The organism is Aeromonas sp. DNRA1 (assembly GCF_963888745.1).
GTDB classification, from domain to species: Bacteria; Pseudomonadota; Gammaproteobacteria; order Enterobacterales; family Aeromonadaceae; genus Aeromonas; species Aeromonas hydrophila.
Window position 1 is genome coordinate 627415 of the sequence record NZ_CAWPKQ010000001.1, and the last position, 55936, is coordinate 683350.

A 55936-nucleotide genomic window follows, 5' to 3' on the forward strand; every position below is an offset into this window, starting at 1 on the left:
GTGGCAGGGCCGGCCGCCACACGGGTAGCCGAGTACGGACCGGGCCTGTTCCCGTTTTCTGGGAGAGATCCGGCTGTGGGGTCATATCCAGTTGTTTGCTCATACATTGCTTTCTTCTTTTTGTGTGACAGGCCCCATCCGATGGCGCTTGATACCGTTTTGCCTGGGCAGACGGTGGCCGGAGGGGGAAGAAGCGAAAGCGTTAGAAACTGGAAGCTGACTCGATAATGGACTGATTTGTGTACCGAATGACGGATCAGGATCAAAAAATGTTGCACTTTATGAGGTATGGAGTGCACAACGTGACCCGTGTAACATCTTGCCCGTCTGCAGGAGTCACCGCTCGGGCTCGCGCCCCGCAAGCAACACCACGCCGTTCTCCGGCCCCGTGAGCCGGGCGCATCAGGCCGCCCTCCTGCAACGATTGCTGCACGGAACAGCTCCCGTTATCTTGTCTCCTGCACTGGAACCACCACAGCACAAGGACCCGGCCATGCCCAAGCTCGCCAGCATTCATCTCTACCCCATCAAGTCGACGGCAGGCATGCCACTGACCCGCGCCCAGGTCACCGAAGAGGGGCTGCAGGGGGATCGCCGCTACATGGTGGTCAAGCCGGACGGCAGCTTCATCACCGCCCGCACCCATCCCCAGTTGCAGCAGGTAGTGGCCACCCCCATCGAGGGCGGTCTGCAGTTGCGCTATCCGGGCCTTGACCCTCTCATCCTGCAAGAGCGGGAGTTTTCCCGCACTCCTCGGGCCACCGGGGTCTGGAGCGACAGCTTCAGCGCCCTGCAGACCCAGCCCCAGGCCGATCAGTGGCTGAGCCAGGTGGCGGGGGAGCCGGTTCAACTGCTCTGGCTCGGCGAAGAGTCCGCCCGCTTTCGGGAGAAGACCGGCACCCGGGTCAGCTTTGCCGATGGCTATCCGCTGCTGCTCATCAGCCAGGCCTCGCTTGAGGATCTCAACCTGAGATCCGACGCGCTGCACCAGATGAGCCAGTTTCGCACCAACCTGGTGGCGAGCGGCACCCTCCCCTTCGAGGAGGACGGCTGGAAACGGATCCGCATCGGCGAGGTGGAGTTTCGGGTCGCCAAGCCCTGCAGCCGCTGCATCATGACCACGGTGGAGCCGGGTACGGATCGCTTCAATGCCCTCAAGGAGCCGCTGGCTACCCTCACCCGCTACCGGCGCGGCGAGGATGGCGAGGTCTACTTCGGCCAGAACCTGGTGGCCCTCAACGAGGGCTGGATTGAGGCGGGCAGCGAGATAGAGGTGCTGGAGCGCGCCCGCCCCCCCGTCTACCCCAACGCGGCCCCGAAAAAACGGGAGCTGGTGTGCGTGGCCCGCGAGCCACTGGCGCGGGATCTGGAGACCTTCTGGTTCGAAGCGGCCGATGGCGAGCCCCTGCCTGACTATCTGCCGGGCCAGCATCTGCCCATCAGCCTGGACATTGGCCTCGGCCTGCGGCGCGAGCGCCTGCAGCGCCGCTATACCCTGAGCTCCACGCCAGAGCGGCCCGAGCGTTACAGCATCAGCGTCAAGAAGGTGGGGGGCGGTCGCATCTCCCACTGGCTGCACCAGCAGTTGCAACCCGGTGACCGGTTGCTGGCCGCAGCGCCGGCCGGCGAGTTTCACCTTGGTGCCGGGCGCTCCCTGCTGCTGCTCTCAGCAGGCTCGGGGGTCACTCCCATGCTCTCCATTGCCCGCACTCTGGCCTTGCGCGGGGAGCTCGGTGACGTGCACTTCATGCACCTGTGCCGCAGCGAGGCGGACATACCCGCCGCCAGCGAACTGCACGCCCTGACCCAGCAGGGGATGGCCCTCACCCTGATCCTCAGCCAGCCCGATTCGCACTGGCAGGGGCTCAAGGGACGACTCGGCGATGAGCACCTCAAGCAGGTCAAGCAGCTCACCGAACGGGAGGTGTTTATCTGCGGCCCCCACGGCTTTATGGCCGATGCGGCCGCCAGACTGGCCGCCCTTGGCGTGCCTGCCGAGCGCATCCGCCAGGAGAGCTTTGGCGGCGCCATCCTCTCTGTGGCTCGCCCCCACCAGGCGGTGCAACTGCGCATCGGCAAGCAGAGTTTTGCCGGCAACAATCAGGGCACCGTGCTGGATCAGGCCCACAAGCAGGGGGTGGATCTGCCCTGGAGCTGCCGCGCCGGCATCTGCGGCAGCTGCAAGCAGACCCTGCTCGAGGGGGAGGTGGATCACCCCGATGCCCCGGCCATCACCGCCGCCGAACGTGCCGAGGGCAAGATCCTCACCTGCTGCGCCGTGCCACTCACCGACCTTGTCATCAAATAAGATGATCGAGTCTTGAAAAGGCCGGCCGGGCTACTTGCCCGACCGGTCTTCACGTCCCGTCAGCGGCCCGTTTTTTCTTTCTCGCCCCTTTTCGTCCCCCCGGCGCAACCTTGCCGGGCCCCGCTCCTATACTCACAGCAACAACAACAAAACCCCTCCGACGTAGCGGCCTTTGCCGTCTGACCAAGGGGGTTATCTGGTGAGAATAAGGACGCTCAAACCATGGAACAGAACAGACCCGCCTTTCAGCTCAACCTGCTGCTCTCCGTCATTACCCTGATCCTGCTGTCGCTGGTATTTTTTGCCTACAGCTGGTCAGAAAAGAAGGTGGAGCAGAGCTATCAACAGCGCTATCAATCCTATCTGCTGGCCGATGAACTGCGACAATCCTCTGACGATCTGACCCGCCTCGGCCGCACCTACGTAATCACCAAGGATCCGGCCTACGAAAAGCAGTACATGCGGATCCTGGCCATTCGCAACGGGGAGCAGAACCGGCCGCAGGGCTACAACCGCATCTACTGGGACTTCGTCGCCGCCAATGGGCAAAATCCGCGACCCGACAGCAACATTCGCCGCGGCCTGATCGACCTGATGAAGGACACCGGTTTTACCGAGGACGAGTTGGCCAAGCTCAACGAGGCCAAGAACAACTCGGATGCCCTGGTCAACACCGAGGTGGCCGCCTTCAAGCTGGTACAACAGACGGACGGCGATCTGGCCGCCAACCAGCAAAAGGCCATCGCCATGATGCATGACAAGGCCTATCACCAGAACAAGGGACGCATCATGTCCCCCATCGACGACTTCTACGCCATGATGGAACACCGCACCCAGCAGGCGGTGGACGATGCCACCAGCCAGTCCGCCATGCTGCGCTACCTGTTCATTGCGCTGGGCCTGGTGTTGATGTTCTTCCTCTGGCGCACCTACAAGGCACTGCTCGATCTGGTCGGTACCTCGGTCAGCCAGCTCAGAAGCGATCTCAACCGCCTGGCCGAGGGGGACTTCTCCCAACCGATCAAGGTGCCGGCTGGTGCCAAGGAGAGCCTGATCGGCCTGCTCGCCACCATGCAGGGCACCCTCAAGGGGATCATCGCCCAGGTCTCCCACTCCAGCGAGGAGCTCTCCGGCTCGGCCGACAGCATCGCCCAGATAGCGGAGCAGACCGCCCAGTTCGCCACCTCCCAGCAGACCAGCACCCAGACCATGGCGGCCGCCATCGAGGAGTTGGTGGTGAGCATCAGCCACCTCTCTGACAACGCCACCCACGCCGACGAGCTGAGCAAGGTCTCCGCCAACACCCTGGAAGAGGGCTCAGGGGTCATCAAGCAGACCCTCGACAGCATCCAGAGCATCTCGGATACCGTCTCCAACGCCGCCAGCAGCATCGCGGATCTCAACAGCCACACCCAGCAGATCTCGGAGATCATCGAGGTGATCCGCGGCATCGCCGATCAGACCAACCTGCTGGCGCTCAACGCCGCCATCGAGGCGGCCCGGGCCGGCGAGCAGGGGCGCGGCTTTGCGGTGGTGGCCGACGAGGTGCGCAACCTCGCCAGCCGCTCGGCCGCCTCCACCCAGCAGATCACCGGCATGATCGGCAAGATCCAGAGCGGGGCGGATGCCTCCATCCGCAGCATGGAGAACACGGTCAACAACGTCTCCCGCGGGGTAAGTCTGGCCAGCCAGACCGGCGAGGCCATCGCCAGCATCCAGAACCACGCCTCCAACCTGACCGGCCTGATGGGGGAGATCAGCCACACCCTGCGCGAGCAGTCCACCGCCGCCAACGAGGTGGTCTCCACCGTCGGCAACATCACCTCCCTCTCCGAGCAGTCGGGGGACGCTGCCCGCCACGTCTCGCAGGAGGCGGCCAAGCTCAAGCAGTTGTCACGGCTGCTGCGCCAGGAGATGGCCCACTTCAAGCTGTAGCCTGCGCGCACAAAACAAAACGGCTGCCCGAAGGCAGCCGTTTTCATTGGCACGGTACACTTAACCGCGCAGGGCGGCGATGCGCTGCTCGATGGGCGGGTGGCTCATGAACAGCTCGCTCATGGAGCGCTTGCCGTTGATGCCAAACGCCATCATGGAGCCTTCCAGCTGTGGCTCGGCACCGCGGGAGAGGCGCTGAAGGGCTGCGATCATCTTGTCGCGGCCGGCCAGCTTGGCGGCACCGGCGTCGGCGCGGAATTCACGCTGACGGCTGAACCACATGACGATGATGGAGGCCAGCACGCCGAACAGCATCTCCAGCACGAACACGGTGATCATGTAGGCAAAACCACCGGTGCTGCTGCTCTCCTCGTCGTTGTTGGAGCTGAAGAAGTTGCTGATGACGCCGGCCACGATGCGGGCGAAGAACATCACGAAGGTGTTCACCACCCCCTGGATCAGGGTCAGGGTCACCATGTCACCGTTGGCCACGTGGCTCACCTCGTGGGCCAGCACGGCTTCCGCCTCGTCACGGCTCATGCTGTAGAGCAGACCGGACGACACGGCGACCAGCGAGTCGTCACGGCGGGCGCCGGTGGCGAAGGCGTTCATCTCGGGGGAGTCGTAGATCCCCACTTCCGGCATCTTGATGCCCGCTTCACGGGCCTGACGGGCCACGGTACTGACCAGCCAGTGCTCGGTCTCGTTACGGGGTTGCTCGATGACCTGGACGCCATAGCTGCGCTTGGCCATCCACTTGGACATCAGCAAGGAGATAAAGGAACCCCCAAAACCGAACACGGCGCAGAACACCAACAGACCGGAAATGCTGGACTTGTTGATCCCCAGAACCGAGAACAGGATATTGAGTACCACCCCCAGCACCAGCATGACGGCCAGGTTGGTCACCAGGAATAGCATAATTCGCTTCATATTGACTCCTTGTGAGATATGGACGCGTAGCCCGTCACCAGTTCGCTGCCGGTCGGGCCACACCTGTCACGCATAATAGACAGTTTCTATGAATGTTCGCTGAATGTCGGATTCAGAGCAGGGGCGAAATGTCGAGTCGCCCGCGCAGATCAGCCTCGAGCGGATTGTTTACAAAGGGTATTTCACCCAAAAACGGAGCCGGCAGCAAGCCCCGCAGGGTGTCCAGGTTTTCCTGATAGTGGCTCATGGAGCCGTGCAGGCGGTTGATGACCCAGCCCGCTACCGGCAGGTTGTTGTTACGAATGGCGGCGAAGGTGAGCAGGGCATGGTTGAGACAGCCCAGTTTGGCCCCCACCACCATGATGACCGGCATGTTCTCCTGCTTGACCCAGTCCGACAGCAGATGTTTGCGATCCAGCGGCAGGAACCAGCCCCCCGCACCCTCCACCACCACCAGCTCGGCCCCCGCCTGTTCAATCTGGCGCAGCCCGTCAGACAACCCCTTCAGGGTAATGGCATCGCGCGCTTCGCTGGCGGCGATATGGGGCGCGATGGGCGGCTCGTAGGCGTAGGGATTGACCAGATCGTAGGGCAGCGGCAGGCTCGCCGCCTCCTGCAGCAACACGGCGTCAAGATTGCGCAGCCCATCCGGGGTGCGGGCACAGCCGGCGGAGATGGGTTTGTAACCAGCGCAGCGCAGACCGTGCGCGGCGAACTCCAGCAACAGGGTGCGGGCGACCAGCGTCTTGCCCACATCGGTATCGGTGCCGGTGACGAAGAAGGATTTAACCATGATGACTCCTCAATACGGGGCCGCTGCCCGGGCTCGCAATGGCGGGCAGCGGCTTCTCAATTCTCTCGGCCCATGAGACCGGTTAGCGGCGGATCAGCTGGCCGAGGCAGACCTGATAACTGGCGGCCAGCAGGCCGTCCGGTTGGCGATGGGCTTCATAGGCCTGGCTCAGGCGCTGCAGACGCTGGCGACTGCTCAGTCCGGTATGACGCTCGTCATTGACCTGGCTGGCACCGATCCCCTTGAGATCGCGCAGCAAGCCGTTGAGCTCGGGGTAGCCGAGCGACCAGGTCAGACTCTCCAACGTCGGGGCGGCAAAACCGCCGGCGGCGATGGCATGCTGCAATTGTGGCAGGCTGAGGAAGCGATTGACATGATCACACTCGTCAACCGTGCGCCAGGCCTCACGCAATTGCCAAAGTGACTCGGCCAGCAGGGTCGAGAACAGCAGCCGGCCGCCGGGTTTGAGCACCCGGTGCAGCTCGGCGAAGGCCTGGGCCGGTCGCTCGCACCACTGCAGTGCCAGGCTGGAGAAGACCCAGTCAAACGTCTCATCGGCAAAGGGGAGCTGCTCGGCATCGCCGCACAGCAGACGGGCGCCGCTGCCGCGAAGGGCCGCCTGCGCCAGCATGCCGGGGGCCAGATCCAGCCCGGTCAGCTCGCTGCAGCGCCCGGCCAGAGCCGGCAGGAAGAAGCCGGTGCCGCAGCCCAGATCCAGCCCGCTCAATGTCAGATCTGTGCCAACCAGCCTGTCCGGCATCCGCTCAAGCAGCGCCTGCCCCACCTCCTGCTGGAAGCGGGCGTGGGCGTCGTAGTGACGGGCGGCGGCGCCAAAACGGCGGGCAAGCTGGGCCTTGTCGACCGCCTGAAAACGCTCATGGAGCATGGGTGCCCCCTCTCTCGTTGTCCGCCGGGCAAGGACCGAGGGCATCGAGCAGGCGATCCACGTCCTGTTCGCGGTGAGCCGCGCTCAGAGTAATACGCAGCCGCGCCGTGCCGACCGGCACCGTGGGCGGGCGAATGGCACCGGCCCAGACACCGCGTTCGCGCAACCGCTCGGCCAGTTGCAGGGCAGCACCGCTCTCCCCCACCAGCAGCGGCTGGATGGGGGTAGCGCTGGCCCCGAGTTGCCAACCCAGCGCCTGTGCCCCTTGCCGAAAACGGGTAATCAGCTGGCCAAGATGGGCGCGGGCCTCGTCGGCGGCGCGCACCAGTTCGATGCTCTGGCTCACCGCGCAGGCCTGGGCCGCCGGCATATGGGTGCTGTAGACATAGTGGCGGGCGAAGTTGACCAGATAATCAACCAGCTCGCGGCTGCCGCCGACAAAAGCGCCAGCGACGCCAAGCGCCTTGCCAAAGGTGCCCATCTGGATGTGCACGCTGGCAGGAGCAACCCCCTGCGCCGCCAGAGTGCCGCGCCCTTGGGGCCCCAGCACGCCGAGGCCGTGGGCATCGTCGATCATCAGCCAGTTGCCGCTTTGGGCAGCCAGGGCGGCGAGCTCGCGCCAGTGGCCCTGATCCCCATCCATGCTGAACACCCCCTCCGAGACGATCAAGCCGCGGCTTGGCTCAAGCTGCCGCTCAAGAGTCGTCATGTCGTTGTGGCCGAAGCGCTTCATCTTGCAGGGCAACTGGCTGCCCATCTCCTGCAGGGAGGCGTGGTTGAGTTTGTCCTGCCACAGCAGGTGATCCTTGCCAAGCAGCGCCTTGAGCACCGCCTGATTGGCGGAAAAGCCGCAGTTGAACAGCAGCACGGCCTCCACCCCGAGCCACTCGGCCAGGGTCTCCTCAAGCTGCTGGTGGGCACGACTGTAACCGGTCACCAGCGGCGAGGCGCCGGCACCGGCGCCATAGCGCTCAATCCCCTCCTGAAAAGCAGTCTTGATGGCGGAGTGACCGGCAAGCCCCAGATAGTCGTTGGCGGAAAAGTTGAGGTAATTGCACCCGGCCACCCTGAGCCGTCCGCCACTCGCCCCGTCGGTCGCGACACGGCTGCGCAGCAGGCCTGCCTGCTCGCGTTCGGAGAGCGCCGCGCTCAAGCCAAAGGGGCCCGTTACTGCAGGGCCGTTCATGACCGCGCGGCCCCTGCGCGGGGGCGGGTTGCGTCATAAAACATCTCGGTGGGCTCGCTCTGGCGGCTCACCTCGGCCAGCAGCTCCTCCTCTTGAACCTGATCCGGCTTCTGGGCGCGCTGGGCGGAGCGAATGCCGAGCCGCTTGAACAGCTGCATGTCGCTGTTCTCGTCCGGATTAGGGGTGGTCAGCAGCTTGCAACCATAAAAAATCGAATTTGCCCCCGCCATAAAGCACATGGCCTGCATCTGCTCGTTCATCTTCTCCCGCCCGGCGGAGAGGCGTACGTGGGAAGCCGGCATCATGATGCGGGCCACGGCAATGGTGCGGATAAATTCGAACGGGTCGAGATTCTCCTGGTTCTCCAGCGGCGTGCCCTTCACCTTGACCAGCATGTTGATGGGCACGCTCTCCGGGTGGCGCGGCAGGTTGGCCAGCGCCATCAAGAGGCCAGCCCGATCTTTTGCCTGCTCACCCATGCCGACGATGCCGCCGGAGCAGACCTTCATGCCGGCGCCGCGCACATGCTCCAGGGTATCGAGCCGGTCCTGATAGGTGCGGGTGGTGATGATGTCGCCGTAAAACTCCGGCGAGGTATCGAGGTTGTGGTTGTAGTAGTCAAGGCCGGCGGCGCCGAGGCGCGCCGCCTGATCGGCGGTGAGCATCCCGAGCGTCATGCATGTCTCCATGCCGAGCCCGCGCACCTCCTCGATCATCCGCAGGATATAGGGCATGTCCTTCTCTTTGGGGTTGCGCCAGGCGGCCCCCATGCAGAAGCGGGACGAGCCGTTGGCCTTGGCTTCGCGAGCCCGCTCCAGCACTTTCTCCACCTCCATCAGCCGCTCGGCCTCAAGGCCGGTGTGGTAGCGGGCGCTCTGGGGGCAGTACTTGCAATCCTCCGGGCAGGCACCGGTCTTGATGGAGAGCAGGGTGCTCACCTGTACTTCGTTCGGATCGAAATGGGCGCGGTGGACGTTCTGGGCCTGGAACAGCAGATCGTTGAATGGCAGGGCAAACAGGGCCTGAACCTCGGCGAGGGTCCAGTCGTGACGAAGGGCGTGAGCGCCCGCAGTGAGAGCATTCATACATGGCTTCCAATTGTTATAAGTGGGATCCTGCGCCGCCAGCTTGCATGGGCAAACACAGAAGCCGCCACCCGGCCTGCACCCGAGTCGAGCTGCACGCAGCCAAGTGGCTGAAATTGTTGGCTAGTGTAGAGAGCATGCGTAGACTGTCAACACCGACCAGATCAAATTAATTGACAACGGAACATAAAGTGACCAATCAAGAATTCGACCTGCACCACGTCTGGCACCCCTATACCTCCCTCACCCATCCCCTGCCCTGCTATGAAGTGGCCAGTGCCAAGGGAGTGACCCTCACCCTCAGCGACGGCCGCGAACTGGTGGATGGCATGAGCTCCTGGTGGGCTTGTGTGCACGGCTATCAAGTGTCGGAGCTCGATGCGGCCGCCACTGCCCAGCTCGGCAAGATGTCCCACGTGATGTTTGGCGGCCTCACCCACGCCCCCGCTGTCGATCTGTGCCGCAAGCTGGTGGAGATCACCCCGGCTGGGCTGGATCGGGTGTTTCTGGCGGACTCCGGTTCGGTGGCGGTAGAGGTGGCGCTCAAGATGGCGCAGCAGTACTGGCACGCCAAGGGGACGCCCAGGGCAAAATTTGTCGCCCTGCGCGGCGGCTATCACGGTGACACCTTCGGCGCCATGAGCGTCTGCGATCCGGATGGCGGCATGCACGAGCTTTACCAGGGCTTCCTGCCCGAGCACCATTTTGTCGAAGCGCCCAGCTGCCGCTTCCACGCCGAGTGGGACGAGCAGTGCGTGGTGGAGCTCGCCACTCTGGTGGCAGACCATCACGAGGAAATCGCCGCCATCGTGCTCGAACCCATAGTGCAGGGCGCCGGCGGCATGCGCTTCTACCATCCACGCTACCTGCAGTGGGTGCGCGCCCTGTGCGACGAGTTCGGCCTGCTGCTGATTGCCGACGAGATCGCCACCGGCTTTGGCCGCACCGGCCAGCTGTTTGCCTGCGACTGGGCCGGCATCAGCCCCGACATCATGTGTCTGGGCAAGGCGCTCACCGGCGGCTACCTGACGCTGTCGGCCACGCTCACTACCGAGCATGTGGCCCGCACCGTGTGTGACGGGAAGGCGGGCGTCTTTATGCATGGGCCGACCTTCATGGGCAACCCCTTGGCCTGCGCGGTGGCCAACGCCTCCATCGATCTGCTGCTGGCCTCGCCTTGGCAGGAGCGGGTCCGCGCCATCGAGCATCAGCTGCGAACAGAACTGGTGGAGCTGACCCTGCACCCGGCGGTGGCGGATGTGCGGGTGCTTGGCGCCATCGGGGTGGTGGAGATGAAGGAGCGGGTGGACGTGGCGCGCATCCAGCGCAAGTTCGTCGAACTGGGTGCCTGGATCCGCCCGTTTGGCAAACTGGTCTATCTGATGCCCCCCTTCGTCATCAGCCCGGCACAATTAACCGTGCTGACCAATGCCATCACCGCCGCCATCCACAGCGGCGAGTTCTGAGTCAGACGTGGCAGGCCCTGCCCGACCAGGCAGGGTCTTTTGACTCTTTTTCATCAGAATGTGAGCGAGACACCAGACCCGGGCGGCCAAGACGCGTAGACTGCGCGGGTTTTACCCAACAGATGTACCGTTCCCATGCGCCTCTCCATTGCTGCCAAAATCAACTTCTTCCTGCTGTTCATCTTCTCCATGGTGCTGGTGTTCTCCGCCGCCTATCAGGCGGTGCGTGAACGCGACCTGATCCTGACCCTCATCAAGGAGCAGAGCCGCGAGCAGACCGAGGCCTACTTCGATGGCCTCAACATGCTGATGCTGACCGGCAAGATGGATGCCCGCGACACCCTGCGCGGCAAGTTTCTCGAACACGCCCACGTGGAGGATGCCCGCATCGTGCGCAGCGAGGCGGTGAGCAAGCAGTACGGGGGCGGCCACCAGAGCGAGCAGCCCAAGGACAGGTTTGATGAGCTGGCACTGGCCGGCAAGGGCAGCCTGGAGGTGGTGCACGACGGCATGCACAGCAAGCTGGTGGTGACCCGCCCGCTGCTGGCCAAGAAGGATTTTCGCGGCACCGACTGCACCAGCTGCCACCTGGTGCCGGAGAATACCGTGCTGGGGGCGGTGCGCTTTGACTACTCCCTCGACACCCTGTTTACCCGGGTCGAGCAGAACATCCTCACCTCGGCGCTGAGCCTCACCGTCATCTTCGGCCTGGGTCTGTTGCTGACCCTCTGGGTCATCCGCACCTGGATCGTCCGCCCCCTCAACCAGCTGACCCGCTCCATGGAGGAGGCCACCGACCTGCACGACTTCGGCCACCGGCTGGAAGGGGATGAAGGGGACGAAATAGGCCGGGTGGCGCTCGCCTACAACCAGATGCTCGACAGCGTGGAGCGTCAGCTGGGCAAACGGTCCGCCGCGCCGATGGAGGGGAGCGAGCTGAAGGCGACAGAGAGAAGAAAAGAGGGCTAGCCCAGGTAGTAGAACAGCAGACTGGCGATCAGGATCAGCAGCAAGATGGTCAGGTGCACCCGCCCCGTGTCCTCCTGCCGCCGGCAGCGTCGGCGCTCCGCCAGCAGCACCGTCAGGGTCAGCAGGCAGCAACCCCAGAGCCCGTGCAGCAGCCAGGGGGTGAGCAAGGGATCCCAGCTCTGGCGTACCCTGACCCCGCCATAGACCAGAAAACCGTAGGCCGTCTGTGGTCTGGCGAAATGATAGAGGGAGAGCAGGACGATGAAGCCGCCCCAGCAGAGCATCACCAGCCCCTGCAACACCCGTGTCAGCCGGTCCGGCCCCCGTCGCCGCTCTTTCACGTCCATCCCCCGTCCAACTGGCCTGCCAATCCGCCGATAGGCGCCGAAATCCCCCCCAGAGTCCGACATTTTTGCTTGTTTATCAAACCTGCGCGGGTAAGATTGACGGCTTAGTCTGCCATGATGGGCCAAGATTGCCCGGGCCAGACCCCAAGTGTTGCAAATAGCGCTGCAAGAACAAGCTGGAGACAATATTTCGATGACGCACGCATCCGTAGTAGATGTGCTGACCGGTAAGTATGCGGTCGGCACCACCCAGACAGTGAAAGGGTGGATCCGGACCCGCCGCGATTCCAAGGCGGGGATCTCATTTTTGGCCATCTCCGATGGCTCCTGTTTCCATCCGGTACAGGCAGTCGTCCCCAATACCCTGGCCAATTACGAGAATGAAGTGCTGCGTCTGACCACGGCTTGCTCGGTGGAAGTGACCGGTCTGGTAGTCGAGTCTCAGGGTAGCGGCCAGGCGTTCGAACTGCAGGCCACCGACGTCAAGGTGGTGGGCTGGGTCGAAGATCCGGACACCTACCCCATGTCCGCCAAGCGTCACAGCATCGAATACCTGCGCGAGCAGGGCCACCTGCGCGCCCGTACCAACATCGTCGGCGCCGTGACCCGGGTACGCAACTGCCTCTCCCAGGCCATCCACCGCTTCTTCCACGAGCAGGGCTATCTGTGGATCGCCGCGCCACTCATCACCGCCTCCGACACCGAAGGCGCAGGCGAGATGTTCCGCGTCTCCACCCTGGACATGGAAAACCTGCCGCGCACCCCGCAAGGCAAGGTGGACTATGACAAGGACTTCTTCGGCAAAGAGACCTTCCTGACCGTATCCGGCCAGCTCAACGTCGAAACCTACGCCTGTGCGCTGTCCAAGGTCTACACCTTCGGGCCCACCTTCCGCGCCGAAAACTCCAACACCAGCCGCCACCTGGCCGAATTCTGGATGGTTGAGCCGGAAGTGGCCTTCGCCGATCTGGAAGACAACGCCGCCCTGGCCGAAGCCATGCTGAAGTATGTCTTCAACGCGGTGCTGAGTGAGCGCCGCGACGATCTGGAGTTCTTCGCCCAGCACGTGGACAAGGACGCCATCGGTCGTCTGGAGCGCTTCGTCGCCTCCGACTTCGCCCAGATTGACTACACCGACGCCATCGAAGTGCTGAAAAACTGCGGCAAGAAGTTCGAGTTCCCGGTCTCCTGGGGTATCGACCTCTCCTCCGAGCACGAACGCTACCTGGCCGAAGAGCACTTCAAGTCCCCGGTGGTGGTGAAGAACTACCCGAAAGACATCAAGGCCTTCTACATGCGCCTCAACGACGACGGCAAGACCGTCGCCGCCATGGACGTACTGGCCCCGGGCATCGGCGAGATCATCGGCGGCTCCCAGCGTGAAGAGCGTTTGGACGTGCTGGATGCCCGTCTGGCCGAGATGGGTCTGAACAAGGAAGACTACTGGTGGTATCGCGACCTGCGCCGCTACGGTACCGTCCCGCACTCCGGTTTCGGTCTGGGCTTCGAGCGCCTGGTGGTTTACGTGACCGGCATGGGCAACGTCCGCGACGTGATCCCCTTCCCGCGCACCCCGCGCACCGCCGAGTTCTGATTACAGGACGTTGCCTTAAAAGCCGACCTCAGGGTCGGCTTTTTGTTGCCCGTCCGGCGGCCGGACGGCCTTGCCAGCACCACAATTAATCACTCTTGCCCCCCCTCCGTCACGCCACCTTGCTGACACACCCGCCCCGCGCCAGCCGTTGAGCCCCATACGCTGCCACTTATTGCCCTCGAAATAACAAAAAAGTTAATACGTGGTTTTTATGACGTTAAATCAAAAATCGATGAGTTATTGAAGTACCTCAAATTTTTGCCCTTTTTTGGCAGGCACAATAACCACTAACCCTTTAGGGCTAAATAAAAAACAGACAATCCCGGTCCATGAGCCCAACACAGCACAGACATGGATTAAATAACGCGAGGTAATGGAATGATCTTGATGGAGTTTTTGGTGGTACTCGGCTGCTTGCTGCTGGGTACCCGGTTTGGGGGCATGGGGCTGGGTCTCATCAGCGGTATCGGTCTGTTCCTGTTGACCTTCGTGTTCGGTCTCACCCCGGGCGAACCGCCGGTGCAGGTGATGCTGACCATACTGGCGGTGATCGGCTGTGCTGCCACCCTGCAGACCGCCGGCGGTCTCAACCTGATGATGCAGGTGGCCGAGCGTCTGCTGCGCCGCCACCCGCAATACATCACTATCCTGGCACCGCTCACCACCTGGACCCTCACCTTCCTGTGCGGTACCGGCCACGTGGTCTACACCATGTTCCCCATCATCGCCGACATCGCGCTGCAGAAGAACATCCGCCCGGAACGGCCGATGGCGGTGGCCTCCGTCGCCTCCCAGATGGCGATCTGCGCCTCGCCGGTCTCCGTTGCCGTGGTCTCCATGGTCTCCATCCTGGCGGCCGGTCACGGCATCGGTCAGGCCTACAGCCTGCTCGACATCCTGATGGTAGCCATCCCCTCCTCGCTCACCGGGGTCATAGTCGCGGCCCTCTGGAGCCTGCGTCGCGGCAAGGATCTGGACAAAGACGAAGAGTTCCAGGCCAAGATCAAGGATCCGGAGCAACGTGCCTTCGTCTACGGCGGTGGTGAGACCCTGCTCAACACCAAGTTCCCGAAAGAGGCCTACTGGTCGACCTGGATCTTCTTCGCCGCCATCGCCGCCGTGGTGGTGCTGGGGGCCGACACCTCCCTGCGCCCGGTGTTCGAGATGGGCGGCAAGACAGGCCCGCTCTCCATGAACCTGGTGATCCAGATGATGATGCTGATTGCCGGTGCCATCATCCTGATGCGCTGCAAGGTCAAGCCGGGTGACATCTCCAACGGCGCCGTGTTCAAGGCCGGCATGGTGGCGATCTTCTCGGTATTCGGGGTCGCCTGGATGAGCGAAACCTTCTTCCAGGCCCACATGCCGCTGCTGAAAGAAACCCTGGCCCACGTGGTGCAGGCCCAGCCCTGGACCTATGCCCTGGTGCTGTTCCTCATCTCCAAGCTGGTGAACAGCCAGGCCGCCGCCCTGACCGCCATCGCTCCCATGGGGCTGGCGCTGGGGGTGGAGCCGAAACTGCTGATCGCCTTCCTGCCGGCGAGCTACGGCTACTTCGTGCTGCCGACCTACCCGAGCGATCTGGCCTGTATCGGTTTCGACCGCTCCGGCACCACCCGCATCGGCAAGTTCATCATCAACCACAGCTTCATCATTCCGGGTCTGATCGGGGTCGCCACCTCCTGTACCCTGGGTTATCTGCTGACCAGCATACTGCTCTAAGCAACAGGCACCGCTTAGCCAGCTCAGCAGGCCCCCCCGGGGCCTGCTGTTTTCCCCCTGCCCCATCCCGCTTTGCCAACCGCCCGCACTCTGGGTAGCATGACCCCTCTTTTCTTTGCGGAATCTCCCCCATGTCTCGCGTCATCGTGCTCTGGAGCGGCGGCAAGGATGCCATGCAGGCCCTCTGCCATGCCCGCGCAGCGGGTCATCAGGTAGTGGCACTGGCCACCTTTGCCCCGCCCGAACCCCGCTTTCTGGCCCATCCCCTGTCGCAGGTGCGTCGGCAGGCGGCGGCTCTCGGTTTGCCCCATCTGCTGCTCACCATCGAAGCGCCGTTCGATCTCGGTTATGAAACGGCGCTGGCGGCATTGAAAGAGGAGTGGCGCCTGGATGGAGTGGTCACCGGCGATATCGACAGCGTGGGGGGCGCGCCGAACTGGATCCGCGAGCGCTGCCGCCCGCTTGGTCTCACCGTGCATACGCCGCTCTGGCAACTCTCCCGCGAGGCGCTATTGGCGGATCTGCTGACCCGCCGCATCGTCGCCCATCTCTCCTGCGTCGATACCCGGGTGCTGGCCCCCGAGTGGGTGGGGCGCACGTTCGATGCGGCCACTCTGGCAGAGTTGCAGCAGCTGGCGGCAAGCCGGGGCTTCGATGCCTGCGGCGAGCAGGGGGAGTACCACACCATGGTGACCGACGGCCCGGGCTTTGCGGCGCCGCTGGTGCTCGGCCACTGGCAGGTTGCCCGTCAGGATCAGCTCGCCTATCTGCTGGAGGATGAGGGGTAGCAGGACAGCTCGTCTGAACCGGCATGCCAGATAAAAAACGGGAGGCGATGGCCTCCCGTTTTGCTTGTCTTTGACGACGACCTAGTTGGCCAGCTTGTCCAGCACCCGCTGCAACAGGCGGATGCGCGGCTCGATGCCATCGAGCAGCAGGAATTCCGCCTCCGAGTGGAAACCGCCGCCCATGGGGCCGAAGCCATCCAGCGACGGCACACCCGCAGCGGCGGTGAAATTGGCATCGGAGCCGCCACCGGCCTCCAGCCAGTTGAAGGAGATCCCCTCCTCTTTCGCTGCCGCCTCCACCAGCGCCATCACGGCCTCGGTGTCACCACTCGGGCGCATCGCAGGCTTGAAGCTCTGGCGATCCACCTCGACCCGACAGCCCGTGAGGAAGGGGTTGTTGGCCATAAAGGTGAGCCGCTCGTGCACCGCTGCCGCCTCTGCATTGCTCCAGAAGCGCAGATCGACGATCGCCTCGGCAAAGTCGGGCACCACGTTGACGCCGGTACCGCCCTGTACCACGCCGACGTTCATGGTGGTGCCGGTGTCGAGGTTGACCTGTTCGTTGATGGCGAGCACCCAATGAGCAAGCTCTGTGATGGCTGAGACCCCTTCGGTCAGCGCCGAACCGGCGTGGGAGGCCTTGCCGTGGAAGGTAATGCGGTACTTTGCATTGCCCTTGCGGGCGCTGATGAGATCCCCATTGGGGCGCGCCGCCTCGGCCACCAGCACGCAGCCGCTCTGTTTGGCCTTCTCCACCAGCCACTCTTTGGACCAGGGGGAGCCAATCTCCTCGTCGCAGTTGCAGCAGACCAGCACCTTGAGCTTGGCCAGCACGGCCGGGTCCATCTCTTTGAGGGCATACCAGGTGGAGAGCAGACCGCTCTTCATGTCCGACACACCGGGGCCAAAGGCCTGATTGCCTTCGATTTTCAATGGGCGCTTGGCGGCTGTTCCCTCCGGGAAGACGGTGTCCATGTGGCCCACCAGCATCACGTCGTAGTGGCTGGCGCCGGGGACATTGGTTGCCTCGAGGCAGGGGCCGCACTCGGCGGCAAACTGGTGGCGGGTCACCTGCCAGCCGATAGCCTCATATTTCTCGGTCATGATGTCGGCCACTTTCGCCACCCCAGCCGGGGTGCGGGTGCCGCAATCGAGATTGATGAGCGGGGCCAGATCCGCCAGGTAGGCGTCCAGAGAAAAAGCGTTGCGAGATTCTGTCATTGTCATCTCCTGGGACGGAAGGACACACCTCCCGCCCGACGGCCGAATGAAAGGGGCAGACAGCTCATGCCGTCCGCCGCCCGGTTACATAAACAGCAGATAGTTGAGAGTGAGCGCGGTCACCAGGGCACCGGCCATGGGCACGCAGGTGCGCTTGACCACCACGAAGGGGGAGACCTTGGCGATGCCCGCACAGGCGATCAGCACCGCCGCGATGGGGGAGACGGTGCGGCCGATGCTGGAGGCGAGCTGCATCGGCAGCAGCATGGTCACCGCCGGTACGCCGAACTTGGCCGCCACGGCAGGCGCCAGGGTGGAGAAGCTCAAGAATGCCGCATTGCCCGAGCCCATGATGACCGCCGCCACCATGATGAGCCCTACCATCACCAGCGTCATCAGGCCGCTGCCGATACCGGCGTTGCTGGCCGAATGCAGCAGGGTATCGATGGCGCCGATGGCCTTGAGAGATTCCGCGAACAGCTCGGCACAGACGATGAGCGCCACCACGGGGCCGAACACCTTGCCCATGCCGTCGAGGAAGCTGGAGAGCCCCGCGAAGGCGATGCGCACCGAGCGGGTTCGCAGCAGCTCGCACAGCATGCCGATAAAGACCGACAGCAGCATGGCCACCTCAACGCTGACGCTGATGGTGGTCACCAGCAGCTTGGAGAAGGTCATCATCAGCACGAAGGGGATGATGGGCAGCAGGGCATACCAGGTGGGCGCCGCTACCGCGTCGGTGCCCTTCTCGTCCAGCTCGGCGTGTTCGCCGCGATGCAGGGCCGGATCCCAGCCATCCTGGCGGTCACAGTGCCGCTGCCAGAAGAAGTGCAGCACCATGGTCACCAGCAGCATGGGGACCACCAGCCAGATCTGGTAGTCGACGAAATAGCTGGTGGGATCCATGCCGGACTGGCCGGCGGAGAAGATGGCGTTGGTCTGAGTCGGGCCAATCTCGAACGCCTGGGAAGTGGCGATGACGCCACAGGCGGAGGCTGGACTGATGCCGAGGTTGCGCATCACGGGATACATGGTGACCATCAACAGCAGGCCAAGGCCGGTGGCGGAGGTAACGAACAGGGAGACGAAGACCGCCACCAGGTAGCAGATGGCCAGCATCAGGTAGCTGGACTGGATGCCCGCCACCGGTTTGACCGCCACCCGCACCAGCGCCTGGGAGGCACCGATATGGGACATGTAGGTGGCAAAGCCGGCCACCGCCATGATGGTGAGGCCGAGCCCCGCCGCCCGGTAGGAGAAGATCCCCTTGAACACCTCGAACAGGTCGAACAGGGCGAAGCCGGTGCTCTTGTCGGCGGGCAGAATGGGGTGCAGTCCCAGCAAGTAGGCGACGGTGAAGATGGCCATGCCGGCCAGTGCCAGCACCGCCTGCGGGTTGTAATCCTTGACGATGCCGTACACCACGGCCAGCAGTACGAGCAAGACGAAGACGAGTTCCAAATATTCACTCCTGACAAAGTTATCGAGGAGCGGAATCTAGTGGTCTGACCGCGCTTTCCCATTGATCCCCGTCAAGAAAGATGGCTTGAACGCCTTTCAATGAAACAAAATGCTACACAATTAACAAAAAACAGCAATTTAAACTAAAGGCAAACCTTTAGAATCCCTTTGCCACGCGTTCTGGCGAATAACCTCAGGCTTTTTTGCTTTGGATCAACGTCAGGGGCCAGTGAACTGGCCAAGATGCGCATCGACACACAGCGACCGTTTCGCGCCGGAGAGAGTTATGACAGACCGAGCCAACGCAGGCAAGACGACCTGCGACTACAAGCTATGGGACATCCTCGTCGAGTCTGCAAAGGAACGCACCACCATTCGTTACTCCAAGCTGGCCAGGCAGGCCGGGCTGGAGAATTGCCAGGATGAGCTGCGCACGCTGCTGCAACGCATCCGCATGTACTGCACCGAGCACCAGTTGCCGATCCTCTCCGCCATAGTGGTGGACGATGTGGGCAAATATACCGGCCTCTCCTCCAGTCTGCCGGAGGCCCCCTGGGAGCGTGCCAAGGTGTTTGACTACCAGTGGCCGGTTGCGCCCTGAGTCATCCACCCCTCACAATAACGCGCCCGCCGGCGCGTTTTGTACTTCTTTGGGCCCCCTTTTCCTGAACCGCAGGCAAAAAAAACCCGCCGAGACGGCGGGTACTAAGCAAGCAACGCTCTGGATGACCAGAGTAAAGAGTTCAGGCTGTCGAATCTTGCCACCTCCGGCACCACGCGAAAGAGGTAACAGGACAACATGGGTTTGCATAAATCGCTGATTTATCCAAGCTTCATGCTGACCATCGACGGGAAACGAGACTAAAGTGAAGGCCCTGCTTAAGGAAATGATTTATTAGTATTCCATTATGCACAGAATGAATTTACGAGGCGTCGACCTCAACCTGCTGGTGGTGCTCAAGGCACTGCTGGAGGAGCGCAACACCACCAAGGCCGCAGAACGGCTCGCCATGAGCCAGCCAGCCGTCAGCCGGGCACTGGCCCGCTTGCGTCTGCTCTATGACGATCCCCTGCTGATCCGCACTCCCCAGGGCATGGAACCCACCGCCCGGGCGGAGGCCTTGCTGTTGCCGCTGCGGGAGATCCTGCACGACATCGAGCAGACCTTCAGCCCCCCCGAGCAGCTCGACCCCGCCCAGTTCGAGGGGGTGCTGCGCATCGGGGCCCACACCTATGTGGAGTACGTGATGATGCCGAGCCTGCTGGCCCGGCTGCAGCAACAGGCCCCCAACCTGCGCATCCACATGGTGCCGCTCAATGCGGACTACGAGAGCCAGCTCGACGAAGGGGTCATCAGCATGGTGATCAGCAAGCAGGACGAGGTGCCCGGTCGTTTTCGCCGCATCCCGCTGTTCGAAGACAAGCTGATCTGCGCCGCCCACCGCAGCCACCCGCTACAGGGCCAGGTGCTATGCATCGAATCCTTCGCCCAGGCCCAGCATCTGCTGGTCGCTCCCCGCGGCAGCGAAGGGGGCATCGTCGATGATCTGCTGGCAGCCCACGGCATGACCCGGCACACCCCCTTGATAGTGCAAAGCTTTCTGGCGGCCCCCTTCATCCTGCCGTGCGCGCCTCTGCTGCTCACCTCCCCCGCCCGGGTGCTGCGCCCGCTGATGCCGCTGCTGGATCTGGTGGAGTACGAGACCCGCTTCGCCCTGCCCACCTTCGAAGTGAGCCTCATTCGCCATCGTCGCGACGACAACAACGCCATGCTCAACTGGTTCGAATCCGAACTGCACCTCTGGTGTCGCACCCAGAGCGAACTCTGATGCCCGCCGGCGCGTCCCGCGCCGGGCACTTTTCCCCCCCCCAGGCCCGACCAGCGCCTCGCCCCACCTCCCCCATGCGCATCGGCGTTGCCTTGAGATCGCCACAATGCCAGAATCGGGCCTCTTCTTGATTTCCCGTTTCAGGACTCAAGTTTCAGCTTTCCGGGCCCATGCCCGCAGACAAGGACTCCCCATGGCCACCACCCTCTATGGCATCAAGAACTGCGACACCATCAAGAAAGCCCGCAAGTGGCTGGAGCAGGCCGGCATCGACTACCGCTTTCACGACCATCGTGCCGACGGCCTGAACCCGGCCGACCTCGACCGCTGGCTGAGCCAGCTCGGCTGGGAAGCGCTGCTCAACAGCCGCGGTACCACCTTTCGCGCCCTGCCGGACGAGGCCAAGCAGGGGCTCGACACCGCCAAGGCGCGTGCCCTGTTGCTGGAGCACCCGGCCATGATCAAGCGCCCGCTGCTGGACCGGGACGGCGAGCTGACCCTGGGCTTCAAGGCCGATCACTACCAATCCCTCTTCTCTCGTTAAACTTTTTTGCTAAGGAACGCTGATGTCGGATGTCATCGCACTGGCCAAGGATCTGATCCGCCGCCCCTCCGTTACCCCGCTGGATGAAGGGTGCCAGACCCTGATGGCGGAGCGCCTCGCCAAGCTGGGCTTCGTCATCGAGCCCATGGTGTTCGAAGACACCACCAACCTCTGGGCCCGCCGCGGCAGCGAGGGGCCATTGTTCTGCTTCGCCGGCCACACCGACGTGGTGCCCGCCGGCCCGCTGGACAAATGGCACACCCCGCCGTTCGAGCCGACCATCCAGGATGGCGTGCTCTACGGCCGCGGTGCCGCCGACATGAAGGGCTCGCTGGCCGCCATGGTGGTGGCGGTCGAGCGCTTCGTGGCCGAGCATCCGGATCACACAGGGTCCATCGCCTTCCTTATCACCTCCGATGAAGAGGGGCCCTTCATCAACGGCACCACCCGGGTGATCGACACCCTGGAAGCGCGCCACGAGAAGATCACCTGGTGCATCGTCGGCGAACCCTCCTCCACCGCCGTGGTGGGGGACGTGGTGAAGAACGGCCGGCGCGGCTCCATCACCGGCGATCTGCTGGTGCGCGGGGTGCAGGGCCATGTCGCCTACCCCCATCTGGCGGACAACCCCATTCACAAAGCCGCGCCGGCACTGGCGGAGCTCGCCGCCACCGTGTGGGATGAGGGCAACGCCTACTTCCCGCCCACCAGCTTCCAGATCGCCAACATCTCGGCGGGCACCGGCGCCTCCAACGTCATTCCGGGCGAATTGCATGTCCAGTTCAACTTTCGCTTCAGCACCGAGCTCACCGATGCCATGATCCGCGAGCGGGTCGAGGCCCTGCTGGACAGACACGGTCTGGATTACCAGCTCGACTGGACCCTCTCCGGCCAGCCCTTCCTCACCGACACCGGCAAGCTGCTGGCGGCAGCGGTCTCTGCCATCGAGGCGGTGAACGGCCAGCAGCCGGCCCTGCTCACCACCGGGGGCACCTCGGACGGGCGCTTTATCGCCCCCACCGGCGCCGAAGTGATCGAGCTGGGCCCGGTCAACGCCACCATCCACAAGGTGAACGAGTGCGTGAAGGCGGACGATCTGGATCTGCTGGCAGACATGTACCAAGGGGTGCTCGCGAGGTTGCTGGCATGACCCAGGAGCAACTGCTGGGGTTGGATGAAGGTCACCTCATCCTGGTGGGGCAAGGCCCGCACCGGCTGACGGCCGCCACCGCGGCGGCCTTCAACGACATGCAGGTGGCCGCCGCCCACGCCGGTTTCAACCTTCAGCCCGCCTCCAGCTGGCGCGGCTTTGATCGCCAGCTCGCCATCTGGAACGGCAAGTGGCGCGGCGAGCGGCCGCTGCTCGATGCCCACAGCCAGCCCATCGATGCCCTGCAACTGAGCGACGAGGAGCGCCTCCACGCCATCCTGCGCTGGAGTGCCCTGCCCGGCACCAGCCGCCACCACTGGGGCACCGATCTCGACATCTACGACCCGGACTGCCTGCCCGCCGGCACCAAGCTGGCGCTGGAGCCCTGGGAGTATGAAGCCGGGGGCTGGTTCGCCGACCTGAGCGAGTGGCTTGAGGATCGCATGAACGACTTCGGCTTCTTCCTGCCCTATGCCAAACCGGTCGGTGCCGGCAGCGGGGTTGCCTACGAGCCCTGGCACATCAGCTTTGCGCCTGAGTCCCGCGAGCAGCGGCTCGACCCGGCCGCGCTGGCACTTTGCCTGCAACAGGCGGATATTGAAGGCAAGGGGACCATACTGGCCAACCTCGACGAGATCCTGGCCCGCTATGTCACCCTGGCCACCGACGAAAGGAGTAGCACATGAACCTCTGGCTCTGGATAGGCTTGCCACTGCTCTTCCTGCTCGGCCTGTTTCTCAACGCCATCAAGGACATGAAACGACTGGAGAAAGAGCTGCCCCGCTACAAGGACAAGATCCGGGAAGTGAAGGACGACGAGGACGACTGACTCGAGTCCGCCGACAGGGGCACCCACGGGTGCCCCTGTCGCTATCTGTCCACTTTGTGAACACGGTCACGCTGCTCATCGCGCTGGCGACGCCGGCGACCCCCTTTTGATGGCCAGAACCCTTCGCAGCCATGACACTAAAAATGTAAAAAACTGCAAATAAATGCACAATTAAGCCACACCGAGCCCAACAAACTGCATATAATGTGCCTGATTTGCATTTTGACAGAAGGAGTTCGCCATTGGATGCCGTCACCATCAACAGTTTTTTCCTCGTCGCGGCCTTGTTGGTGGGCGCCAGTGTTCTGTTGAGCGCGCTCTCCTCCCGTCTCGGTATCCCCATTCTGGTGATCTTCCTCGCCGTCGGCATGCTGGCCGGTGAAGATGGCCCCGGCGGTATCCACTTCGCCGACTACTCCATCGCCTATCTGGTGGGCAACCTGGCGCTTGCCATCATCCTGCTCGACGGCGGCATGCGCACCCGGGTCTCCTCGTTTCGAGTGGCGCTCTGGCCCGCGCTGTCGCTGGCCACGGTCGGGGTGGCCATCACCACCGGCCTGACGGGCCTGGCCGCCGCCTGGCTGTTTGATCTCAACCTGATGCAGGGGATGCTGATCGGCGCCATTGTCGGCTCCACCGATGCGGCCGCGGTGTTCTCCCTGCTTGGCGGGCGCAGCCTCAACGAGCGGGTGAGCGCCACCCTGGAGATAGAGTCGGGCAGCAACGATCCCATGGCGGTGTTTCTCACCGTCACCCTGATCGAGGTGCTGGCCAGCGCCCAGCAAGACCTCAACGCCGGCTTTCTGCTGCTGCAGCTGCTCAAGCAGTTCGGGCTGGGCGCCGGCATCGGCCTTGGCGGCGGCTGGCTGCTGTGGAAGCTCATCAACAGCGCCAAGCTGGCCCCCGGCCTCTACCCGCTGCTCACCGTCAGCGGCGGCCTGCTCATCTTCGCCCTCACCACGGCGGTGGGCGGCAGCGGCATCCTCGCCATCTATCTCACCGGTCTCTTGCTCGGCAACCTCTCCCTGCGCAGCCGCAGCACCACCTTGTCGGTGCTGGACGGCCTGACCTGGCTCAGCCAGATCGGCATGTTCCTGGTGCTGGGGCTGCTCGCCTCCCCCCACAAGCTGCTGCCCATCGCCCTGCCGGCGTTGGCGCTGGCCATGTGGATGATCCTGTTCGCCCGCCCCATCTCGGTCTGGATCGGGCTGCTGCCGTTCAAGAACTTCGCTCCCCGTGAGCGCTGGTTCATCTCCTGGGTCGGCCTGCGCGGCGCGGTGCCGATCATTCTGGCGGTGTTCCCCATGATGGCGGGGCTACCCAACGCCCAGCTCTACTTCAATGTCGCCTTCTTCGTGGTGCTGGTTTCGCTCATCTTGCAGGGCAGTTCACTGCCGCTGGCCTCCAGGCTGGCGCGGGTGGAAGTGCCGGCGCCCCCCTCGCCCATCAACCGCTCCGGGCTCGAGATCGATCTCGACAGCCAGTGGGAGACCTTCGTCTATCGCCTGAGCGACGAGAAGTGGTGCATCGGCTCGCCACTGCGAGATCTGCGCATGCCCAAGGGCACCCGCATCTGCGCCCTGTTCCGGGATCAGGAGCTGCTGCACCCCTCGGGCAGTACCTGTCTGCAATCCGATGACATCCTCTGTGTCATCGGCCACGAGCGCGACCTGCCCGCCCTCGGCCAGCTGTTCAGTCAGGCGCCGGAGCAGGATCTGGGCCCGCGCTTCTTCGGTGACTTCCTGCTGGAGGCGGCCGCCAACCTGGTGGATCTCGCCCCGCTGTACGGGCTGGATGTGAGCGAGGTGGCGGATCAGACCCTTGGCCATTTCATTGCCCACCAGTTGGGCGATAATCTGGTGGTCGGCGACCACGTCGAATGGCAGGGACTGATCTGGACCGTGGCCGAAATGGACGAGGGTGAGCCCCGCAAGATCGGGGTGCGCTTTCTGGAAGAAGATCCGGTCTGATCGTCGTTGTCTGCCTCGTCCTCTGCGAGAAGGGAGTTACCTATGCCTTACCAAACCCTGTTGTCCGGCTTGCAACCCCCTTCGCCCCAGCTGGGGGTGATCGAGGGCTTCTTTGGCAAGGGCTGGAGCTGGGAAGCCCGCGCCCGCTACGCCCAGTGGCTGCCCCGCCACGGTTACGGCTTCTATCTCTATGCCCCCAAGGAAGATGGCTACCTGCGCAAGCACTGGGCCAAGCCTTGGCCTGCCGCCCAGCTCGAGGCCCTGCGCCAGCTCGCCCGCCAGTGCCGCGACAACGGCCTCGCCTTCGGGGTGGGCCTGAGCCCCATGGGCGCGCACCACGACTATGCCCGCCAGCGGCCAGCCCTGCTGGAAAAGGTGCGGCTCATCGAGGAGGAGCTCAAACCCGACATCCTGGCCGTGCTGTTTGACGACATGAAAGGGGATACCCCGGATCTCGCCCACTGGCAGCTCACCATCGCCCACGACATTGCGGCCCACACCCGTGCTGGCCGACTGCTGTTCTGCCCCAGCTACTACAGCACGGATCCCGTGCTGGAGAAGGTGTTCGGCGCCATGCCACCCCACTATCTGCAGGATCTGGGTCAGGGGCTGGACAAGCGCTTCGAGATCTTCTGGACCGGCCCCAAAGTCTGCTCCAGCGACTATCCGGCGGCCCACCTCAAGCAGGTGGCCGAGTGGCTGCATCGCAAGCCGTTCCTGTGGGACAACTACCCGGTCAACGACGGCAGCAAGGCCAGCAGCTTCCTGCACCTGCGCGCCTTCGAGAACCGCCCGGCAGAACTCGCCGAGCTGACCTCGGGTCATGCGGTCAACCCCATGAAGCAGGCGGCGCTGTCGGTGCTGCCGCTGGCCACCCTGCCGATGAGCTACAAGCTCGGCAAGCAGTACGATCCGGACAAGGCGCTGCACGCCTCCCTCAATGCCACCTGCGGCCCACAGATCTCCGCCATGATCCAGGCCGATCTGCCGCTGTTTCAGGACATAGGGCTGGCCCAGCTGACCCCTGAGCAGGTGGCCCATCTCAAGGCACGCTACCTGCCGTTTCGCGACCAATCCTGCGTCGGCGAGATCCTCCGCTGGCTGGATGGCGAATACGTGTTCGACCCGGACTGCCTGACCGACTGACCCCACCACAGAGACCCTGCCACAGGAGGCTGTATGGATGCGTCCCTGATTTACCAGAACCTGGCGGTGATCGCCGCCTTTCTGCTGGTCTACAGCCTGATCGCCGGGCGCTTTGAATCGCGCCTCGTCAACGGTCCCCTGCTGTTTCTGCTGATGGGCTGGTTGCTGGGGCCGGGCGGCATCGAGCTGCTCTCCCTCTCCATCGACAGCGACAGCATCAAGCTGTTGGCGGAGCTGACCCTGGTCATCGTGCTGTTCAGCGACGCCGCCAACACCAACTGGCAGGTGCTGCAAGCCAACCGCGCCCTGCCCATCCGGCTGCTGCTGATCGGTCTACCGCTCACCCTGGCGGCCGGCGCTCTGTTCGGTCACTGGCTCTTCCCCGACTTGCCGCTGCTGGAGATGGCGATCCTCTCCACCATACTCGCCCCCACCGATGCGGCGCTCGGCAAAGCCGTGGTGAGCAACCCGGCGGTGCCCGCCCCAATCAGGGAGGGGCTCAATCAGGAGAGCGGCCTCAACGATGGCATCTGCGTACCTGTGCTGCTCCTGCTGCTCGCCCTCATCGCCCCCACCGAGGAGCACACTGGCACCGCGACGCTGGCTCTCACCTTGCTGCTGGAGGAGATTGGCATCGGCCTGCTGGTGGCCTGGGGGCTGACCAGCCTCACCCTGCGCCTGCTCAAGACCTCCTACCTCAACGGCTGGCAGCTGCCGCTCTGGCGCCAGCTCACCATGCCGGGACTGGCCCTGCTCTGCTTCGCGCTGGCCCAGACCCTGGGCGGCAGCGGCTTCATCGCCGCCTTCGTCGGCGGCCTGCTGATGGGTCGCAAACTGGGGGAGCACAAGCACGCCTATCTGGACAGCTGCGAGGGGTATGGCGATCTGCTCTCGGTGGTGATCTGGATGGTGTTCGGCGCCACCCTGATGCCCATGCTGACGGAGCTGCTGCACTGGCAATACTGGCTCTATGCCGCCGCCAGCCTCACCCTGCTGCGCATGCTGCCAGTCTGGCTGAGTCTGCTCGGCACCGGCCTCAAGCCAGAGCTCAAGCTCTTTATCGGCTGGTTCGGCCCACGGGGACTGGCCAGTATCGTCTTTGCGGTAATGGTGCTGCAGCACGAGCCAGCCCTCCTCGGCCAGCGCCCCATCATCGCCACCGTGCTCTGCACCATCATCCTGAGCGTCATCCTGCACGGCCTGACCGCCAACCCCTGGGTCGCCCGCTTCAAGCCCCATTGATCCATTGAGGGGATGCGCCGCCAACGAAAAAGCCCCGGGATCACCCCGGGGCTTTTCTTTTATGCGGCACCAGGCGCACCCGTGCCGGCCACAGTCAAGCCGGCCCTAGGAGCTCGACCCGTCGGCCTGGGCCCGGTAGACCAGGATCCCCGGCTTGTTCTGCACGTACTCCAGGAAGGGGGAGTCCACCACCTGCATCTTGCTCGAGAGGGAGGAGGCATTGCGCAGCACGGGGCCGTTCTCGCCACGGATGAAGATGCCGGTGTGGGTCACATCGAGCCCGGCGAGATCGGTATAGATGCCGATGTAGTCGCCCTCTTCCAGCAGACTCAGGGTGTTCTCGTCGATGCTGGCGGAGGGAATGTATGTTATGTCCCGCGCCGTCACCCCCAGCCCCGGAATGTAGTGGCCACCGTCCGCCTTCTGGTTGAGCTGCTTGGCCGTGGTCACCACGGCGCCCCCCACCAGATGGGTCACGTCGTTCACCTTGTTGTCACCGTGCACCCAGTCGGAGAAGAAGTGCTTTCTGGTCAGGTAGTTGACCTCACCATTCACGTAACGAGTGTGCATCACGTTCTCGATGAAGTGATGCACACTCGTTGCGCGACGCAGTGACTCGACGTAATCCAGATAGGTGAAACAATCGAGCCCGCCAAAATCCACCACCAGCTGCTCCTGGGTATCGCTCGAGCCGACCAGCCGGTTGGCGACGTAGGGATTGCCCAGAAAGAGCCCGGAAAAATCCCTGATCGACTGACCCGGCGAACCCTGCTGCCGGGCAAACAACTCGATAAGCTGCGGCTCCTTGATGTTGTAAAAATCGAGGTTCCTCTCTTTGCCGGCGACCGCCGCGCCGGCAAAGAGGAGCAATGCGATGCTGGTTAGCCTCATCATCCTTAATTCTCCTTGCTCAGAATGTTAAAAATGGACCGTTCGCATCCTCGTGCGGCTGCAAGAGAATGCCATTCGAGACTGACGATATTGCGGGCGTTTGCAAACCGGATAAATGTAAGCAAATGTGGCCAGCCTCCCTCATCCCGCCCCGACGACCGCATTCATGCTCGCTCCTTGTATCCGCAGGCATCACGAAAAAGCCCCGCTGGGCGGGGCTTTTCGGCAGAATCAGGTCAGCTGGCAAGCGATGGCATCAACCCAGCGCCAGCCAGACCCCTACGCCAAACATCAGGGAGCCGGCGATCCGGTTCATCAGGGTGACGTTGCCGCTCTTGGCGAGGAAGTGGCGCAAGGTGCGACCACCGCTGGCGTAGAGCAGCAGGCAGGAGAACTCGATGATCAGGATCAGGGCCACCAGGGCGCTGATCTGCGGCGCCATCGGCTTGGCCGCGTTGATGAAGGGGGGCAGCAGGGAGACCATGAAAGCCCACCCCTTGGGGTTGGCGATGGCGGTAACGAAGCCCTGCATGGCCAGCGCCAGGGGACGGGTCTCCTGGGCCGCCGACAGATCCGCCGGGATCGCCAGCTTGCCTTTGGCCTGCCACATCTGGATGCCGAGCCAGATAAGATAGGCCCCGCCCACGTATTTGAAGGCGGCAAACAGCGCCGGGTAGTTGAGCATGACGGCCGCCACCCCAATCACCGACAGTACCGACACCAGGCCGACCCCGATGAGCTCCCCCCACATCATGTGCAGGGTTCGGCGCACCCCCAGACTCATGCCGAGGGTCATCGCCAGGGTCATGCACATGCCGGGGGTCACGGAGACAAAAAAGAACGTGGGAATAAACAGCGCCAAAATGGCAGGATCGATCCAGTCGGACACACTACACCTCCATGGTAACAGACCGACGATCTTGCCTATCACATTCATTTAACACAAGAAAAAACCTTTTCGTTCAGCATGATTTCAGCCATAAAAACCTGTGACAAGGTTTGTCGCGCCTGTGTAAGATGCCGCCTTGTTCCTCTTCTGGGTCAGGATCTTTCATGTCATTGAACAACCTCTCTATCCGTCTGCAAGTCCTCATTCCTCTCCTGCTCGCCAGCCTGCTGATGCTCCTGATGATCGGGATCGGCAAGCAGGACATCGACAGCGCCATCGGCGACATGAATGACACCACCGTCAGCGTAACCCGTCACAAGGACGATATCGCCACCCTGATCCACGCCACCTACCGGCTGCGCACCACCGCCATCTATGGCCTCTACGACCCCGAGCGCTTTGCCACGCTGCCAGGTGACCTGACCGCCGCCGAACAGGAGATCGGCGCCATCCTGACCAGACTGGCCATCGCCGGCGCCGAGCAGGACAACAGCCGGGTGGCGTCCGCCCTGCAGGCCTACCTCGGCCACACCCGCAACAACATGCTGCCGCTGCTGGCCGCCAAGCACCAGGGCAGCGGCGATCCCGCGGCCTATGAGCAGGCCCGCCTGCGCTTTCGCGAACTGGGGGAAGATCTCATCAAGCAGATCGATGCCATGTCGGCCCATATCAACCAGCTGATCCAGGATGAGATCGCCCAGGAGCAGGCCCACTACCACGCCACCCTGCTGCGTACCCTGCTGCTGATGGGGGCAGCCCTGCTGGCTGCCCTGTTCGGCGGCTGGTGGCTCTCCGGCCGGATCGTGCGCCCCATCGGCCAGCTGCAGCAGGTGATGCGCGCCGTGGCCCAGGGCCGCTTCAACGTGCGCGCCGCCGCCGACGGCGACAACGAGCTGAGCCAACTGGCCGCCGACATCAACCAGACCCTGACCCAGCTTGGCAACACCATCCAGACCCTGACCGGCATCAGCGGCAACGTGGCCTCCGCCGCCACCGAGCTCGCCGCCGTGATGACCCAGTCCGAAGCCAACGCCCAGCAGCAGCGCAGCGAGACCGAGCAGGTGGCCTCCGCCGTCACCGAGCTGGCCAGCACCGCCGACAACGTCAACCACAACGCCGCCCTGGCCGATGAACTGGCGCGCGATGCCAACGACAGGGTCGAGCAGGGGCTGACGCTGTTTGCCGAGAGCATCCAGGCCAACAGCCGCATGGCGGGCAGCCTCGAGAGCGCCGCCGCGCAGGTGGCCCAGCTCAAGTCCCAGTCCGAGCAGATCGGCAAGGTGATCGAGGTCATTCAAGGGATTTCGGAGCAGACCAACCTGCTGGCCCTCAACGCCGCCATCGAGGCCGCTCGCGCCGGCGAAACCGGCCGCGGCTTTGCGGTGGTGGCCGACGAGGTGCGCATGCTGGCAGCCCGCACCCAGGACTCCACCAAGGAGATCCAGGCCATCATCGAGCAGTTGCAGAGCCAGTCCCAGTCGGCCAATAGCGGCGTGCAGGAGACCCTCGCCATCCTGGCCCACAACCAGCAACTCTCCGGCGAAGTGCAGGCGCTGCTGGGTGGCATCACCGAAGCGGTCAACCAGATCAACGGCGCCAACGCCCAGGTGGCCACCGCCGCCGAGGAGCAGTCCTGCGTCACCGCCGATATCAACCGCAACATCACCAACATCTACGAGATCGTCAATCAGAACGCGGCCGGTATCAGCCAGAGTGCCGCCGCCAGTCACGAACTGTCACAGCTCGCCGAGCAGCAGCGCAAGCAACTGGCCCAGTTCCAGCTGTAACCACGCCCTCGTGAGTGCAGACAAGGCCCCGGATCCGGGGCCTTGCTGTTAATGAAGCTGACGGCTTGTTGTTGTTTTAAACGCTCTTTTTTATAACATGGCTTCATTAGGGGCTGGGCTACCTCACCAAATGTGGGTATGGTAGAGGCACGTCACTCCCCCTCATGCGAGATCATCATGAAGCTGTCCTTCAAGAAACCGGCCTTCATCGGCCTCGGGCTCATCGCCCTCGTCTCCGCCATCTGGCTCGATTTCTATCTGCCGGAGCACACCATCGCCACCATCACCGGGGTCGAGGTGAAACGCACCGACAAGGATGGTCCCATCAGCCAGAAGAACCCGGCCGACGGTCCCACCACCGACGTCTACTACATCTACACCGAGCGGCCCGGTGAGAAGATCCGCGTATTCCGCAACGAAGACACCGAGTGGGGCTGGCCCTTCTACTTCAAGTTCAACGCCGCCGACGTGCAGGCCAAGGCCAAGTCGATGGAGTTCGAAAAGCGGCTCGCCATCATTACCTCCTACGGCTGGCGCATCAACATGTTCTCCATGTTCCCCAACGTCACCAAGATTGAGAGCACCGAGCCCGACGCCTCCACCTGGAGCTTCTTCCGCTGGTTCTGGTTCGGTATCTGGGCTCTGGTGATGGGCAAGGCAGCCATCGCCACCTGGCGCTATTTCGATCGGCTCGAGGATGAGATATGAGCGAAGCAGCTTGCCGGAGGAACGGACAATGAGTGAGCCGAGCAAGACGCGCACCAGCTTCTATCGCCGGCTCTACGTGGCCTGGCTCATCAGCCAGGGCACGGATACGGTGCCGGCCATCATGGAGGCAACCGGCATGCCGCGCCGCACCGCGCAGGATACGCTCAGCGCCCTGGCCGAGCTGGACATCAGCTGCGGCTTCGAGCAGACCGAGGGGGCTCGTCATCTGCAGGGGCACTATCGCATCAGTGACTGGGGACCCATCAATCCTGCCTGGATAAAGGCCCAACTGCCGGCCATCAAGGAGACATTGGGTTACCCCTGAAGCCACGGACTTGATCGTCTGTGACTGGGGCAAGCCAATCCGTCAAATAAAGAAGGGCCAGCCGACAAGGCTGGCCCTTCTTGTATCAGTGGCCCGGCCGACAGAGCCCTCACTCGGGGAACGGCTCCTCCGGCAATGGATCCTGGGTCTCCCCCTTGGTGCAGTCGATGATGGAGCGCTTGGGGTTGTTGGGGTCGCGCAGCAGCAGGGGCGCCAGCCCGGCGTCGTGCTGCTGCTCGTCGGAAAACTCGCTGCCATAGGCGTTGTGGGTCAGACGCCGCGCATTGGCGATGGGGGTATCCACAAACAGGGCATGCACCTCGAAGGTGGACGAGGGGATGAGAAAGCCGCTGATGGGCAGACCGTGCAGATCCTGGCGGGTCTTGTACCAGGCAAAGCCGTCCGTCACCTTGTAGGGGGTGAAGTGTTTGAGCTGCGGGTGCACCGGCTGGCCGGTCTCGCTGTCGAGATAGAGATCGTCCAGCTCGCAGGTCGCCAGCCCCTGCCACATCGATTCGAACGGCGTGGCACACCCCGTCAGTTGCAACCCGGCCAGCAGTGCCAGCCCTGTCTTCCACATCGCTTCGCCCCTTCTTGCAAGAGTGGAACTGCGTTCAGTCAAAGGCCCGCAGCCGCGTGACCAGCAGATCGATAAAACCGGCCCGATCCAGCCCCAGCAACACCAGCGCATTGGCCGCTTTGCCGGTCAGACCGTAACGATCCACCACCGTCATGCCGCTAGTATGCGTGCCGCCTGTCTCGATATCGACCCGGCACTCGACCCCGTGAAACAGTGCGGGGGCCAGCAACCAGGCAATGGTACAGGGGTCGTGCAGAGGCGCGCCAGCAAATCCCCACTTGGGATCCCGGTGGTAGATCATGAAAAAGTCGAGCAGACCGGCCACACACTGGGCCACCGGATTGGTGATGGCGCGTACCCGTTCGATATCCTCGTCCATCACCTGCGCCTCATGGGTCACGTCCAGCCCGCACATGGTGATGGGGAGCCCCGACTTGAACACCATATCGGCCGCTTCCGGGTCCACATAAATGTTGAACTCCGCCGCTGGGGTCCAGTTGCCTGCTCCCGCTGCGCCGCCCATCAGCACGATGCGGGCGATCTTGGATTTGAGCTCGGGGTGGGCCGCCAGCAGCAGGGCGATGTTGGTTAGCGGGCCGGTCGGCACCAGGGTCACGGGCTCAGGGCTCTCGCGCAGGCACTTGGCCATCAGCTCAAGGGCGGTCATGGCCACGGGGGCAAAGCCCGGATCCGGCAGTTTGGGGCCATCGAGACCCGATTCGCCGTGGACGTTGTCGGCGATGATAAGCTCCCGGGCCAGCGGCTTGGGCGCCCCCGCCGCCACCGGAATGTCGTCACGCCCCAGCAGGGTGAGGATGCGCAGAGCATTGTTGAGGGTCTTGTCCGGCGTCTGGTTGCCGGCGCTGGTGGTGACCGCCAGCACCTTGAGTTCGGGGCTGGCCAGCGCCAGGATGAGGGCGATGGCATCATCGTGGCCGGGATCGCAATCGAGAATAACAGGCAACACCATGGACGGACTCCTTACAACATGACAGGGAGCCATACCTTAGCAAGCTGCGGCAGGATTAACTCTGGAGGGAGTCACAAAACGCCTTGGCCAAACAGATCAATCACTTGCCGGCCGTACTCACGTCAGTTCGCCGCGCTTCGCCGGTTAGGGTATGATCCCCCTCCCTTTTCTAACCGTGCGCCCCATGTCCGTCATCGTCGACACCTTCATCGCCCCGCCCTGTGCGGCCACCATCGAGATCCTGTTCGAGGATGAGCACCTGCTACTCATCAACAAGCCGAGCGGCCTGCTGAGCCTGTCGGGCAAGAACCCGCAGAACCTCGACTCGGTGCACCATCGTCTGGTGCAGGATTACCCCGGCTGCGCCCTGGTCCATCGCCTCGACTTTGGTACCTCGGGCATCATGCTGGTGGCCAGGAACAAGGCCATCAACGCCCTGCTCTGCCGCCAGTTCAGCCTGCGCACGGTGAGCAAGGCCTACAGCGCCCTGCTGTGCGGCCACCTGGCCGAAGAGGAAGGGGTGATCGACGCCCCCATCGCCAAGGATCCGGCGCTGTTTCCGCTGATGAGCATCTGCACCGTCAACGGCAAACCCGCCCGCTCCCGCTATCAAGTGATTGAGCGGCTGGAGCAGCAGATTCAGGGACAAACCGTGCCGCTGACCTGGGTCAGACTGGTGCCGGAGACCGGCCGTACCCACCAGCTGCGCATCCACAGCCAGCAGCTGGGCCATCCCATCCTGGGTTGCGATCTCTATGGCGGCCTGCTGCCGCCCGGCTGCGAGCAGGCGCCGCGGCTGATGCTGCACGCCAGTGAACTCGATTTTGTTCATCCGGTCAGCGGCGAACCGATGCAGATCCGCAGTGAGGCCCCCTTTGCGCAGGCGCTGGCGGCCATGACGGAGCAACCGGGGTAACCCGAAGCAGGGAAACAAGGGGCAGACAAGCAGAAGAGGAGCAAAACGGTAAACGGCGGATAAAGATAGGGGCCGTGCTTTCGCAACGGCCCCCACCCCCCACTCGGTGTGGTGCTATCAGATCAGCTTGCGGGCGGCGCCCAGCACGATCTTGATGGCATCAGATTCGGTTTTCGCCATGGTCTCGGCGTTCGGGATTTCCTGCTGGGTACGGTTGACGATGACGCCAGCCACCATACCGGCGCGCAGGCCCTGGCTGGTGCACATGGTCAGCAGGGTGGCAGATTCCATCTCGTAGTTCAGCACGCCCATGGCTTGCCACTCTTTCATGGAACCCTGGAAACGGCTCACGACGCGGCCGGATACGGTGTCGTAACGCTCCTGACCCGGGTAGAAGGTATCGGAGGAGGCAGTCACACCGATGTGCAGCTTGGAACCCAGCTCTTTGGCGGTGTTGACCAGCGCAGTGGTGCAGTCGAAGTCAGCCACGGCCGGGAACTCCATCGGCGCGAAGTGCAGGCTGGCACCGTCGAGGCGCACGGAACCGGTGGTGACGATCACGTCGCCCACGTTCAGGTGCGGCTGGATGGCGCCGGTGGTGCCGATGCGCAGGAAGGTACGGATGCCCAGCTGAGCCAGCTCTTCCACCGCGATGGAAGTGGACGGACCGCCGATACCGGTGGAGCAGATGATCACGGCCTTGCCGTCCATCTCGCCGCGCCAGGTAGTGAATTCACGATGGCTGGCCAGGTGCACCGGGTTATCCAACAGCTCTGCGATGCGCTTCACGCGCTCGGGATCACCAGGGACGATCGCCAGGGTGGCGCCTTGCAGATCCGCTTTCTTCAAACCCAAGTGAAATACATCAGACATAGTGGACTCCTGGTTGCTCCCCACCAGCATGGTCAGGGGGCAAGTTAAGATGATTCTTTATGGTACTTTCAAGCCTTCACTCCCCTCGTCGGGGAGGCGCCAACTATGGTCGAAAGCGCTTTCCAATTCCTTGAAGCATCTCACACTTCCTTGCATTGACAGTGACAAATTCGGCGCAAAACGTTTGCTAACCTGATGAATTAATTGAAAAACGTTTTTCTGCCCACGAACGGGCAAGGGCCCTTGTCAATCCCTGTCGCGCCCCATGTTTCCGGTACGTGATCGAGTCCATAAAGTTGCAAAGCAGATACCATTGACCCCTTTTCATCCCCTCTGACGATGTTATGTTGGCGCCCGTATACCACTTAATGGCTAATAAAACGGAGTCCATCATGGCGACATTCAAGTTCTACATTCCCGCAATCAACCTGATGGGAGCAGGCTGCCTGCAAGAGGCGGCAGCCGATATCAAGGGTTATGGCCATCGCAAGGCGCTGATCGTCACCGACAAGATCCTCAATCAGATCGGCGTGGTCGCCAAGGTCGCCGCCCTCTTGGCAGAACATGGCATTGAAAGCGCAGTTTTCGACGAGACCAAACCCAACCCGACCATGACCAACGTGGAAGCGGGCCTGGCCATGCTCAAGGCCAATGGCTGCGACTGCGTCATCTCGCTGGGCGGAGGCTCGCCTCACGACTGCGCCAAGGGTATCGCTCTGGTGGCCGCCAACGGTGGCAGCATCAAGGATTACGAAGGGGTGGATCGCTCCGCCAAGCCGCAGCTGCCGCTCATCGCCATCAACACCACCGCCGGCACCGCCTCCGAGATGACCCGCTTTTGTATCATCACCGACGAGGCCCGCCACGTGAAGATGGCCATCGTCGACAAGCACGTCACCCCGCTGATGTCGGTCAACGACCCCGAGTTGATGCTGGCCAAGCCGGCCGGCCTCACCGCCGCCACCGGCATGGATGCGCTGACCCACGCCATCGAGGCGTATGTCTCCACCATCGCCACCCCGGTGACCGATGCCAGCGCCATCATGGCCATCCAGCTCATCGCCAAGCACCTGCGCACCGCGGTCAATCAGGGGGACGATCTGCACGCCCGCGAGCAGATGGCCTACGCCCAGTTCCTGGCCGGCATGGCCTTCAACAACGCAAGCCTCGGTTACGTGCACGCCATGGCCCACCAGCTGGGCGGCTTCTACGACCTGCCGCACGGGGTCTGCAACGCCGTGCTGCTGCCCCACGTGCAGGCCTACAACGCCCAGGTGTGTGCCGCTCGCCTGAAGGACGTGGCCCGTCACATGGGGATGGACGTGAGTGCCATGAATGACGAGCAAGGGGCCGCCGCCGCCATTGCCGCCATTCAGCAGCTGGCGCGCGACGTCAAGATCCCGGCCGGGCTGGAGCAGCTCGGCGTCAAGGCAGACGACTTCAACCTGCTGGCCGAGAACGCCCTGAAAGACGCCTGTGGCTTCACCAACCCGAAGCAGGCGAGCCACGAAGAGATCGTTGCCATCTTCCGCGCCGCCATGTAAACCGGATGTTCAACAGATGAGATGAGATCAGATGAGGGGCCAAATTTGGCCCCTCTTTCTTGCACGCTATGGCACTACTTTATCAGCACCACATCATTGATGGCGCTGGCCAGTCGGGTCAGCACTGTCCTGATATTGCCGCTGGTGGCCTTGTAGGCCAGCGAGCGTTCGCTGGCACACTGCGCCACGAAACGGGCATCCCCCTCGAATGCCACCGTATAGACCTGGATCCCCCTGCGCTTCATCTCCCGACATAACAGCAGTTGTTTGCGATCCCGCAGCGCCGCTTCGGGCCCCATGTGCTCTCCATCCGAGAACAGCACCAGGATCTTGCGGTTATCCGCCTGCCCGTAAGGGCGCGGCAGTTCGGCGGCCCCCTGCCGCCAGCGCCCCTGCCACTGTGGCGAGAGCAGCCGCCAGCCCCACATCACCCCCTCTGCCGTATTTGTGTTGAAGGCGGCATGGAGGGTATCGAGTGCCTGACGATACGCGGCCCGGGTCGACAGGTGCGCCTGAATGGGGCTCACCCCGCAATCCGGATCATCGAAGATGCCGAGCTTGTCACGCCGGTTCTCCAGATAACGCTCCAGGGGGTTCTCCCGTGGGGCATATGCCTGCAGGGGAGTACCATCCTCATACTGCTGGATGGCAGGCGGCTTGGTGCTGTAGTGCAGGCTGAGTTGCGCCTCACCACGCGGGGCCAGTTCCAGCTTGCGGATCCAGCCCGGAGTCAGTTCGGCCAGCCGAACGATGCCATCCACATGCTCCGGCAGGCGAGCGCAAAATGCCTTGCGCTGGCGTCCCGGTACCTCTCGAGTCAGCAAATTGCTCCAGCCTCGCTCATTGGCCAGCGTCTGCAATCCGAAGGGGAATGCCAGGCTCTCTGGCTGAAACAGTTCGGGATGATCCCCGATATTGACCAGGCCGGTGGCGGGAATGATGCTGACCACTCTGTCCTGATTGCGCCGCTCGCGGCCAAACAACACCTCGCCAAACTCCGTCAGTCCCTGCTTGATCGCCTTCATCGGTGCCCCTGACATGGAGTTGGACACATCCAGCACCAGGGCAATTTCTAGGCGGGTACGGGCGCTGCTGGCACGGGCTGCCGCCGCTACCGGCAGATCACCGCTTGTGCCAATGGCGGAGAGTGTCATCAGTGCCGGCACCTCTCCCTGCAAGATGACCTGAGCCTCCTGCTCGTTCTGGCTCAGAGCGGGCGGGCCCACCTGCAAATGACGGCCCGCCAGATTGGCCTGAACCAGCGCGGCGGCATCTTCCACCGCACTGTCGCTGTCAGCGGCCGAGTAAAGCACCGCATCGGCGGCCGCGCTGAGCAGGCTCTGGCCGCTGTAGCCTCGCACCAGCTCGATGACCACGCCGGTCAACGCCAGCACACCTGTCAACATCAAGGCGAAGGCGGGGGAGAGCCCGCCCCCCTGGCGTAAGGGCAGTCCCATTCAATGGATCTCCTGAATAAAGTGGGTGGTCAGGGTACGACCCGCCCAGAACCGGCTGAACATGCCACCTTCCCCTTGCCCTAGGCGATAACAGAGAGTGACCCGCATCAGGGTGCCGACCCGCAGTGGCGGCCAGTTGCCCTGCCCGGCGCAACCAGTACCCTGCAACAGGGGCACGAGCTCGCCATTGGCGCTGTTGTATTGCTCTATGGTCAGTGCCGCCTGCCCCCCTTGCTGCGCAGACAACTGACCCTGCACGAAGCGCTGATAGAAGGCCAGCTGTGCCACGGCGGCGGCATTTTGCCCCGTGCCCTGCTGGGTGACTATCTGCGTCACGTTGTAGGCCACATTGTGCAGACGTTGCTCCAGGCGCAGCAGTTGCAGTGCTTCATTGCCAAAGCTCAGCAGGGCCAGCAGCACGGGAATGAAGCACATCGCCTCCATGCTGATGCTGCCGCCCATGGTGTCCGGGCCGGGAAATGACTGCCGCCGGAAACAACGGCTCATCCTGCACCTCCAGCCGGTAGCCGGTCGGTGAGCAGCAGCAGGGTGCTCCGATAGCTGAGTTCGCGCTCGTCAATCAGCCAGCGCGGAGTGAGCTGTAGACGGGGACGGATCCTGGCCGTCACCTCCAGCACGGGATCCGCAGGCAATCGGGTTTCGCTGGCGGGATCCGGGCTACCCTCCTCCTGGCCCAGCATGGCCTCTAGCGACACATGGTGGTTGACGCTCACCGTCACGGCGTCCAGCTCCCCTCGCCCCCGTTGCTGCAAGCGAAGGCGGATCCCGTCGGCCGAGGGGATCCGCCCCGCTGTCGATTCGGCCTGCAGCTCACGCAGTACGGATCGCAAGCCATGCTCCAGGGTGCTGTATTGCAGATGCACCCGCAGCACATCCACCACCAGCAACAGCAGTGCCAGCAGCAGCGGCAATATGATCACCAGCTCTATGCTGGCCACCCCGCGCTGGCCTCTCACGCCCCTTGCCCCCGCCCCAGCTGTGCCTTGAGCAGTCTGATGTCGTGCTCCAGCTGACTGGCGCTGAGAAAGCGCGACAGTATGAGGCGGGCCTGGGACTCATTGCCCTCGGCCAACAGCAGCAAGACATAGTTCATCTCCACTCGCGGTGGCAGGCTCTGGTAGTGCAACAAGGGCTCGAATGCCTGCCGGGCCGCCACCTTGTTGCCCTCCATCAGCCAGCCCAGAGCCAGGTTGGCACGATAGTCGGGCTCGTCGGGAGCCGCCGCCACCGCCACCTCAAACTGCTGGCGCCCCTTGCCAAACGCCCCTTGCTGCAAGCTGGCCACCCCCAGACCATTGCTGAGCCGCGCCCGTTCGTCCAGACCAAGCCCGCCCAGCGCCAGCCCCTGCTGATAGACTCGCGCGGCCTCGGCGGTCAGGCCATCATCCAGCAGAAACTTGCCAAGATAGTGGGCGGCCTGAGCCCCCTGCTTGCCGCCCTTGTCCAGCAACTGCTGCAAGCCATCGCGCGCCGCCTGTTTCTTGTCTTGCTGATAGCGGGTGCGGGCCAGCATCAGCTGCGCCTCCTCCAGGCTGGCATCGTCCACCAGCAAGGCCTGATAGAGCCGTTCCGCCTTGTCATACTGGGCAGAGTCGAACGCCGCCTTGGCTACTGCCATGCCATTGCTCTGGCTTTGCTGCCGGGTATCGCCGTGATTGCTGCAACCTGCCAGCCCGAGCAGGGCCAGCAGCAGCAGGTGATGAAGTCGTGATCGCATTTCAAGTCCTGTGGCCCGCTCAGCGCAGGCTGTTGATCAACAAGTTGAGGGTGGGGGCAATGATCAGCACCAACATGGGCAACATGATGAGCGCCATCTGGATGAGGGTGATCTTGCCCGGCAAGGAGCCTGCCTGCTCCTCCAGCGCCAACCGGCGCATCTGGCGCGCCTCCTGGCTGATGGTGCGCATGGTCTCGGCCAGCGGCGAACCGTACTGCTGGGCCATCTGCAGGGTATTGGCGAGACGTTCCAGTTCGGGCAGTCCGGTGCGCCAGGCGAGTCTGGCCAGGCAGCTTGCCTGATCGCCGCGCATCTGGATCTCCGCATGGGTGCGCAAAAACTGGCGGGCCAGGCCCGGCTCCAGCGCCCCTAGATAGTGACCGACCCGCAGCAGGGCCCGATCGAGGGCCAGCCCCGCCTCGACACTGATCACCAGCAGATCGATGGCGTCGGGCACCACTTTCTGCTGCGCCGCCTTCACCTTGCGGGCGCGCCATTGCAGCCAGCGCTCAGGCACCCCGGCCCCCACCACATAGGCCACCAGCACCCACATCAGGGTGAAGCCGTCAGCAGGCGCCGCCAGCTGACGCCACAGCAAGGCCGCCATAGCCCCTCCCAGTCCGCCCAACAGCTTGGCCGCCCTGAGCCGGTCAAAGCCATGGCGGGAGAAGATCCCCGCCTGCGCCAGCAGTTGCTGCAAGCGGGCCTGCTCCCGGGCACCGACCGGATAACCACGACCACACCAGGCCAGCCAGTCCCGCGCCACGTCCCTCCCTTGACGAGACGGGCCATAGCGACGGCTCTGGGCCAACCACTGCTGCTGCTGCCGGTAACCATGCCAGCCGGCCAGCGCGGCCAGCGCGAAACAGCTCAGCGCCAATCCGAAAAGTTGCATGACTGTCATGGGCTACCCCTGCAGACGCGTGAGGCGACGGATGAGCCAGAGCCCGACCGCCACGCTGATGGAGACATAGCCCAGCACCCACTGGCCGCTGGTCGTGGTCATCAAATAGGTGAAGTGCTCCCGCCCTGTGGTGAACAGCACCAGCAGTATGATGACGGGGAGCGCAGCCAGTACCTTGGCGGCATTGCGGCTCTCGGCCGTGATGGTCTGAATGCTGGCCGCCAGGGTCTGGCGGGCACGCAGAGTCTCCACCAGTTGCGCCAGCACCTCGGAGAGGCGGCCTCCTGTCTCCTGCTGCAGGCTGAGCACTATGGTCAGAAACTGGAACTCGGCCACCGCGACCCGACTCGCCGCCTGCTGCATCACCTGCGCCACCGGTTGGCCAACCTGCAACTCGTCGTGCATCTGGGCAAACAGCCGCGACATCAAACCGCGCTGCTGGCGGGCCACCAGCTGGAAGATATCCGCCAGCGGCGCCCCCACCCGCAGCGCCCGTATCATGCCGTCGATCACCTCGGGCAACCGGGTTCGAAACTGCTCCAGCGCCCGCTGTTGCAGTTGCTGATAGAGCACCAGCCCAAGGGCCAAAGCCCCTCCTGCCGCCAACAACACCGCCAGCCAGAGCGGCATGCCATTGGCCGCCAGCAAGACGCAGGCCAGGGCCGCCCCTATCGGGCCCTGCCAGGTCCAGCGGGTCAGCTGCTCCTGGCCCACCATGGTCACCATCTGCTGATGCCAGTGGGGCCGTGGCCTTGCCCTCTTCTGTTGCGCGGGTTGATAACCATAACGTTGACACTGCTGCTGCCAGGCATCGCATCGGCTCTGCCATTGCCAGAGCAGCAGACAGGCCAGCCCCCAGCAGAGGCACACCAGAATGAGCGTGTTCATGAGACCAGCTCCCCGGCACTCGCCATGCAGGATTGCAGCTCGCTCAGCAAGCCGGCCTGACGGGCTTTCTCTGCTACTGCGGCCGAGAGAGGGTGGACGCTGAAGCGGCCCTGCAGCTTGCCGTGCAGCTCGGACTCCAGCACGAAGCGAAACAGCGGCCGCATCCGGATTTGTCCTTCTGCCAGTTCGGTGATCTCGCTGATGGCGGTGATGCGGCGCTGACCGTCGCGCATCCGTTCCAGTTGCACCACCAGATCTACCGCGCTGGCGATCTGGGCCTGGATGATCTGCTCGGAGAGCCGCTCAGCCCCCATCTGCAACATGTTGGTCAGACGCAGCAACGCATCTTCAGGGGTGTTGGCGTGCAGGGTGCAGAGTGAGCCGTCATGGCCCGTATTCATCGCCTGCAACATGTCAAACGCCTCGGCACCGCGCACCTCCCCCAGGATGATCCGGTCCGGCCGCATCCGCAGGGCGTTGCGCACCAGAGCGCGAACGCTCACCTCCCCCTTGCCCTCGGCACTCTCGTTGCGAGTCTCCAGCGGTACCCAGTGAGGCTGATCGAGGGAGAGCTCGGCGGCATCCTCTATGGTGATGATCCGCTCGTCATCATTGATGTGCTTGCTCAGGGCGTTGAGCAAGGTGGTCTTGCCCGAGCCCGTCCCCCCCGAGATGAGCACATTGAAGCGGCTGCGCGCCGCCAGCCCCAGAAAACGGGCCATGGCATCGGACAGGGCCCCCTTCTCCACCAGATGGGCCAGGGTCAGACGGGCGCTGGGAAATTTGCGAATGGAGATGGTGGTGCCGCACAGAGCGATGGGAGGCGCAATCACGTTGACCCGGCTGCCATCGGCCAGCCGGGCATCCACCATGGGGGTGGACTCATCCACCCGCCGCCCTACCGCATTGACGATCCGCTGCGCCACGTTGAACACATGCTGGCGGTCACGAAAACGCACGCCCGACAGGGTCAGCTTGCCGTGCCGCTCCACATAGACCTTGTCAGGGCCATTGACCAGGATATCCGATACTTCGGGATCATCGAGCAGGGGTTGCAACGGCCCCACCCCCACCATCTCGTCCACCAGCTGGCGGGCGAGCTGAGCCAGCTCCTGGCGGTTATAGGGCAGCATGCGACGGGCCGAGAGCTGCGCGAGGGCACTGGCCACCCGCTCCAGCAGCGCGGCGCGCGGCAAGGTCGCCGCCACCGAGGGTTCGACCAGCTCGTAGAAAGCCTCCCGCGCGGCATCAGACAGGGTAAGCAGAGCCCCTGACACCGATGGCTGTCGGCTATTGGCTTGTCCAAACATCAGCGCCTCCCGCCCCGGGCTCGTCCCGCGACCTGAGCCCCCACCAGCTCGGCGGCCAATGACGTGAGGGCGCGAGCCAGCTTGCTCTTTTGCTGGATCAACGGCTGCCCGGCTCGCTCGGCACGCACGAAGGCGCCATGATCGTAGGGCAGCACGGCGGCGTGGGGCTGACCACAGACGCGCTCCAGCGCCTGCGCCGGGACCCGTCCCTCCTTGCCACGACAGTGGTTGCCCACCAGCAGGCGGCGCTGGGCCGGCCCGCCTTGCGGAAATTGCCCCAGCAGCCGCAGCGCCCCCAGACTGAAATCGTGCAGCCAGATCGCCACGTCAGCCTGCTGCAACAAGGCTTGCAGCGCATGACTGCGCAGATCCGGTACATCTATGATGAGGGTGCTGTAGTGCTCCGCCATCACGTTGACCGCCGCCACCAGCTGTTCGGCACCAAGCACCAGCTGCTGCCCCTCGTCATAGAAGAGAAAGAGTCTGGGCCCAAGCTGATGGGCGGTATGCGCCAGCAGGATACCGTCGAGCCGCTCGGTCGCCTGCCACCACTGCTCGCCGGGAGGGGCATAGTCGCTGCCCAGCAGTATGGGGTGGCGACTGTGGTGAAGATTGAGATCCAGCAGCGCAACCTGGCGGTGATGCCGGTCGGCCAGCGCCATGGCCAGGTTGGCGGCCACCGTGCTGGTGCCCACCCCGCCGGCGGCACCCACCACGCAGATCACCCGTCCCTTGCGCAATGAGGTGGCAAGGGGGACCCCCAGCAGACGCAACAGGCCGGTGCGCAGGGCATCGGGATCCAGCGGTGCCGGATAGTAATCATCCACCCCCACCGAAATCAGCCAGCGAAACAGGGTCACATCCCCCCGCTCCCCCAGCAGTACCAGCCGCATCTGGGGTGGACAACACTCGGCGAGGGCGGCCAGATCGGCCGCCAGCGTCTGCGGATTATCCACCTCCACCAGCAGAATATCGGGGGCCCCTTGCGTCAGGCAGTGGGCCCTGGCCTCGGCCAGGGAGCCCGGAACCTGCCGGGTTTCGACCTCGGCCAGCCGGGCCAGAACCTGGTTGACCCCGGCACTCAGAGCAGGCTGGCGGGTGACGGCCACCAGCTGTTTGACTTGTTCACTCATTCACTACTCCCCCGTCGTCTGCTGTTTCTTGGCCGATTTGGCCTTGCCCTGATAGAGACGCTGCACGGCGCCGGCATCGAGGGCACTGCCACTGCCGTCATAGCGGGCGCCGCGGGCCCAGTGCTCGACATGGCTCTGGGCACGGTACTGGTTACGCAGCACCAGACAGGCGCTTGGGGACGACGGGGAGCCCCCCTGGGCATAGCGGCAGGTCTCGGGTTGCAGGGTGGCGTCAAGCTCGACCTCATACTCTTGCCGGGTCGCCGGGATGAAGGTGAGACGGGTCTCCAGCGCCAGCCACAGGGCCAGCTGCTGGCGCAGCGCCTCCGTAGTCGGCTCATGGCTCCCCGGTTGCGGGCCCGTGATCCGCAGGTGCAGAGAGCCGGATTCCAGCCTGTTGGCCAGCGGGGCCAGCTGCCATTGCAGCCGTTGTTGCAGTTGCAACGGGGCAACCTGGAACCGCAGCCGATCCGTGAGCGGGGCGGTAGGGGGGGGAGTGGTACAGGCCAGCAGCGGTAACGCCAGGGCCAGCAGCAGTGTCTCTTTTAACATGATGACTTCCCTCAGTAGCTGTAGCCGTAGTTGCCGAACAGGCGGGTCGCTTGTGCGCCCGGTCGCTCGGTTGAGCCCATGTCGGTAAAGAACAGCCGCTCGAACCGGCTTGGCGCCCGATAGTGATCCAGCGGTGTCGACAGGGAGAGCGGATCGCTGGTGGGCTGCACCAGTCGGGCGGTAGCGATGATCACCAGCTCGCTCTCCTGGTTCTTGAAGCCGTTGCTGCCAAAGAAGGGGGCAAGCCCGGGGATCTCGCCAAGGAAAGGCAGGGCCTCGCTGCTCTGGTTGCGATGGGTGCGCACCAGACCGGCCAGGGCGAAACTCTGTCCATCCGCCAGCTCTATGGTGGTGGTGGTACGACGGGTTTCTATGCCTGGCACCACCACCCCGGCGATGGAAACGCTGTTCTCCCGGCTCAGAGTCGACACCTCGGGCGACACCGTCAGGCTGATGCGGTTGTTGTCGAGCAAGGTGGGAGTCAGCTCCAGCGAGATACCGAACTTCTTGAACTCGATCTCCGGGCCGTTGTCCCCATTGCCTACCGGAAAGGGGAACTCGCCGCCGGACATGAAGGTGGCGGCTTCACCGGATTTTGCAGTCAGGTTCGGCTCGGCCAGCACATTGACCAGACTGTTCTCCACCAGCGCATCTATGATGGCGTTGATGTAGACCACATCCTTCTTGCCTCTCCAGCTGCCCCGTTCGGCAGGTTTGGGGAAGCGGTTGCCCGGTGATACCCCCAGTTGCAGATACTCCCCCATGGCACTCCAGCGCAATCCCAGCTGTTCGCTGGTCGTACGCTGCATCTCGACGATGCGTACCGATATGTTGATCTGATCCGATCCCGCCAGACGCAACTGGTTGATGACGTGAGCATATTGCCCGCTGCCGCCACCGGCGACCGCGGCCCCCTCATCCTGGTTGTTAGTCTGGGGCGGGACGGGGGCCGTCGTACTCAGGGCACTTCCCTGTGGCTGGATACCCTTGGCGAACCCCTCCACCATGGTCAAAATCTCGTGGGCCTGCAGCGGACTGGTCACCTCCCCCGCCACCACGATGGCGCCGCCAGACTCGCTGAAACTGAGTCTACTTTGGGGAAAATGCTGCCTGGCCAGCTGCTTGAGGGGGGCGAGATCCGCCACCACCTGTACCCGGTAGTGACCCAGTGTGCGACCATCCAGGGCCGTCACCACCAGATCGGTGCGGCCAACCTTGCGGCCATAGATCAGCAATTGCTGATCGGAGGGGCTGTGTACCCGAACCAACTCGGAGTTGGCGACGAAAGCATCCAGCACGGGTTCATCGAAATTGAGCAGGGTGGACTGCTCTGGGGTGAGAGTCAGACTCTCGGCCGCCACTGCCCATAACGGCAGCAGGGCGAGCACCATGGCGAGTGTTCGCAACATCGTGTCCTTTCTGAGTTGATTAAGGTTGGCGGTTACGGTCGTTGCCGTCGCCATAACTGATCCGGACGCCGTGACCCGGCAGGGCCCTCGGGTTCTGGCCACGGGCCACCTGTTCGGCCCATATCAGGCTCCCTGCTGGCAGGGTCACGGCCTCACTGCCCGTCGGGGCGGCCTGGGCCGAGCGCAGCACCAGGGCCAGCTCCCCGAGCCGATGAGCCAGCAGCAATCGGGCCGCCGCGCTCGGGGCCAGCTCGAAGGTCACGGCGACCTGATCGAAGTTGTCCTGCGCCGCCACTGTGCCGTTGAGTGCTGCGATATCGGTGACCTGGGCATCGATGGCCAGCAGCTTGATGTCGGTCAGGATGATCTCTGCCGACTGCTTGCTGGTCACCTCGGCCCCCTGCGCATTGCGCTGGTGGGTATGCTTGCTGGTGAGGATCACATCCACCCGGTTACCGGGCCGGATCAGGCCATGACTGGCCGCCTCCCGTCCCAGTGCCAGGGTCACGGCCCGCATGCCGGGGGCCATCATGGCGGAGAGATAATGGCTCTGCTCGGGGCGCACCAGATCATCGGCCGAGACGATCTGGCCCGCCTCCAGCGTGCGGGTGACCAGACTGCCCTTGAGCGCCTTGGTATCGGTAAACCCGAACAGGAAGAGCCCTGGCAGGTTCATCTCCTCGGCGGCAGGCAGGGTGTGCCAGACCAGATCCTCGGGATGAATGAAGGCGCCGGCTTGTACCCGGTGAGCCGCCACCAGCACTTGGGCAAGGCGGGCCGAGGCAGCTGGCTCCGGCGCCTGTTCGCCCGGTGGCACAGCCGTCTGCGGCGCCGGTTCAACCGGCCAGAAGGCAGCCAGCATCGCCGCCAGCACCAGCAGTGCAGCGATAAGAGAGAAGAGTTTCTTCATTGGGTGTGACTACATAAATAGAGGAGTGGTCAGACTCGCCGCCCACAGGATGGCGAATCCATAAGGCACAGTGACGGGGCCGGGAAATGGCCGTAAACGGGCATAAGCCAGACAAACCAGACTGAGTACGCCGCCCGAGAGCGCCATCCAGAGCAGCAGCTCGGGCCAGCGTTCAGACGCGCCATACAGGCAGACCGCCAGCAACTTGCTGTCGCCGGCCCCGCACCAGCCCCTGTGATAGGCAAACAGTCCCAGCAGCAAGGTCAGCAGAGCCAGGCTCAGCGAGAGCAGATTGAACGGCAGCAACCAAAGTGCCCAGAGTGCCAGTACCAGCACTGCCAAGTTCGGGATCCGCCGTTCAAACAGGTCGCTGACCAGGCACCAGCACGCCATCAGGATGGCCAGCCATTGCCCGGGCGCCATCACTTGCCGGCGGCATCCATGTTCAACCCGGCCACTATGGTGGTGAACTTCTCCTTCAAGGCCGTGATAAAGATCCCGTCCGACCCGAAAATGGCCAGGATCCCGGCCGCCAGCCCGGCCGCCAGAATGCCGTATTCGATCGCCGTGGCGCCGGTGTCATCCTTCAGATAATCCCCAAGGTAATCCCAAACTCGCATGTCCATTTTTAGTGTCCCTGTTTTTTATGCCTGAAATTAAACAGCGGAAACATCATATTGAGATCTTAAACGAGAATCAATATCATTATCATCTTTAGAAATAATTCGCAGAGTGAATTTGTAATTTTGATAAATAAAACAGCAAATAAGTCTACCTTATTAATGAAAATAGCAATAAATAGCTGGCTTGCTTGATTAATAACTTAAATCACAATAATGGAGTCGATCTTGTTCAGGACAACGCGATCACTGTCCCTGGCCCTCTGCTGCCTGGCCTTGCTGGCATGCAAGGCCGAGCTGGGCACCCCGGGTCAGGAAGGAAATAACGGCAACAACAATGCCAACGGCAATAACGGCGGCAGTCAGACCACGCAGCCCGCCACCTCGACACCCGATAAGGACACAGGGACCAACAATAACAACAACACAAATTCGGGGAGCGGTAGCGGCAATGCAGGCAACGCAGGCAACGCAGGCAACGCAGGCAACGCAGGCAACGCAGGCAACGCAGGCAACGCAGGCAACGCAGGCAACGCAGGCAACGCAGGCAACGCAGGTACTGTGACCCCGCCCACATCGCCGGATCAACCGGGCAAGGAGCCAGACCAGCCCCATCAACCCACCAGCCTGGATCTGGCGGGCACGCTGTCCGTCAGCCACCAGCAGGGGGCCCAATTCGCGATTCAGCTCTGCGCCGACAAGGTCTGTACGCCTGCCAATATCCGGGCCGACGGCAGCTTTGATTTAAAGCTCAAGCTGAGTCAGTGGCCGCAGGATAAACCACTGAGCCTGACCGCCAGCCACCGCCAGCAGAGTGCCTCCATCCTCAGCAGCCAACTGCCCTCGCTGGAGCAACTGCTCAGACAGGATCAGAATGGGGATGGCATCATCACCGAGCAGGAGGTACCCCATCTGCACCTTTCCCCCATGCTGCTGGCATACCAGAACCTCACCACAGCACTGCAAAAACGGGAGGGCAAGCAGGATGTCACTGCTCTGCTGGTCAGCGATCCACAACTCAATCACGGCTTCGCTCGCGAACTGACCGCACTACTGCAGCTCGTGCTGGATGGGGATATCCCACTGCCTGCCAGCGAGCTCACCAGGCTGGCCGGGCATGTGATCGCCCGCCAGCAGTCACTGCCGGGCAGCACACTGCAAGAAGGGCTGTTGCACTATGCCGCCCAGCAGGGGACGGCACTGCCTGTCGATACCGAGACCAAACTGGTCGCAGCCAGCAAGGCCATGGCGACCCTGGATACCCGCTCCCCGGCCTATCAGTTGCTCACCACCTTCCATCCCCACCGCCAGCTGACCCTGCAGGGGATATTCCCCTCACGCCTTGCCGAGCCGACGATCACGGTGGAGATCGGCGCCAAGCCCAATCACGATGGCCTTAACCAGCACTACTTCAAACCGGAACGCCCCATCCGGCCACTGCGACTCCCCATCCGGGCCCAGGATGGCCGGATGCTTGACGGGCTCGCCGTCAAGCAAGGCAACCGGTACAGCCTCACCCTCACCTTGCCGGATCTCAACAACAGCTTCGCCGCTTGCCAGCCAGGCAAGAGCGACACCAGCGACGACCTGATGCAGGACACCCTCACCCTGGTAGTGCAGGATGGGCAGAGCGAGGTGGAGTTGCGATCCGTCCTGGGCTCCCTGTGCGAGCTGGTCAAGCAGGACAGTAACCGGGACGGCATCCTCACCGCCGGCGAATTCCCGCGCCTGCAGGTGGGTTATACCAGTACGGCTCAACAAGCCTTGCTGCTCAAAACCACCCTCAGTGCCAGTATGGGCTCATTCCTGGGCTGGCAAGCCTGGACCCTGGCGGAGCTGGATCAAAAACTCAAGGCGCTGCCGAGACACCAGGTCGAGCTGCTGGCGGCCATGGTCGCCCTACAAGCCGAGGGGGAGCTCTGGCAACAGCCCGTCAACTTGATCGAAGGCACAGATTTTCGCCAGCAACTGCTGAGCTGGCTGGAGATCAACATGGCCAATGAGTATTCCACCGTCTCCCGTGACAACCAGATACCAGACCTGTTCAAGCTGGAGACCGCCCTCGCCGACAACAGCGGACTTGGGCCACTGCTCAACAGCCAAAGCGACAAGAACATCTCCCACATCATCAAGGCGGCGGCTGGCCTTATCCGCAACTCGGAGAGCGATGCCCCTCTCTATCCCGGCACCAGCACACCGGGCAGTTGGATCACCCCCTACCCCAACAGCCCCATCTCTGCGGTCTGTCAGCGCGAGGTACTGTCGGATCAGGTGATCGGGCTGGCCATTCTGGGCCAAGGCAAGGAACAGGATGACAGCCACTGGGTCACCCTCGGCTGGCAACCCCAGGAGGGGGCGAGTCAGTACCGGATTGGCTGGGGACGCACTCCGTTCGAGCATATTGAACACGCCGAGCAGCAAGCTAGCAGCCAGCAGACTCGCATTACCCTGAGCGGGCTCGCTCGCTATCAGGACTACCAGATAAGGGTGATGGGCGAAGGCGGTACTATCAGCGCCCCGCTGCACTATCGGGCGGGCCAGCTGCATGTGGCCGATACCCGCATCACCCACAGCATGGGAGACGATGACGGCAAGCGGGGGCGGGATCTCGACAACCGCTGCGATCCCCTGAGTGGCCAGGCCGTCAACAGCAATCAGGATGGGGTACTTGGCGCTCGCTACATCAAGCTGGACAGCCAGGGCCAACCTCTGCCTCGTCAGGATCTCTCCTACAAGCAGTTGCCCTTCGCCTGCGTGGCCGACGCCTTGAGCGGACTGGTGTGGGAAACCAAGGTGCAGCACAAGGATGGGGAGTCCTCCCTGCACGATGACAAGAGCCTGTTTGCCTATGACGATATCCAGAGCGACAACGCCTTCAACGGCAGTTGCTATGACCCGCAAAGTGGCACCCTGGTCAGCGACAGAAGCCGTTGCAACCTGAAACGCCAGATCACGCAGGTCAATCGAAGCAAGCTATGTGGTCTTGGAAACTGGCGCGCCCCCAGCCAGCAGGAGTTCTACGGCATCATGACCCTGACCAAGGAGAACCCCATAGCGCTCGACACACGCTATTTTCCGCTCTATTCCGGCCTGGCATACACCCACGGCAAATGGAATGAGCTGGAAGGCATCTTCTACGGCTTCTGGACGGCCGATGTCATGCCGGTGAGCCGTCCGGTCGGTACCTGGGACAAGGATGATGGCGGACCGGATGCCTACAAGGTACGACCAGGCTCTGACCTCAGAGGCAATATTGCCCGCCAGTATCAACCCCATTACGTCATGCTGGTCAGCGATGGCTTCAAGGTCACAGGAGAATAAGATGCACCGCTATTTCCCCCCCCTATTGTTGATCACCACCCTGTTGCCGCTCACCAGCCAGGCACACGAATGTCTGCCTGGCTATCAGGACGACAACAGCCGCTTCGTCAGCGAACAGATCGACACGGCCGAGGGCAAGCTGCAGGTGGTCAACGACAGAGCCACCGGTCTGCAGTGGCTCTATTGTCCCTATGGTCAGCACGCAAGTGCCGATGGCACCAGCTGCGAAGGCACACCAGCGTTTATTTCAACCCGTGCCAACGTTGAAGACAATTCCTTGATGGGCATTATCAAACAGGCCAACGACCGGCTTGGCATACCCGCACAACCCTGGCGTGCCCCAGACATCAAGGAGCTGTTTACCCTCTACAACAACCAGTGCCAGCCGGCCATTTATGCGGCACAAGGTTACCCTTCGACATCCCTCCAATCACAGATAGCAGCAGACAAGGAAACCCTGTGTGCTGACGCGGCGCCCAAGTGGGATGAGGTAACCGGACAGTCGATCGAGGCTCCCGATGATGTCAAAACTGCATGTCACGCAGCTGAACAAAAACTTTGGGCACTGACCAACATCGCCTTTGGTTCAGACAGCTCGGGGGGGGAAGGATATGACTTTCTGAACTTTGCCGGCAGCGGGGAAACCTTCAACGTTGGCGGAATAGGAATATCCAGCGTCATGCTGCGGTTGGTCCGCCCCATCCCAACCATTGAGGAGTGATCCCATCTGCCAGAGGGCCAGGCGCCCTCTGGCTATTTTTTCCATGGCTTTTACTTCCGCCAAGGGAGTAGGTATGATTCGGCCAGCGTAAAAGACTTGAATGGATGATCTGAACTCGATATGCGGATGAAACACCTGATTGCCGCGGCCCTGACCGCCCTCACCCTGTCTGGTTGCAGCCTGGTCTATCGCATCGATATTCCTCAGGGCAACTATGTGGAACAAAAACAGGTCGACAAACTGCGCCAGGGCATGACCCGCGAGCAGGTCGAGTTCGTGCTGGGCTCCGCCATGCTGCGCGATGGCTTTGACCCGAACACCTGGTATTACCTGTATGAATTCCAGCCGGGGCGCGGCGAGAAAGAGCGCAAGGAACTCACCCTGACCTTTGCCAACGACAGATTGGCCACGGCCACCGGCGACTTCCCGCTGCCAGCGGCCTTCCATACCCCGCTCTGATCCCACCCACAAAACCGGCCTCGCGCCGGTTTTGTTTTAGCGCCGCCAGCCACGGACGACCCGCTGGCAGAGGGCAGCCCCTCAGCGGATGCGGGCGTCACTTTCATCACACAGGGAGAGCAGCATGAGCCGGATCCTGATCGCCGGAGCCACCGGCCTCATCGGCCGCGAGCTGGTGCGACAACTACCCGCAGAGCACCAACTGACCCTGCTCTGTCGTAGGCCCGGGCCACCGCAACCCGCCCACCACTGGCTGCCGGTCAATTTCGATATGCTGGCCGAGGTGAATCTGTCCGAACCGGTGGATCTCGCCTTCTGCTGCCTTGGCACTACCCGCAAGGAGGCCGGCTCGGCCGAGGCCTTTCGACGGGTCGATCTTGACTATGTGCTGGCCTTTGCCGAACTGGCCCGTCGCCACGGCTGCCAGCGGTTGGTGGTGGTCTCGAGCCTGGGGGCCAACTCGCACTCCCCTGCCCTTTATCCGCGCACCAAGGGGGAGATGGAGCAGGCTCTGCTGGCCCAGTCCTGGCCGCGACTCGCCATCGTGCGCCCCGCCATGTTGCTGGGCGATCGCCAGCCGCCGCGCCGCTCGGAGCAGTTTCTCCAGGCCATCTACCCCTTGCTGAAGCCGCTGCTGGTAGGCAGGTTGCGCCGCTGGCGCGCCATCGAGGCCGGCCAGGTGGCCCGCGCCATGATTGCCCTCTCCCGCCAGCCCGCCGGCTGCGAAGTGGTCGAGAACGAGCGACTGCTCCAGCTGTAGTTAAGCGTCTTAACTTGGCAGGTGGATGACGGGATCAAAAAAGGCGCCAAGGCGCCTTTTTTATATGCGGTGTCGTGCCAATGCAGGCATTTAGTCAGAGTGTTTGCGATTGGCATTGGGACGGCCACCCGTGACCACATCGGCACGTCCTTCCTCCTTGGCCTTTTCCGCGCGCTTCTTGCGCATCTCCTTGGGATCGGCGATGAGCGGACGGTAGATCTCGATGCGATCGCCATCTTGCAGCAACTCGGAGCCCTTGACCGGTCGGCTGTAGATGCCGAACTTGTTGACCGCCAGATCGATCTCGGGGTGTTTTTGCACTATGCCGGATTGCTCGAGGGCGGCCAGCACTGAGGTCTGTGCAGGCACCCGCAGCCGCAGCACCGTCTGCCGCTCGGGCAGGGCGTAGACCACTTCTATGTTGAGTTGATCAGGCACCGTACACCACCTTGGCGCGGTTGGAGAAGGCGAGCACCATGGAGCTCACCAGATCGCGGAAGATCTGGCCGAATGCCAGCTCGATGAGTTTGGAAGTGAACTCGAAGTCGAGATCAAACTCCACCTTGCAGGCATCCACGTCCAGTGGCGTGAAGGTCCACCAGCCCGCCAGCTTGCTGAAGGGCCCCTCTACCAGCTCCATCTTGATCTGCCGGTTGGCATCGAGCAGATTGCGGGTGGTAAAGGTCTTGGCAATCCCGGCCTTGGCCACATCGACCGAGGCCGTCATATAGTCATCGCCGGCTTCGTGGACACGGCTGCCGACACAACCGGGCAGGAACTCCGGATAAGCGTGAACATCATTGACCAGCTTGAACATCTGTTCGGCGCTGAACATCACCAGGGCACTGCGAGTAATACGGGGCATGGCTTTTCCTCATCCAATCGCCGCGATTTTATCATCATGTTTCATCTTGTGGAGGTAAAACCTCGGTCAAACTGCTCATAAAGCCATCAGTTGACCCGCTGCGCGTTTTACAGCCGCCCTTGCCCACGTATAATGCCCTCCTCCCAGTCATTGCCGGAAATCGCCCGTCATGAGCAAAAAAAACAGTAAAAACAAAGCCGGGTCCAACACCATTGCACTCAACAGAAGCGCGCGCCACGAATACTTCATCGAAGAGAAGATCGAGGCGGGCCTGTCCCTGCAAGGGTGGGAAGTCAAATCTCTGCGGGCGGGCAAGGCCAACATCAGCGAAGCCTATGTCATCTTCCGCGATGGTGAGGCCTACCTGTTCGGATCCAGCTTCCTGCCACTGCAAGCGGCCTCCAGCCATGTGGTGTGCGACCCGACCCGGACCCGCAAACTGCTGTTGAGCCGTCGTGAACTCGACAAGCTCGAGAGCCTGATTGCCCGCCAGGGCTACACCGTCGTTCCCCTCGCCCTCTACTGGAAACAGTGCTGGGTCAAGGTCGAGATCGGCCTGGTGAAGGGCAAGAAAGAGCACGACAAGCGCGAAGACACCAAGGCCCGCGAATGGGATCGGGAAAAAGCGCGCATCATGAAGAACAAGCACCGCGGTTAATCCGCTTGATGCTGCAAGGTCCGGGCTCCTGCCCGGACTTTTTCTTTTCCGGCCCGCCGCTTACCCGCCCCCGCCAGGCGAACGCACAATAAATCGGCAAACGAAGCGGCTCCCTGCGGGAATGACCATCAACGCCTTGCCATGGCAGGATTTTTGCGTACAATCCTTCTTAACAACTTGGGGCTGATTCTGGATTCGACAAGATTCACGAAACCCAAGGTGCATGCCGAGGTGCGGTAGGCCTCGTTAATAAACCGCAAAAAAATAGTCGCAAACGACGAAAACTACGCACTCGCAGCTTAATAACCTGCGCTGAGCCCTTCTACCCTAGCTTGCCTGTGTCCTAGGGAATCGGAAGGTCATCCTTCACAGGATCGTGTGGAAGTCCTGCTCGGGGCGGAAGCATTAAAACCAATCGAGCTAGTCAATTCGTGGCGTGTCTCTCCGCAGCGGGTTGGCGAATGTAAAGAGTGACTAAGCATGTAGTGCCAAGGATGTAGTAATTTTGGACGGGGGTTCAAATCCCCCCAGCTCCACCAAACAATGTTCCGGCCGGGAACGAAGAAGTACAGAAACCCGCAGAGCGTAAGGCTTTGCGGGTTTTTTGTTGTCCGTGTTAGTCCGAGCTAGTCGCCTAAATCCAGCCATAAGAGTAACATCTACGGTCACATTGGTTATGTAACACCGATTTTGGTGTTACTACTGAGGGATGTGCTGTGAGTAAAGACAAGCTGACCGACTCAAAGCTGAGAACCGCAAAGCCTGAAGCCAAGGAATACAGCTTGGGTGACGGTGACGGGCTTTACCTAAGGGTTAAGCCGAATGGTGCGAGGCTATGGGTGTTCAACTACTACAGGCCGAGCGACAAGAAACGCGCCAATATCAGTTTTGGCCCCTACCCTGATGTTACTCTTGCCGCAGCCCGAGAACGGCGGCGAGAGGCTCGTGCTCTATTGGCTCAAGCAATCGACCCCAAACGTCATAAAGAAGAGCAAATTGCGTTTGTTCAGGCAGAACAAGAAGCTAACGCGAACACGTTCGAACGTATGGCAGCCATGTGGCTTGAGTTGAAGCGCCATGACGTATCGGAAGCCTATGCTGATGACTCATGGCGATCTCTTGAGCTGTATGTGCTGCCATTCATTGGTTCTATGCCAATCAACCAGATCCGGGCACCTAAAGTAATTGAGATGCTTCGCCCCATAGAAGCAGACGGTAAGCATGAGACGGTGCGGAGACTGTGCCAACGGATTAACGAAATCCTCGACTACAGCGTTAACCATGGTTTACTCGATGCCAACCCCTGTGCAGCAATTCGCAAGGTGTTCAAAAAGCCAAGCAAGA

General features: G+C 62.8%; 56 protein-coding genes and 1 other RNA gene (2 of these 57 running past the window's edge). 28 read left to right on the plus strand and 29 right to left on the minus strand.

The features are described 5' to 3' along the window. Nucleotides 1-103, minus strand: the 5' portion of a protein-coding gene (locus AACQ43_RS02825) for an NAD(P)-binding protein (RefSeq protein WP_168965814.1). 1559 nt of this gene lie to the left of the window's left edge; 103 of the gene's 1662 nt are visible here — the first part of the coding sequence; the start codon lies at nt 101-103; the stop codon falls past the left edge of the window. A gap of 390 nt (nt 104-493) precedes the next feature. On the opposite strand from AACQ43_RS02825, the gene AACQ43_RS02830 reads away from it, so the two are divergent. Both AACQ43_RS02830 and AACQ43_RS02835 read left to right on the plus strand, forming a co-directional pair. After that, entirely contained in the window at nt 494-2308 is a 1815-nt protein-coding gene (locus AACQ43_RS02830; protein WP_168965816.1) for an MOSC N-terminal beta barrel domain-containing protein, read from the plus strand. 222 nt (nt 2309-2530) lie between these two features. Next, nucleotides 2531-4243 (plus strand): methyl-accepting chemotaxis protein, encoded by a 1713-nt coding sequence (locus tag AACQ43_RS02835; protein ID WP_168965818.1) that lies wholly within the window; start codon nt 2531-2533, stop codon nt 4241-4243. A gap of 60 nt (nt 4244-4303) precedes the next feature. Here the strand turns inward: AACQ43_RS02835 and htpX are convergent, their stop codons facing one another. The 5 genes from htpX to bioB form a co-directional block, all read right to left on the minus strand. Continuing rightward, nucleotides 4304-5176: a protease HtpX gene (gene htpX / locus AACQ43_RS02840; protein ID WP_011705391.1), complete on the minus strand. Its 873-nt coding sequence runs from the start codon at nt 5174-5176 to the stop codon at nt 4304-4306. A 112-nt stretch (nt 5177-5288) separates the two neighbouring features. Beyond that, the gene (bioD, locus tag AACQ43_RS02845; protein WP_011705390.1) at nt 5289-5969 is read right to left on the minus strand and encodes a dethiobiotin synthase; all 681 of its coding nucleotides are present in this window, start codon (nt 5967-5969) and stop codon (nt 5289-5291) included. A gap of 82 nt (nt 5970-6051) precedes the next feature. Further along, nucleotides 6052-6855 (minus strand): malonyl-ACP O-methyltransferase BioC, encoded by an 804-nt coding sequence (bioC, locus tag AACQ43_RS02850; RefSeq protein ID WP_168965820.1) that lies wholly within the window; start codon nt 6853-6855, stop codon nt 6052-6054. Beyond that, entirely contained in the window at nt 6845-8041 is a 1197-nt protein-coding gene (gene bioF / locus AACQ43_RS02855) for an 8-amino-7-oxononanoate synthase (protein ID WP_168965822.1), read from the minus strand. Before bioF ends, bioC begins: the two co-directional genes overlap by 11 nt. Further along, nucleotides 8038-9126 (minus strand): biotin synthase BioB, encoded by a 1089-nt coding sequence (bioB, locus tag AACQ43_RS02860; RefSeq protein WP_168965824.1) that lies wholly within the window; start codon nt 9124-9126, stop codon nt 8038-8040. Before bioB ends, bioF begins: the two co-directional genes overlap by 4 nt. A 191-nt stretch (nt 9127-9317) precedes the next feature. On the opposite strand from bioB, the gene bioA reads away from it, so the two are divergent. Then, a complete protein-coding gene (gene bioA / locus AACQ43_RS02865; RefSeq protein WP_168965826.1) occupies nt 9318-10592 on the plus strand; it encodes an adenosylmethionine--8-amino-7-oxononanoate transaminase in 1275 nt (424 codons plus the stop codon). Between the two features lie 135 nt (nt 10593-10727). Next, nucleotides 10728-11561, plus strand: a complete 834-nt coding sequence (locus AACQ43_RS02870; protein ID WP_168965828.1) for a HAMP domain-containing protein — start codon at nt 10728-10730, stop codon at nt 11559-11561. Here AACQ43_RS02870 and AACQ43_RS02875 read toward each other — a convergent pair. Then, entirely contained in the window at nt 11558-11908 is a 351-nt protein-coding gene (locus tag AACQ43_RS02875) for a hypothetical protein (protein WP_168965830.1), read from the minus strand. The two genes, AACQ43_RS02870 and AACQ43_RS02875, sit on opposite strands and share 4 nt — an antisense overlap. A 193-nt stretch (nt 11909-12101) precedes the next feature. On the opposite strand from AACQ43_RS02875, the gene asnS reads away from it, so the two are divergent. The 3 genes from asnS (at nt 12102) to AACQ43_RS02890 (ending at nt 16012) form a co-directional block, all read left to right on the plus strand. Beyond that, entirely contained in the window at nt 12102-13502 is a 1401-nt protein-coding gene (asnS, locus tag AACQ43_RS02880; RefSeq protein ID WP_060388926.1) for an asparagine--tRNA ligase, read from the plus strand. 378 nt (nt 13503-13880) lie between these two features. Next, nucleotides 13881-15224 (plus strand): anaerobic C4-dicarboxylate transporter, encoded by a 1344-nt coding sequence (locus AACQ43_RS02885; RefSeq protein ID WP_168965832.1) that lies wholly within the window; start codon nt 13881-13883, stop codon nt 15222-15224. 131 nt (nt 15225-15355) lie between these two features. Beyond that, nucleotides 15356-16012, plus strand: a complete 657-nt coding sequence (locus AACQ43_RS02890) for an adenine nucleotide alpha hydrolase (protein WP_168965834.1) — start codon at nt 15356-15358, stop codon at nt 16010-16012. A gap of 81 nt (nt 16013-16093) precedes the next feature. Here the strand turns inward: AACQ43_RS02890 and AACQ43_RS02895 are convergent, their stop codons facing one another. Continuing rightward, nucleotides 16094-17233, minus strand: coding sequence for a M20 family metallopeptidase (locus AACQ43_RS02895; protein WP_168965836.1), 1140 nt, complete (start codon nt 17231-17233; stop codon nt 16094-16096). An 84-nt stretch (nt 17234-17317) separates the two neighbouring features. After that, a complete protein-coding gene (gene dcuC, locus AACQ43_RS02900) occupies nt 17318-18694 on the minus strand; it encodes a C4-dicarboxylate transporter DcuC (RefSeq protein WP_168965839.1) in 1377 nt (458 codons plus the stop codon). Between the two features lie 286 nt (nt 18695-18980). Between dcuC and AACQ43_RS02905 the strand changes: the two genes are divergently transcribed. The 9 genes from AACQ43_RS02905 to AACQ43_RS02945 all read left to right on the plus strand — a co-directional run bounded on the left by AACQ43_RS02905 (nt 18981) and on the right by AACQ43_RS02945 (nt 27404). Further along, nucleotides 18981-19295 (plus strand): hypothetical protein, encoded by a 315-nt coding sequence (locus tag AACQ43_RS02905; protein WP_168965841.1) that lies wholly within the window; start codon nt 18981-18983, stop codon nt 19293-19295. A 316-nt stretch (nt 19296-19611) separates the two neighbouring features. Continuing rightward, on the plus strand, nt 19612-20523 hold the full coding sequence (locus AACQ43_RS02910; RefSeq protein WP_005298997.1) for a LysR family transcriptional regulator: 912 nt from the start codon (nt 19612-19614) through the stop codon (nt 20521-20523). A 193-nt stretch (nt 20524-20716) separates the two neighbouring features. Beyond that, nucleotides 20717-21067: an ArsC family reductase gene (locus AACQ43_RS02915; protein WP_016350171.1), complete on the plus strand. Its 351-nt coding sequence runs from the start codon at nt 20717-20719 to the stop codon at nt 21065-21067. Nucleotides 21068-21089: 22 nt separating this feature from the next. Then, nucleotides 21090-22217, plus strand: a complete 1128-nt coding sequence (gene dapE / locus AACQ43_RS02920) for a succinyl-diaminopimelate desuccinylase (protein WP_168965843.1) — start codon at nt 21090-21092, stop codon at nt 22215-22217. Beyond that, nucleotides 22214-22903, plus strand: coding sequence for a M15 family metallopeptidase (locus AACQ43_RS02925; RefSeq protein WP_168965845.1), 690 nt, complete (start codon nt 22214-22216; stop codon nt 22901-22903). Before dapE ends, AACQ43_RS02925 begins: the two co-directional genes overlap by 4 nt. Further along, nucleotides 22900-23046 carry a hypothetical protein gene (locus AACQ43_RS02930; RefSeq protein ID WP_005298986.1) on the plus strand — a complete coding sequence of 49 codons (147 nt, stop codon included), beginning with the start codon at nt 22900-22902 and terminating at the stop codon, nt 23044-23046. Before AACQ43_RS02925 ends, AACQ43_RS02930 begins: the two co-directional genes overlap by 4 nt. A 242-nt stretch (nt 23047-23288) precedes the next feature. Further along, complete coding sequence (locus AACQ43_RS02935; protein ID WP_011705375.1) at nt 23289-25016, plus strand: potassium/proton antiporter; 1728 nt, start codon at nt 23289-23291, stop codon at nt 25014-25016. A 42-nt stretch (nt 25017-25058) separates the two neighbouring features. Next, entirely contained in the window at nt 25059-26162 is a 1104-nt protein-coding gene (locus AACQ43_RS02940; protein WP_024943852.1) for a beta-N-acetylglucosaminidase domain-containing protein, read from the plus strand. A gap of 33 nt (nt 26163-26195) precedes the next feature. Next, on the plus strand, nt 26196-27404 hold the full coding sequence (locus AACQ43_RS02945; RefSeq protein WP_168965847.1) for a cation:proton antiporter: 1209 nt from the start codon (nt 26196-26198) through the stop codon (nt 27402-27404). 105 nt (nt 27405-27509) lie between these two features. On the opposite strand, the gene AACQ43_RS02950 is transcribed toward AACQ43_RS02945, so the two are convergent. Then, nucleotides 27510-28298, minus strand: coding sequence for a DUF1460 domain-containing protein (locus AACQ43_RS02950; RefSeq protein WP_029303499.1), 789 nt, complete (start codon nt 28296-28298; stop codon nt 27510-27512). Between the two features lie 253 nt (nt 28299-28551). After that, nucleotides 28552-29184 (minus strand): LysE family translocator, encoded by a 633-nt coding sequence (locus AACQ43_RS02955; RefSeq protein ID WP_076361270.1) that lies wholly within the window; start codon nt 29182-29184, stop codon nt 28552-28554. A gap of 164 nt (nt 29185-29348) precedes the next feature. On the opposite strand from AACQ43_RS02955, the gene AACQ43_RS02960 reads away from it, so the two are divergent. The 3 genes from AACQ43_RS02960 (at nt 29349) to AACQ43_RS02970 (ending at nt 32004) form a co-directional block, all read left to right on the plus strand. Then, nucleotides 29349-30971, plus strand: a complete 1623-nt coding sequence (locus tag AACQ43_RS02960) for a methyl-accepting chemotaxis protein (protein WP_168965849.1) — start codon at nt 29349-29351, stop codon at nt 30969-30971. Between the two features lie 177 nt (nt 30972-31148). Beyond that, on the plus strand, nt 31149-31679 hold the full coding sequence (locus AACQ43_RS02965) for a DUF1523 family protein (RefSeq protein ID WP_016350163.1): 531 nt from the start codon (nt 31149-31151) through the stop codon (nt 31677-31679). A 28-nt stretch (nt 31680-31707) separates the two neighbouring features. Further along, on the plus strand, nt 31708-32004 hold the full coding sequence (locus tag AACQ43_RS02970; RefSeq protein ID WP_017779588.1) for a winged helix-turn-helix domain-containing protein: 297 nt from the start codon (nt 31708-31710) through the stop codon (nt 32002-32004). A 109-nt stretch (nt 32005-32113) separates the two neighbouring features. Here AACQ43_RS02970 and AACQ43_RS02975 read toward each other — a convergent pair whose 3' ends face one another. Both AACQ43_RS02975 and rihA read right to left on the minus strand, forming a co-directional pair. Beyond that, nucleotides 32114-32584 (minus strand): hypothetical protein, encoded by a 471-nt coding sequence (locus AACQ43_RS02975; RefSeq protein WP_016350162.1) that lies wholly within the window; start codon nt 32582-32584, stop codon nt 32114-32116. 34 nt (nt 32585-32618) lie between these two features. Next, nucleotides 32619-33554, minus strand: coding sequence for a pyrimidine-specific ribonucleoside hydrolase RihA (gene rihA / locus AACQ43_RS02980; RefSeq protein WP_124253124.1), 936 nt, complete (start codon nt 33552-33554; stop codon nt 32619-32621). Between the two features lie 151 nt (nt 33555-33705). On the opposite strand from rihA, the gene AACQ43_RS02985 reads away from it, so the two are divergent. Next, nucleotides 33706-34470, plus strand: a complete 765-nt coding sequence (locus AACQ43_RS02985) for an RluA family pseudouridine synthase (RefSeq protein ID WP_168965851.1) — start codon at nt 33706-33708, stop codon at nt 34468-34470. Between the two features lie 117 nt (nt 34471-34587). Here AACQ43_RS02985 and udp read toward each other — a convergent pair whose 3' ends face one another. Next, nucleotides 34588-35343: a uridine phosphorylase gene (udp, locus tag AACQ43_RS02990; protein ID WP_011705364.1), complete on the minus strand. Its 756-nt coding sequence runs from the start codon at nt 35341-35343 to the stop codon at nt 34588-34590. A 392-nt stretch (nt 35344-35735) separates the two neighbouring features. Between udp and yiaY the strand changes: the two genes are divergently transcribed. Next, entirely contained in the window at nt 35736-36887 is a 1152-nt protein-coding gene (yiaY, locus tag AACQ43_RS02995; protein WP_168965853.1) for an L-threonine dehydrogenase, read from the plus strand. A 74-nt stretch (nt 36888-36961) separates the two neighbouring features. Here the strand turns inward: yiaY and flpL are convergent, their stop codons facing one another. The 13 genes from flpL to AACQ43_RS03060 are packed head-to-tail and all read right to left on the minus strand — an operon-like array spanning nt 36962 to nt 47814. Then, complete coding sequence (flpL, locus tag AACQ43_RS03000; protein ID WP_168965855.1) at nt 36962-38344, minus strand: Flp fimbrial protein FlpL; 1383 nt, start codon at nt 38342-38344, stop codon at nt 36962-36964. Continuing rightward, on the minus strand, nt 38345-38851 hold the full coding sequence (flpK, locus tag AACQ43_RS03005) for a type 4 pilus assembly pseudopilin FlpK (protein WP_168965857.1): 507 nt from the start codon (nt 38849-38851) through the stop codon (nt 38345-38347). Then, complete coding sequence (flpJ, locus tag AACQ43_RS03010; protein WP_016350156.1) at nt 38848-39321, minus strand: Flp fimbrial biogenesis protein FlpJ; 474 nt, start codon at nt 39319-39321, stop codon at nt 38848-38850. Before flpJ ends, flpK begins: the two co-directional genes overlap by 4 nt. Then, on the minus strand, nt 39318-40082 hold the full coding sequence (flpI, locus tag AACQ43_RS03015; protein ID WP_168965859.1) for a Flp fimbrial biogenesis protein FlpI: 765 nt from the start codon (nt 40080-40082) through the stop codon (nt 39318-39320). The genes flpJ and flpI overlap by 4 nt, the downstream gene beginning before the upstream one ends. 19 nt (nt 40083-40101) lie before the next feature. After that, nucleotides 40102-40986 carry a Flp fimbrial biogenesis protein FlpH gene (flpH, locus tag AACQ43_RS03020; protein ID WP_168965861.1) on the minus strand — a complete coding sequence of 295 codons (885 nt, stop codon included), beginning with the start codon at nt 40984-40986 and terminating at the stop codon, nt 40102-40104. 3 nt (nt 40987-40989) lie between these two features. After that, nucleotides 40990-41874 carry a Flp fimbrial biogenesis protein FlpG gene (gene flpG / locus AACQ43_RS03025; protein WP_168965863.1) on the minus strand — a complete coding sequence of 295 codons (885 nt, stop codon included), beginning with the start codon at nt 41872-41874 and terminating at the stop codon, nt 40990-40992. Beyond that, nucleotides 41871-43184 (minus strand): CpaF family protein, encoded by a 1314-nt coding sequence (locus AACQ43_RS03030; RefSeq protein ID WP_168965865.1) that lies wholly within the window; start codon nt 43182-43184, stop codon nt 41871-41873. Before AACQ43_RS03030 ends, flpG begins: the two co-directional genes overlap by 4 nt. Beyond that, nucleotides 43184-44317 (minus strand): AAA family ATPase, encoded by a 1134-nt coding sequence (locus AACQ43_RS03035; RefSeq protein WP_168965867.1) that lies wholly within the window; start codon nt 44315-44317, stop codon nt 43184-43186. Before AACQ43_RS03035 ends, AACQ43_RS03030 begins: the two co-directional genes overlap by 1 nt. A gap of 3 nt (nt 44318-44320) precedes the next feature. Continuing rightward, the gene (gene flpD, locus AACQ43_RS03040; protein ID WP_168965869.1) at nt 44321-44869 is read right to left on the minus strand and encodes a Flp fimbrial biogenesis protein FlpD; all 549 of its coding nucleotides are present in this window, start codon (nt 44867-44869) and stop codon (nt 44321-44323) included. A gap of 11 nt (nt 44870-44880) precedes the next feature. Beyond that, complete coding sequence (flpC, locus tag AACQ43_RS03045; RefSeq protein ID WP_168965871.1) at nt 44881-46278, minus strand: type 4 pilus assembly secretin FlpC; 1398 nt, start codon at nt 46276-46278, stop codon at nt 44881-44883. Between the two features lie 19 nt (nt 46279-46297). After that, the gene (gene cpaB / locus AACQ43_RS03050) at nt 46298-47188 is read right to left on the minus strand and encodes a Flp pilus assembly protein CpaB (RefSeq protein WP_168965873.1); all 891 of its coding nucleotides are present in this window, start codon (nt 47186-47188) and stop codon (nt 46298-46300) included. 9 nt (nt 47189-47197) lie between these two features. Next, entirely contained in the window at nt 47198-47611 is a 414-nt protein-coding gene (locus AACQ43_RS03055; protein ID WP_016350147.1) for a prepilin peptidase, read from the minus strand. Continuing rightward, nucleotides 47611-47814, minus strand: coding sequence for a Flp family type IVb pilin (locus tag AACQ43_RS03060; RefSeq protein WP_011705350.1), 204 nt, complete (start codon nt 47812-47814; stop codon nt 47611-47613). The genes AACQ43_RS03055 and AACQ43_RS03060 overlap by 1 nt, the downstream gene beginning before the upstream one ends. 222 nt (nt 47815-48036) lie before the next feature. Here AACQ43_RS03060 and AACQ43_RS03065 point away from each other — a divergent pair, with 222 nt between their 5' ends. The 4 genes from AACQ43_RS03065 (at nt 48037) to AACQ43_RS03080 (ending at nt 53069) form a co-directional block, all read left to right on the plus strand. Next, entirely contained in the window at nt 48037-51129 is a 3093-nt protein-coding gene (locus AACQ43_RS03065; protein WP_168965875.1) for a DUF1566 domain-containing protein, read from the plus strand. Nucleotide 51130: 1 nt separating this feature from the next. Further along, nucleotides 51131-51850 (plus strand): DUF1566 domain-containing protein, encoded by a 720-nt coding sequence (locus AACQ43_RS03070; RefSeq protein WP_168965877.1) that lies wholly within the window; start codon nt 51131-51133, stop codon nt 51848-51850. Nucleotides 51851-51970: 120 nt separating this feature from the next. After that, nucleotides 51971-52309: an outer membrane protein assembly factor BamE gene (locus AACQ43_RS03075; protein WP_168965879.1), complete on the plus strand. Its 339-nt coding sequence runs from the start codon at nt 51971-51973 to the stop codon at nt 52307-52309. A 124-nt stretch (nt 52310-52433) separates the two neighbouring features. Then, nucleotides 52434-53069, plus strand: coding sequence for an NAD(P)H-binding protein (locus tag AACQ43_RS03080; RefSeq protein WP_168965881.1), 636 nt, complete (start codon nt 52434-52436; stop codon nt 53067-53069). 90 nt (nt 53070-53159) lie between these two features. Here the strand turns inward: AACQ43_RS03080 and AACQ43_RS03085 are convergent, their stop codons facing one another. Further along, complete coding sequence (locus AACQ43_RS03085) at nt 53160-53507, minus strand: RnfH family protein (RefSeq protein WP_017410004.1); 348 nt, start codon at nt 53505-53507, stop codon at nt 53160-53162. Continuing rightward, a complete protein-coding gene (locus AACQ43_RS03090; RefSeq protein WP_016350141.1) occupies nt 53500-53934 on the minus strand; it encodes an SRPBCC family protein in 435 nt (144 codons plus the stop codon). The genes AACQ43_RS03085 and AACQ43_RS03090 overlap by 8 nt, the downstream gene beginning before the upstream one ends. A gap of 169 nt (nt 53935-54103) precedes the next feature. On the opposite strand from AACQ43_RS03090, the gene smpB reads away from it, so the two are divergent. The 3 genes from smpB to AACQ43_RS03105 all read left to right on the plus strand — a co-directional run. Next, a complete protein-coding gene (gene smpB, locus AACQ43_RS03095; protein ID WP_011705343.1) occupies nt 54104-54592 on the plus strand; it encodes an SsrA-binding protein SmpB in 489 nt (162 codons plus the stop codon). Nucleotides 54593-54771: 179 nt separating this feature from the next. After that, nucleotides 54772-55131: a transfer-messenger RNA gene (gene ssrA / locus AACQ43_RS03100) on the plus strand. Between the two features lie 177 nt (nt 55132-55308). Further along, nucleotides 55309-55936: the 5' portion of an integrase domain-containing protein gene (locus AACQ43_RS03105; protein ID WP_139493425.1), read on the plus strand. It continues 623 nt past the right edge of the window; the window shows 628 of its 1251 coding nt (coding positions 1-628); its start codon is at nt 55309-55311; its stop codon lies beyond the right edge, outside the window.

Excerpts from the sequence above, each read along its gene's own strand:
- AACQ43_RS02830 (WP_168965816.1), top strand. The coding sequence starts at position 494 with ATGCCCAAGCTCGCCAGCATTCATCTCTACCCCATCAAGTCGACGGCA.
- AACQ43_RS02835 (WP_168965818.1), top strand. The coding sequence starts at position 2,531 with ATGGAACAGAACAGACCCGCCTTTCAGCTCAACCTGCTGCTCTCCGTC.
- htpX (WP_011705391.1), bottom strand. The coding sequence starts at position 5,176 with ATGAAGCGAATTATGCTATTCCTGGTGACCAACCTGGCCGTCATGCTG.
- bioD (WP_011705390.1), bottom strand. The coding sequence starts at position 5,969 with ATGGTTAAATCCTTCTTCGTCACCGGCACCGATACCGATGTGGGCAAG.
- bioC (WP_168965820.1), bottom strand. The coding sequence starts at position 6,855 with ATGCTCCATGAGCGTTTTCAGGCGGTCGACAAGGCCCAGCTTGCCCGC.
- bioF (WP_168965822.1), bottom strand. The coding sequence starts at position 8,041 with ATGAACGGCCCTGCAGTAACGGGCCCCTTTGGCTTGAGCGCGGCGCTC.
- bioB (WP_168965824.1), bottom strand. The coding sequence starts at position 9,126 with ATGAATGCTCTCACTGCGGGCGCTCACGCCCTTCGTCACGACTGGACC.
- AACQ43_RS02870 (WP_168965828.1), top strand. The coding sequence starts at position 10,728 with ATGCGCCTCTCCATTGCTGCCAAAATCAACTTCTTCCTGCTGTTCATC.
- AACQ43_RS02875 (WP_168965830.1), bottom strand. The coding sequence starts at position 11,908 with ATGGACGTGAAAGAGCGGCGACGGGGGCCGGACCGGCTGACACGGGTG.
- asnS (WP_060388926.1), top strand. The coding sequence starts at position 12,102 with ATGACGCACGCATCCGTAGTAGATGTGCTGACCGGTAAGTATGCGGTC.
- AACQ43_RS02885 (WP_168965832.1), top strand. The coding sequence starts at position 13,881 with ATGATCTTGATGGAGTTTTTGGTGGTACTCGGCTGCTTGCTGCTGGGT.
- AACQ43_RS02890 (WP_168965834.1), top strand. The coding sequence starts at position 15,356 with ATGTCTCGCGTCATCGTGCTCTGGAGCGGCGGCAAGGATGCCATGCAG.
- AACQ43_RS02895 (WP_168965836.1), bottom strand. The coding sequence starts at position 17,233 with ATGACAGAATCTCGCAACGCTTTTTCTCTGGACGCCTACCTGGCGGAT.
- AACQ43_RS02905 (WP_168965841.1), top strand. The coding sequence starts at position 18,981 with ATGACAGACCGAGCCAACGCAGGCAAGACGACCTGCGACTACAAGCTA.
- AACQ43_RS02910 (WP_005298997.1), top strand. The coding sequence starts at position 19,612 with ATGAATTTACGAGGCGTCGACCTCAACCTGCTGGTGGTGCTCAAGGCA.
- AACQ43_RS02915 (WP_016350171.1), top strand. The coding sequence starts at position 20,717 with ATGGCCACCACCCTCTATGGCATCAAGAACTGCGACACCATCAAGAAA.
- dapE (WP_168965843.1), top strand. The coding sequence starts at position 21,090 with ATGTCGGATGTCATCGCACTGGCCAAGGATCTGATCCGCCGCCCCTCC.
- AACQ43_RS02925 (WP_168965845.1), top strand. The coding sequence starts at position 22,214 with ATGACCCAGGAGCAACTGCTGGGGTTGGATGAAGGTCACCTCATCCTG.
- AACQ43_RS02930 (WP_005298986.1), top strand. The coding sequence starts at position 22,900 with ATGAACCTCTGGCTCTGGATAGGCTTGCCACTGCTCTTCCTGCTCGGC.
- AACQ43_RS02940 (WP_024943852.1), top strand. The coding sequence starts at position 25,059 with ATGCCTTACCAAACCCTGTTGTCCGGCTTGCAACCCCCTTCGCCCCAG.
- AACQ43_RS02945 (WP_168965847.1), top strand. The coding sequence starts at position 26,196 with ATGGATGCGTCCCTGATTTACCAGAACCTGGCGGTGATCGCCGCCTTT.
- AACQ43_RS02950 (WP_029303499.1), bottom strand. The coding sequence starts at position 28,298 with ATGATGAGGCTAACCAGCATCGCATTGCTCCTCTTTGCCGGCGCGGCG.
- AACQ43_RS02960 (WP_168965849.1), top strand. The coding sequence starts at position 29,349 with ATGTCATTGAACAACCTCTCTATCCGTCTGCAAGTCCTCATTCCTCTC.
- AACQ43_RS02965 (WP_016350163.1), top strand. The coding sequence starts at position 31,149 with ATGAAGCTGTCCTTCAAGAAACCGGCCTTCATCGGCCTCGGGCTCATC.
- AACQ43_RS02970 (WP_017779588.1), top strand. The coding sequence starts at position 31,708 with ATGAGTGAGCCGAGCAAGACGCGCACCAGCTTCTATCGCCGGCTCTAC.
- AACQ43_RS02975 (WP_016350162.1), bottom strand. The coding sequence starts at position 32,584 with ATGTGGAAGACAGGGCTGGCACTGCTGGCCGGGTTGCAACTGACGGGG.
- rihA (WP_124253124.1), bottom strand. The coding sequence starts at position 33,554 with ATGGTGTTGCCTGTTATTCTCGATTGCGATCCCGGCCACGATGATGCC.
- AACQ43_RS02985 (WP_168965851.1), top strand. The coding sequence starts at position 33,706 with ATGATCCCCCTCCCTTTTCTAACCGTGCGCCCCATGTCCGTCATCGTC.
- udp (WP_011705364.1), bottom strand. The coding sequence starts at position 35,343 with ATGTCTGATGTATTTCACTTGGGTTTGAAGAAAGCGGATCTGCAAGGC.
- yiaY (WP_168965853.1), top strand. The coding sequence starts at position 35,736 with ATGGCGACATTCAAGTTCTACATTCCCGCAATCAACCTGATGGGAGCA.
- flpL (WP_168965855.1), bottom strand. The coding sequence starts at position 38,344 with ATGGGACTGCCCTTACGCCAGGGGGGCGGGCTCTCCCCCGCCTTCGCC.
- flpK (WP_168965857.1), bottom strand. The coding sequence starts at position 38,851 with ATGAGCCGTTGTTTCCGGCGGCAGTCATTTCCCGGCCCGGACACCATG.
- flpI (WP_168965859.1), bottom strand. The coding sequence starts at position 40,082 with ATGCGATCACGACTTCATCACCTGCTGCTGCTGGCCCTGCTCGGGCTG.
- flpH (WP_168965861.1), bottom strand. The coding sequence starts at position 40,986 with ATGACAGTCATGCAACTTTTCGGATTGGCGCTGAGCTGTTTCGCGCTG.
- flpG (WP_168965863.1), bottom strand. The coding sequence starts at position 41,874 with ATGAACACGCTCATTCTGGTGTGCCTCTGCTGGGGGCTGGCCTGTCTG.
- AACQ43_RS03030 (WP_168965865.1), bottom strand. The coding sequence starts at position 43,184 with ATGTTTGGACAAGCCAATAGCCGACAGCCATCGGTGTCAGGGGCTCTG.
- AACQ43_RS03035 (WP_168965867.1), bottom strand. The coding sequence starts at position 44,317 with ATGAGTGAACAAGTCAAACAGCTGGTGGCCGTCACCCGCCAGCCTGCT.
- flpD (WP_168965869.1), bottom strand. The coding sequence starts at position 44,869 with ATGTTAAAAGAGACACTGCTGCTGGCCCTGGCGTTACCGCTGCTGGCC.
- flpC (WP_168965871.1), bottom strand. The coding sequence starts at position 46,278 with ATGTTGCGAACACTCGCCATGGTGCTCGCCCTGCTGCCGTTATGGGCA.
- cpaB (WP_168965873.1), bottom strand. The coding sequence starts at position 47,188 with ATGAAGAAACTCTTCTCTCTTATCGCTGCACTGCTGGTGCTGGCGGCG.
- AACQ43_RS03055 (WP_016350147.1), bottom strand. The coding sequence starts at position 47,611 with ATGGCGCCCGGGCAATGGCTGGCCATCCTGATGGCGTGCTGGTGCCTG.
- AACQ43_RS03060 (WP_011705350.1), bottom strand. The coding sequence starts at position 47,814 with ATGGACATGCGAGTTTGGGATTACCTTGGGGATTATCTGAAGGATGAC.
- AACQ43_RS03070 (WP_168965877.1), top strand. The coding sequence starts at position 51,131 with ATGCACCGCTATTTCCCCCCCCTATTGTTGATCACCACCCTGTTGCCG.
- AACQ43_RS03075 (WP_168965879.1), top strand. The coding sequence starts at position 51,971 with ATGCGGATGAAACACCTGATTGCCGCGGCCCTGACCGCCCTCACCCTG.
- AACQ43_RS03080 (WP_168965881.1), top strand. The coding sequence starts at position 52,434 with ATGAGCCGGATCCTGATCGCCGGAGCCACCGGCCTCATCGGCCGCGAG.
- AACQ43_RS03090 (WP_016350141.1), bottom strand. The coding sequence starts at position 53,934 with ATGCCCCGTATTACTCGCAGTGCCCTGGTGATGTTCAGCGCCGAACAG.
- smpB (WP_011705343.1), top strand. The coding sequence starts at position 54,104 with ATGAGCAAAAAAAACAGTAAAAACAAAGCCGGGTCCAACACCATTGCA.